The organism is Citrobacter sp. Cf072 (genome assembly GCF_030334485.1).
GTDB lineage: Bacteria > Pseudomonadota > Gammaproteobacteria > Enterobacterales > Enterobacteriaceae > Citrobacter > Citrobacter freundii.
The window spans coordinates 562,201-619,871 of the sequence record NZ_JAOWDX010000045.1 but is presented as its reverse complement, the minus strand read 5'-3'; the positions used below and the strand labels follow the sequence as shown (position 1 = coordinate 619,871).

57 protein-coding genes, 1 tRNA gene and 1 other RNA gene (2 of these 59 only partly in view) are annotated in these 57,671 nt (G+C 52.9%); 20 read left to right on the top strand and 39 right to left on the bottom strand.

Annotation, left to right across the window (positions count from 1 at the left end):
- Window positions 1–675 carry the 5' portion of an oxamate carbamoyltransferase subunit AllH family protein gene (locus OGX66_RS15345; RefSeq protein ID WP_488473205.1) on the bottom strand. The gene continues 225 nt to the left of window position 1, outside the view, so 675 of the gene's 900 nt are visible here — the first part of the coding sequence; it begins with the start codon at window positions 673–675; its stop codon lies beyond the left edge, outside the window.
- A 15-nt stretch (window positions 676–690) separates the two neighbouring features.
- Entirely contained in the window at window positions 691–1,296 is a 606-nt protein-coding gene (locus tag OGX66_RS15340; RefSeq protein WP_003033877.1) for an ankyrin repeat domain-containing protein, read from the bottom strand.
- Between the two features lie 390 nt (window positions 1,297–1,686).
- On the opposite strand from OGX66_RS15340, the gene OGX66_RS15335 reads away from it, so the two are divergent.
- Complete coding sequence (locus OGX66_RS15335; RefSeq protein WP_003033874.1) at window positions 1,687–2,616, top strand: LysR substrate-binding domain-containing protein; 930 nt, start codon at window positions 1,687–1,689, stop codon at window positions 2,614–2,616.
- 42 nt (window positions 2,617–2,658) lie between these two features.
- On the opposite strand, the gene OGX66_RS15330 is transcribed toward OGX66_RS15335, so the two are convergent.
- The 6 genes from OGX66_RS15330 to pgaA all read right to left on the bottom strand — a co-directional run bounded on the left by OGX66_RS15330 (window position 2,659) and on the right by pgaA (window position 9,583).
- Window positions 2,659–2,931, bottom strand: coding sequence for a GNAT family N-acetyltransferase (locus tag OGX66_RS15330; RefSeq protein WP_003033869.1), 273 nt, complete (start codon window positions 2,929–2,931; stop codon window positions 2,659–2,661).
- Between the two features lie 11 nt (window positions 2,932–2,942).
- Complete coding sequence (gene yjdI / locus OGX66_RS15325; protein WP_049016515.1) at window positions 2,943–3,173, bottom strand: 4Fe-4S mono-cluster protein YjdI; 231 nt, start codon at window positions 3,171–3,173, stop codon at window positions 2,943–2,945.
- A gap of 82 nt (window positions 3,174–3,255) precedes the next feature.
- Entirely contained in the window at window positions 3,256–3,762 is a 507-nt protein-coding gene (gene pgaD, locus OGX66_RS15320) for a poly-beta-1,6-N-acetyl-D-glucosamine biosynthesis protein PgaD (protein ID WP_003033860.1), read from the bottom strand.
- On the bottom strand, window positions 3,759–5,093 hold the full coding sequence (gene pgaC / locus OGX66_RS15315) for a poly-beta-1,6-N-acetyl-D-glucosamine synthase (RefSeq protein WP_003033859.1): 1,335 nt from the start codon (window positions 5,091–5,093) through the stop codon (window positions 3,759–3,761). The genes pgaD and pgaC overlap by 4 nt, the downstream gene beginning before the upstream one ends.
- Window positions 5,090–7,111: a poly-beta-1,6-N-acetyl-D-glucosamine N-deacetylase PgaB gene (gene pgaB, locus OGX66_RS15310; protein ID WP_270922698.1), complete on the bottom strand. Its 2,022-nt coding sequence runs from the start codon at window positions 7,109–7,111 to the stop codon at window positions 5,090–5,092. The genes pgaC and pgaB overlap by 4 nt, the downstream gene beginning before the upstream one ends.
- A 9-nt stretch (window positions 7,112–7,120) precedes the next feature.
- Window positions 7,121–9,583, bottom strand: coding sequence for a poly-beta-1,6 N-acetyl-D-glucosamine export porin PgaA (pgaA, locus tag OGX66_RS15305; protein ID WP_044713448.1), 2,463 nt, complete (start codon window positions 9,581–9,583; stop codon window positions 7,121–7,123).
- An 816-nt stretch (window positions 9,584–10,399) separates the two neighbouring features.
- Between pgaA and OGX66_RS15300 the strand changes: the two genes are divergently transcribed.
- Complete coding sequence (locus tag OGX66_RS15300) at window positions 10,400–10,936, top strand: GNAT family N-acetyltransferase (RefSeq protein WP_049001048.1); 537 nt, start codon at window positions 10,400–10,402, stop codon at window positions 10,934–10,936.
- 32 nt (window positions 10,937–10,968) lie between these two features.
- Here the strand turns inward: OGX66_RS15300 and OGX66_RS15295 are convergent.
- Window positions 10,969–11,042: transfer RNA gene (locus OGX66_RS15295), tRNA-Gly, on the bottom strand.
- A gap of 79 nt (window positions 11,043–11,121) precedes the next feature.
- Window positions 11,122–11,880, bottom strand: a complete 759-nt coding sequence (gene actS, locus OGX66_RS15290) for an amidase activator ActS (RefSeq protein WP_003026902.1) — start codon at window positions 11,878–11,880, stop codon at window positions 11,122–11,124.
- 166 nt (window positions 11,881–12,046) lie between these two features.
- Between actS and idi the strand changes: the two genes are divergently transcribed.
- A complete protein-coding gene (idi, locus tag OGX66_RS15285) occupies window positions 12,047–12,601 on the top strand; it encodes an isopentenyl-diphosphate Delta-isomerase (RefSeq protein ID WP_088903085.1) in 555 nt (184 codons plus the stop codon).
- Between the two features lie 77 nt (window positions 12,602–12,678).
- On the opposite strand, the gene lysS is transcribed toward idi, so the two are convergent.
- From lysS to xerD, 5 genes are all read right to left on the bottom strand, one after another.
- On the bottom strand, window positions 12,679–14,196 hold the full coding sequence (gene lysS, locus OGX66_RS15280; protein WP_003026911.1) for a lysine--tRNA ligase: 1,518 nt from the start codon (window positions 14,194–14,196) through the stop codon (window positions 12,679–12,681).
- 9 nt (window positions 14,197–14,205) lie between these two features.
- Window positions 14,206–15,304 (bottom strand): peptide chain release factor 2 gene (prfB, locus tag OGX66_RS15275; protein WP_096878465.1). Its coding sequence is split into 2 segments (ribosomal slippage): window positions 14,206–15,228 and window positions 15,230–15,304, totalling 1,098 coding nucleotides; the frame shifts between segments, so codons are not numbered across the junction.
- Window positions 15,305–15,395: 91 nt separating this feature from the next.
- Complete coding sequence (gene recJ, locus OGX66_RS15270; RefSeq protein WP_048232743.1) at window positions 15,396–17,129, bottom strand: single-stranded-DNA-specific exonuclease RecJ; 1,734 nt, start codon at window positions 17,127–17,129, stop codon at window positions 15,396–15,398.
- Window positions 17,130–17,134: 5 nt separating this feature from the next.
- Window positions 17,135–17,848: a bifunctional protein-disulfide isomerase/oxidoreductase DsbC gene (gene dsbC, locus OGX66_RS15265; protein ID WP_003825520.1), complete on the bottom strand. Its 714-nt coding sequence runs from the start codon at window positions 17,846–17,848 to the stop codon at window positions 17,135–17,137.
- Window positions 17,849–17,871: 23 nt separating this feature from the next.
- A complete protein-coding gene (gene xerD, locus OGX66_RS15260) occupies window positions 17,872–18,768 on the bottom strand; it encodes a site-specific tyrosine recombinase XerD (protein ID WP_088903084.1) in 897 nt (298 codons plus the stop codon).
- A 113-nt stretch (window positions 18,769–18,881) separates the two neighbouring features.
- On the opposite strand from xerD, the gene fldB reads away from it, so the two are divergent.
- Window positions 18,882–19,403, top strand: a complete 522-nt coding sequence (gene fldB / locus OGX66_RS15255) for a flavodoxin FldB (protein WP_003026933.1) — start codon at window positions 18,882–18,884, stop codon at window positions 19,401–19,403.
- 44 nt (window positions 19,404–19,447) lie between these two features.
- On the opposite strand, the gene OGX66_RS15250 is transcribed toward fldB, so the two are convergent.
- On the bottom strand, window positions 19,448–19,855 hold the full coding sequence (locus tag OGX66_RS15250) for a protein YgfX (protein ID WP_003026936.1): 408 nt from the start codon (window positions 19,853–19,855) through the stop codon (window positions 19,448–19,450).
- Window positions 19,836–20,102 (bottom strand): FAD assembly factor SdhE, encoded by a 267-nt coding sequence (gene sdhE / locus OGX66_RS15245; protein ID WP_003026938.1) that lies wholly within the window; start codon window positions 20,100–20,102, stop codon window positions 19,836–19,838. Before sdhE ends, OGX66_RS15250 begins: the two co-directional genes overlap by 20 nt.
- 256 nt (window positions 20,103–20,358) lie before the next feature.
- Between sdhE and ygfZ the strand changes: the two genes are divergently transcribed.
- Window positions 20,359–21,339, top strand: a complete 981-nt coding sequence (gene ygfZ, locus OGX66_RS15240) for a tRNA-modifying protein YgfZ (protein WP_088903083.1) — start codon at window positions 20,359–20,361, stop codon at window positions 21,337–21,339.
- Between the two features lie 93 nt (window positions 21,340–21,432).
- On the opposite strand, the gene trhA is transcribed toward ygfZ, so the two are convergent.
- Both trhA and yqfB read right to left on the bottom strand, forming a co-directional pair.
- Window positions 21,433–22,092: a PAQR family membrane homeostasis protein TrhA gene (trhA, locus tag OGX66_RS15235; protein WP_003838267.1), complete on the bottom strand. Its 660-nt coding sequence runs from the start codon at window positions 22,090–22,092 to the stop codon at window positions 21,433–21,435.
- A 162-nt stretch (window positions 22,093–22,254) separates the two neighbouring features.
- Window positions 22,255–22,566 carry a N(4)-acetylcytidine aminohydrolase gene (gene yqfB, locus OGX66_RS15230; protein ID WP_044700802.1) on the bottom strand — a complete coding sequence of 104 codons (312 nt, stop codon included), beginning with the start codon at window positions 22,564–22,566 and terminating at the stop codon, window positions 22,255–22,257.
- A gap of 52 nt (window positions 22,567–22,618) precedes the next feature.
- Here yqfB and OGX66_RS15225 point away from each other — a divergent pair, with 52 nt between their 5' ends.
- Complete coding sequence (locus OGX66_RS15225; protein WP_060855085.1) at window positions 22,619–23,347, top strand: MurR/RpiR family transcriptional regulator; 729 nt, start codon at window positions 22,619–22,621, stop codon at window positions 23,345–23,347.
- 120 nt (window positions 23,348–23,467) lie between these two features.
- On the top strand, window positions 23,468–24,901 hold the full coding sequence (gene bglA / locus OGX66_RS15220) for a 6-phospho-beta-glucosidase BglA (protein ID WP_088903082.1): 1,434 nt from the start codon (window positions 23,468–23,470) through the stop codon (window positions 24,899–24,901).
- 93 nt (window positions 24,902–24,994) lie between these two features.
- On the opposite strand, the gene OGX66_RS15215 is transcribed toward bglA, so the two are convergent.
- The 8 genes from OGX66_RS15215 to OGX66_RS15180 all read right to left on the bottom strand — a co-directional run bounded on the left by OGX66_RS15215 (window position 24,995) and on the right by OGX66_RS15180 (window position 35,212).
- Window positions 24,995–25,738 (bottom strand): SDR family oxidoreductase, encoded by a 744-nt coding sequence (locus tag OGX66_RS15215; protein WP_071687456.1) that lies wholly within the window; start codon window positions 25,736–25,738, stop codon window positions 24,995–24,997.
- A gap of 61 nt (window positions 25,739–25,799) precedes the next feature.
- Window positions 25,800–28,673: an aminomethyl-transferring glycine dehydrogenase gene (gcvP, locus tag OGX66_RS15210; RefSeq protein WP_044713822.1), complete on the bottom strand. Its 2,874-nt coding sequence runs from the start codon at window positions 28,671–28,673 to the stop codon at window positions 25,800–25,802.
- 131 nt (window positions 28,674–28,804) lie between these two features.
- On the bottom strand, window positions 28,805–29,194 hold the full coding sequence (gene gcvH / locus OGX66_RS15205; protein WP_003026965.1) for a glycine cleavage system protein GcvH: 390 nt from the start codon (window positions 29,192–29,194) through the stop codon (window positions 28,805–28,807).
- 25 nt (window positions 29,195–29,219) lie between these two features.
- Entirely contained in the window at window positions 29,220–30,314 is a 1,095-nt protein-coding gene (gcvT, locus tag OGX66_RS15200; protein WP_061549188.1) for a glycine cleavage system aminomethyltransferase GcvT, read from the bottom strand.
- 452 nt (window positions 30,315–30,766) lie between these two features.
- A complete protein-coding gene (ubiI, locus tag OGX66_RS15195) occupies window positions 30,767–31,969 on the bottom strand; it encodes an FAD-dependent 2-octaprenylphenol hydroxylase (RefSeq protein WP_286511767.1) in 1,203 nt (400 codons plus the stop codon).
- Window positions 31,970–32,108: 139 nt separating this feature from the next.
- Entirely contained in the window at window positions 32,109–33,287 is a 1,179-nt protein-coding gene (gene ubiH, locus OGX66_RS15190; RefSeq protein ID WP_049001579.1) for a 2-octaprenyl-6-methoxyphenyl hydroxylase, read from the bottom strand.
- Entirely contained in the window at window positions 33,284–34,609 is a 1,326-nt protein-coding gene (pepP, locus tag OGX66_RS15185) for a Xaa-Pro aminopeptidase (protein WP_003846386.1), read from the bottom strand. The genes ubiH and pepP overlap by 4 nt, the downstream gene beginning before the upstream one ends.
- A 24-nt stretch (window positions 34,610–34,633) precedes the next feature.
- Window positions 34,634–35,212: a YecA/YgfB family protein gene (locus tag OGX66_RS15180; protein WP_003026978.1), complete on the bottom strand. Its 579-nt coding sequence runs from the start codon at window positions 35,210–35,212 to the stop codon at window positions 34,634–34,636.
- 167 nt (window positions 35,213–35,379) lie between these two features.
- On the opposite strand from OGX66_RS15180, the gene zapA reads away from it, so the two are divergent.
- From zapA to OGX66_RS15165, 3 genes are all read left to right on the top strand, one after another.
- Window positions 35,380–35,709, top strand: a complete 330-nt coding sequence (gene zapA / locus OGX66_RS15175; protein WP_003026980.1) for a cell division protein ZapA — start codon at window positions 35,380–35,382, stop codon at window positions 35,707–35,709.
- A gap of 41 nt (window positions 35,710–35,750) precedes the next feature.
- Window positions 35,751–35,934: non-coding RNA, 6S RNA (gene ssrS, locus OGX66_RS15170), on the top strand.
- Window positions 35,935–35,953: 19 nt separating this feature from the next.
- A complete protein-coding gene (locus OGX66_RS15165) occupies window positions 35,954–36,550 on the top strand; it encodes a 5-formyltetrahydrofolate cyclo-ligase (RefSeq protein WP_046670315.1) in 597 nt (198 codons plus the stop codon).
- Window positions 36,551–36,929: 379 nt separating this feature from the next.
- Here OGX66_RS15165 and serA read toward each other — a convergent pair whose 3' ends face one another.
- Window positions 36,930–38,162 (bottom strand): phosphoglycerate dehydrogenase, encoded by a 1,233-nt coding sequence (gene serA, locus OGX66_RS15160; RefSeq protein WP_003026984.1) that lies wholly within the window; start codon window positions 38,160–38,162, stop codon window positions 36,930–36,932.
- Between the two features lie 271 nt (window positions 38,163–38,433).
- On the bottom strand, window positions 38,434–39,093 hold the full coding sequence (gene rpiA / locus OGX66_RS15155; RefSeq protein WP_003026986.1) for a ribose-5-phosphate isomerase RpiA: 660 nt from the start codon (window positions 39,091–39,093) through the stop codon (window positions 38,434–38,436).
- A 170-nt stretch (window positions 39,094–39,263) separates the two neighbouring features.
- Here rpiA and argP point away from each other — a divergent pair, with 170 nt between their 5' ends.
- The 5 genes from argP to scpC all read left to right on the top strand — a co-directional run bounded on the left by argP (window position 39,264) and on the right by scpC (window position 45,809).
- Complete coding sequence (gene argP, locus OGX66_RS15150; protein ID WP_003026988.1) at window positions 39,264–40,157, top strand: DNA-binding transcriptional regulator ArgP; 894 nt, start codon at window positions 39,264–39,266, stop codon at window positions 40,155–40,157.
- Between the two features lie 232 nt (window positions 40,158–40,389).
- Entirely contained in the window at window positions 40,390–42,534 is a 2,145-nt protein-coding gene (gene scpA, locus OGX66_RS15145; protein WP_286511765.1) for a methylmalonyl-CoA mutase, read from the top strand.
- Entirely contained in the window at window positions 42,527–43,522 is a 996-nt protein-coding gene (gene meaB, locus OGX66_RS15140; RefSeq protein ID WP_088903080.1) for a methylmalonyl Co-A mutase-associated GTPase MeaB, read from the top strand. The genes scpA and meaB overlap by 8 nt, the downstream gene beginning before the upstream one ends.
- Before the next feature lie 10 nt (window positions 43,523–43,532).
- Window positions 43,533–44,318 carry a methylmalonyl-CoA decarboxylase gene (scpB, locus tag OGX66_RS15135; protein ID WP_003026994.1) on the top strand — a complete coding sequence of 262 codons (786 nt, stop codon included), beginning with the start codon at window positions 43,533–43,535 and terminating at the stop codon, window positions 44,316–44,318.
- A gap of 24 nt (window positions 44,319–44,342) precedes the next feature.
- Entirely contained in the window at window positions 44,343–45,809 is a 1,467-nt protein-coding gene (gene scpC, locus OGX66_RS15130; RefSeq protein WP_088903079.1) for a succinyl-CoA:acetate CoA-transferase ScpC, read from the top strand.
- Here scpC and srsR read toward each other — a convergent pair.
- The 7 genes from srsR to epd form a co-directional block, all read right to left on the bottom strand.
- Window positions 45,806–46,702: a LysR family transcriptional regulator SrsR gene (gene srsR / locus OGX66_RS15125; RefSeq protein ID WP_003026999.1), complete on the bottom strand. Its 897-nt coding sequence runs from the start codon at window positions 46,700–46,702 to the stop codon at window positions 45,806–45,808. The genes scpC and srsR overlap by 4 nt on opposite strands.
- Window positions 46,703–46,825: 123 nt before the next feature.
- Window positions 46,826–47,572 (bottom strand): oxidative stress defense protein, encoded by a 747-nt coding sequence (locus OGX66_RS15120; protein WP_003027002.1) that lies wholly within the window; start codon window positions 47,570–47,572, stop codon window positions 46,826–46,828.
- 93 nt (window positions 47,573–47,665) lie between these two features.
- Entirely contained in the window at window positions 47,666–48,301 is a 636-nt protein-coding gene (argO, locus tag OGX66_RS15115) for an arginine exporter ArgO (RefSeq protein ID WP_003027005.1), read from the bottom strand.
- A gap of 150 nt (window positions 48,302–48,451) precedes the next feature.
- Complete coding sequence (locus tag OGX66_RS15110; RefSeq protein ID WP_003027007.1) at window positions 48,452–49,312, bottom strand: small-conductance mechanosensitive channel MscS; 861 nt, start codon at window positions 49,310–49,312, stop codon at window positions 48,452–48,454.
- A gap of 191 nt (window positions 49,313–49,503) precedes the next feature.
- Window positions 49,504–50,583, bottom strand: a complete 1,080-nt coding sequence (gene fbaA / locus OGX66_RS15105) for a class II fructose-bisphosphate aldolase (RefSeq protein WP_003027029.1) — start codon at window positions 50,581–50,583, stop codon at window positions 49,504–49,506.
- An 88-nt stretch (window positions 50,584–50,671) separates the two neighbouring features.
- Entirely contained in the window at window positions 50,672–51,835 is a 1,164-nt protein-coding gene (gene pgk, locus OGX66_RS15100; protein ID WP_003027032.1) for a phosphoglycerate kinase, read from the bottom strand.
- Between the two features lie 39 nt (window positions 51,836–51,874).
- Window positions 51,875–52,903, bottom strand: a complete 1,029-nt coding sequence (gene epd, locus OGX66_RS15095; RefSeq protein ID WP_003027035.1) for an erythrose-4-phosphate dehydrogenase — start codon at window positions 52,901–52,903, stop codon at window positions 51,875–51,877.
- A 374-nt stretch (window positions 52,904–53,277) separates the two neighbouring features.
- Between epd and OGX66_RS15090 the strand changes: the two genes are divergently transcribed.
- From OGX66_RS15090 to OGX66_RS15070, 5 genes are read left to right on the top strand one after another with little or no spacing between them, the layout of a single operon-like run.
- Entirely contained in the window at window positions 53,278–53,703 is a 426-nt protein-coding gene (locus OGX66_RS15090) for a PPC domain-containing DNA-binding protein (protein ID WP_003027037.1), read from the top strand.
- Between the two features lie 24 nt (window positions 53,704–53,727).
- Window positions 53,728–54,306 (top strand): ECF transporter S component, encoded by a 579-nt coding sequence (locus OGX66_RS15085; protein ID WP_088903078.1) that lies wholly within the window; start codon window positions 53,728–53,730, stop codon window positions 54,304–54,306.
- Window positions 54,307–55,014, top strand: coding sequence for an energy-coupling factor transporter transmembrane component T (locus tag OGX66_RS15080; RefSeq protein ID WP_044700834.1), 708 nt, complete (start codon window positions 54,307–54,309; stop codon window positions 55,012–55,014).
- A complete protein-coding gene (locus OGX66_RS15075) occupies window positions 55,002–55,679 on the top strand; it encodes an ABC transporter ATP-binding protein (RefSeq protein WP_003846369.1) in 678 nt (225 codons plus the stop codon). Before OGX66_RS15080 ends, OGX66_RS15075 begins: the two co-directional genes overlap by 13 nt.
- Complete coding sequence (locus tag OGX66_RS15070) at window positions 55,673–56,356, top strand: ABC transporter ATP-binding protein (protein WP_088903077.1); 684 nt, start codon at window positions 55,673–55,675, stop codon at window positions 56,354–56,356. Before OGX66_RS15075 ends, OGX66_RS15070 begins: the two co-directional genes overlap by 7 nt.
- Here the strand turns inward: OGX66_RS15070 and OGX66_RS15065 are convergent.
- The 3 genes in view from OGX66_RS15065 to glpX are tightly spaced (at most 15 nt apart) and all read right to left on the bottom strand, a layout consistent with a single transcriptional unit that may run on beyond the window.
- Complete coding sequence (locus OGX66_RS15065) at window positions 56,313–57,023, bottom strand: nucleoside/nucleotide kinase family protein (protein WP_088903076.1); 711 nt, start codon at window positions 57,021–57,023, stop codon at window positions 56,313–56,315. The genes OGX66_RS15070 and OGX66_RS15065 overlap by 44 nt on opposite strands.
- Window positions 57,020–57,529 carry an MltR family transcriptional regulator gene (locus OGX66_RS15060; protein ID WP_032950053.1) on the bottom strand — a complete coding sequence of 170 codons (510 nt, stop codon included), beginning with the start codon at window positions 57,527–57,529 and terminating at the stop codon, window positions 57,020–57,022. The genes OGX66_RS15065 and OGX66_RS15060 overlap by 4 nt, the downstream gene beginning before the upstream one ends.
- A gap of 15 nt (window positions 57,530–57,544) precedes the next feature.
- Window positions 57,545–57,671: the 3' end of a class II fructose-bisphosphatase gene (gene glpX, locus OGX66_RS15055; protein WP_088903075.1), read on the bottom strand. Its footprint extends 845 nt past the window's final position; 127 of the gene's 972 nt are visible here — the last part of the coding sequence; its start codon lies beyond the right edge, outside the window; the stop codon is at window positions 57,545–57,547.

Genomic DNA, 57,671 nt, shown 5'->3' with positions numbered 1-57,671 from the left:
GAGTAGCGTCGTATTATTTCCGGCATATTGTAAAGCTGCTAAAAAATCTTCACGATATTTCCTCAGCGGATGTCCGGGAATAAATAGAATAGTGCTTAGGCCCACTAAATAATCATCCGATGAGGGCGTCAGACCAATCCCCAGACCAATTAAATGGCTGACCGCTGTAGAGATATTTTCTCCTGTACGCAACGCCGTCAGTAATGTTTGTCGGCGGTTGTGTAATTGACGGGTGATTTCCTGAAAAAACGGATTGTCACCCTGATACAGAAATAATGTGTCGTCGCTTCTTAGCTGTTGGCGGATAACCTCTTCCCAATGCTGCCAGCCGACTGCGGCAAGACTTGCTGCATCAGATGTCCACCGTGGTATTCGCCACAGCAGGCAACCGGCGGTTTCTATCCATTTATCATTGCCAACAACTATTCCCGACCCGCTAAAATTGACCAGCTCACCGGGATGAAACAGGTCTTCACAATGCGTCAGCGCCAGCCGACAGCTGTTAGGTGCGTTATCACAATCTTCACTCAGTAACGTCAGCAACCGCTGCTGTTCAGGTATCAACAGGTTTACCGCGTGGGAAAAAACCTGTTCAACCCGCCCCGTTCCCCGGAAAGTGAGAAACGCGCTGTCTGCGGTTAGCGCCCGTACGCATCGCCGTGATGGCGTAGCGATAATGGCGCTCCTGTGTCAGGCTCCGGCCGCAATCAGCAGCTCGGCAATTTCGTGGTACCCTTTCTCTCGCGCCAGTTCCAGCGGGGTTTTACCGTATTTATCCGTCATGTGCGGATTTGCGCCATGGTCGAGCAGCAGCTTAACGATCTCCTGCTGCTTCGCGCCACCGTCATTAAGTACGATGGCTTCCAGGAGCGGCGTCCAGCCAACAAAATTAGTATGGTTGACATTGATATCGGTACGCAGCAGCAGCTCACGCACGATCTCAACATGGCCTTTTTCGCTGGCTGGCGTAATACCGACACCGCCAAAACGGCTCAGACAATTAAGGTCGGGGTTAGCCGGTAATACCGTACGCAACAGCGTTAAATCATTCGTCAGGCAGCTAATCAGGAAGGGGTTAAAACAAGTTTGATCTTGTTTATTAATATCGGCACCCTCAGCAATCAATAAAGAAACACAGTCATAATGTTTATTCAGGCTGGCAATAATAATGGCAGTACGCCCCTGGCGGTTAGTGGCATTAATATCCACATTTTTTGCCAGACAGGATTTTAATCCATCGGCATTGCCCTGTTCTGCCGCCAGCAGAAATTCAGTAATGAGTTCTTTCTCTGACATAATCGCTCTCCTGCAGTTTTTTAGACTTTTTAAATATCCGATAACCTGAGAATAGCAACAGAGTGCGGAGAATAACATCCGCTTAAATTTCATTCATCGTAAGCGCATCGATTATTGAATCAATTTTAACAATGAGAACAAAACGTGCTGTAGTGCAATCTTTCCCTTATGACTGGGGCCCTTTTAGCCACTAATCAGTAGTCCGGTGAATCAGGCGGTATGCTGCACGGATAGCGGCCTGCAATTAAAATACAGAAGTGTGATTGCCTTCAAATCAAATGTAAAACTAGTGTTAAATTTTGTTCAAAACTGATTGCTCTGTATAAGGATTACAAATACATTCAACAATCATCGTGTTGCGGATGCGCATTGTCGCCGGAGGGGAGAAAGATGAATTCAATATTTACCGAGGAAAACCTACTGGCGTTTACGATGGCTGCCCGCTACAGCAGCTTTAGCAAGGCGGCTGAAGAGCTTGGCTTAACCACATCGGCAATTAGTTACACCATTAAGCGCATGGAAATGGGTCTCGACGTGGTGCTGTTTACCCGCAGTACTCGCAGCATTGAACTGACCGAGTCCGGGCGCTACCTGTTTCGCAAGGCGACCGACCTGCTCAACGATTTCCACGCAATCAAGCGCAGCATTGATACCATCGCTCAGGGCATTGAAGCCCGGGTACGCATCTGCATTAACCAGCTTTTGTATACCCCTCAACATACAGCGCGGCTGCTGCAGGTACTCAAGAAACAGTTTCCAACCTGCCAGATAACCGTCACCACCGAGGTGTATAACGGCGTCTGGGATTCGATCATCAACAACCTGGCTAATATCGCCATTGGCGCACCCGATACGTTACTGGACGGCGGCGGAATTGATTACACCGAGATCGGCGCGATCCGTTGGTCGTTTGCGATTGCCCCGGATCATCCCCTCGCCTTTATGCCGGAACCCATTTCTGAGAGCCAGTTACGCCTGTACCCGAACATCATGGTGGAAGACACCGCACACACCATCAACAAGAAGGTCGGCTGGCTGTTACACGGACAGGAGTCGATTCTGGTTCCCGATTTTAATACCAAGTGCCAGTGCCAGATCCTGGGTGAAGGCATCGGTTTTCTGCCGGACTACATGGTGCGCGAGGCGATGGAAAAGTCGTTGCTGGTGACGCGGCAGATCCACAACCCGCGTCAGGATTCACGAATGCTGTTGGCCACCCAGCATTCGGCAACCGGTCGTGTAACTCAGTGGATTAAAAAAGAGTTTGGGCCACAAGGGATACTGACGGGGATTTATCAGGATCTGCTGCATCGGGAGTGATGAACCGGATGGCTGTTATACCTTCCGGTACACATAAGATGATCAGGCGCGGATATCGTCGTACTCGCGGGTTTTATCAAATTCATGTTTGGCAAACGGGCACAGCGGAATAACTTTGCGGTTTTCAGCGCGCATCTTCTCTACCACTTTCGCCACCAGCTGTTTGCCGACGCCCTGACCTTTCAGGCTGGGGTCGACATCGGTATGTTCAATGATGCTCAGATGCTCGCCCGTCGGCACAAATACTATCTCGGCAACCTGGTTGCCCTCAGCATCATTGACATAAAACTTGTTGTGACCTGCAAGAATTTCCATGGTCCCCTCACTCATTTCTGGCGATATTTCAGCGCACCGCTCGGACAGGTATCGATGACCTTGATGACCGTCTCGACATTCACTTCATCCGGAATGATCCACGGTTTACGTTTCAGGTTAAACAGTTTCGCGCTTCCCCGCACGCAATTGCCCGAATGCTGACATATCGCCGTGTTGAAATAGACGTCAATCTTCTCGCCGGTATAGGCCCGGTAACCTGCATCCAGTAGTTCCTTATCCACGACATTGCCTCACATTTTTTTATTGTCTGGGTCTAATCATAGACCTATGCGAGGCTGAAGGAAGCTGCTGAAAGCAGAAATATCACTCGGGCCTGTTCTGCAACGACGGCTGCTGCTCTGGTGGCAAATACTCCAGCATCGCAGGCGTTGGCGGCGGGAGGCGGTTATCGGCAATATCCCTGTCCACATCGATATGACTGATTTCGCCATTCTCATGATGGTGGACCGTCAGCACCCTCGCCTTGTTCAGTTCCGTAACCAGCTCCCGGGTAATACGCAAACTTTCTGCCAGCTCATGGTCTTCCAGCCCGGGTCTGCGACTGCGGCGTTCCACCCGAAAACGAAACTGGTTGTACTTAGCCCAGCCAATTAGCACCAGGCCGTTGACCAGGGCGACAAGGATATAAAACGTGACCGTATCCAGCGTGGTGAAAAAGGGTCGCACCCCCATATACGGTGAATGCGCCAGGGCCGTGATCAACCCTTTATAGATCAGGTATAAGAAACCAACCCAGGCGATGAGCGTCAACAACACATCGATAATGCGAGGCAGCAGACGCCGCTCCGTAAAGATCAGTGGCTGATTCACGATTCGATCCTCCCAATTCCACGGTCAGGACTCACCCAACGCGCTCTGCCGCGTTTGCGTTTGAGCATCACTTTCGGGAACGCGACCAGCGTGGTGAACAGGCTTAGCATCCAGTACACCACCGGGAACCAGATAATCCAGAACAACGAGGCGCCAATGCCTTTTTCATAACGTCGTTCAATCATCAGGCTCACCGCAAACTGCAGCAAGCACACCACGCCGAGGATAAGTCCGGTAAAGGCTGGCGGGAACAGATGCTGCACATACAGCGAGTCCGGCATCGGGATCATCAGCCCTAACAGGAACAGCACGATACTGATCGCATAGGCAAACGACCAGGCGGTAGAAAAACAAAACTCAAGAAACAGCGGCCACATGCGGCGGAACTCCCACGACCACAGACGACGCATGTTAACGATAAACACCTCTGCACCACCCTGCGCCCAGCGCAAACGCTGTTTCCACAGCCCTTTTAACGTTTCAGGCATCAGGATCCAACACAGTGCGCGCGGCTCAAAGAATACCGACCAGTGGCGCAATTGCAGCTTCCAACTGATATCGATATCTTCAGTGATCATGTCCGGGCTCCAGTAACCGACCTCGGCCAGCGCGCGACGACGAAACGCCGCAACTACGCCTGAAACGGTAAAGATCTGCCCATAGACTCGTTGAGTACGCTTAATTAAGCCGATAATGGAAGAGAACTCACCGACCTGCACACGGCCGATTAACGTAGAGCGGGTTCGAATACGCGGGTTCCCCGTCACCGCACCAACGCGCGGGAACTGGATCAGCGGAGCCACAATATAGGCAACGGCATCACGATCCAGTAACGCATCGCCATCAATGCACACCAGGTAATCGCTGCGCGCCGCGGCCGCGCCGGTCTTCAACGCCAGCGCTTTACCCTGGTTTTCAGCTAAATGAATCACCCGCAGGCTGGGGTATTCCACTGCCAGTTGTTCCAGCACGTCGTGAGTGTCATCCGTTGAACCATCGTTGATGGCAATCACTTCGATATTCTTATATCGCTGTGCCAGTGCGGCCTCAATGGTTTCACGCGCGTTGATCCCTTCGTTAAAACAGGGGATCAGAATGGAAACCAGTGGATTCCCCGGCAGGGTCGGTGGTGGCGTGTCATCTCCCCATTTCCAGTGACGTTCACGGTAAAACCAGAAATAGACTCCGCCGCTTATCCACAAAGCAGACATGAACAAAGGCCAGAAGAAGACGAAGTTCAACATCACTTCACCTGTAAAGATGACAGCCACGCCAAACGGCAGGCTGAACATCAGGCAAAGTATCAGGAAAGCAATAATGCGATCGGTCATTTTTGCGGATACCAGTATGAGGAGAACGTCGAGCGAATCTCTGACATCTCAGGTTTGTCGCTGATGAAATCATCCGGGTAATAGCCGTAGTTACCTGCACCGCTTAATTTCAGCTGGCGCATCCATTCGGCTATTTGTTTTCCGCTGATTTCAGCCTGATCCCCGGATTTACGCCAGTCTCGTGCCTGCAGTTCAAACACGGTTTTATCCAGCGCTCCAGGGTTTTGTGCAACGGCATTCACCAGTCGGTCAAGCCATGCGTTGGCATCATTGGCCGGGATCTGTTCCATGAATGGCATCGCCATCGGCGCCGTCCAGTCATAGGTATTGAGGAAATCATTCAGGTTTTGTGCAAACCAGGCTTCACTTTCAGGCTCCAGTACCGGCATGGCGTAAATATTGCGCGCAGTTTGCACCTGTGGACCGCGAATATTACGCACAGACTGGGTCAGCTGTTTGGTGAAGTCGATCAGCATCTTACTTTTCAGGCGCGTCCAGCGCTCGAACGCCTGAGGATTATTACGTATTTGCTCGATACTGCCCGGAAGCCCTGCGGCACGGTAGGCGGCTAACGCCTCCGGTGACGCATCTTCAAAGTCCGTCAGGAAAGCATCGTCATGAAACAAAATACCTTTGAAGCTGGCGTGTTTCGCCAGGTCTTCATAGATTTCAGTGATGCGCTGACGCGCTTCGCTGCTCCAGGGTGAAAGGCGGACATAGTTCTCGTGATTGATAGCAGTACGTCCCGTTTTCGGATCCCATGCGGTTACGCGTGGAATAGACGCGTCGAGATCGAAAGCCAGAACCGGCATCCAGGCATATACCGTCACCCCTGCCCGCGTTTGTAGTTGCCAGGAGATATAGTTAAAGAGATCGGCACGCATCGGCAGCCAGCGGTTGGGGAAATAGACCTCACGAATATTCCCGTCGCCTTTAGGGTCGGCATACGCCTGCAGGAAGACATGAGAAATACGCATGTCATAAACGCGCTGGATCAACTTATCGATATTTCGCTTCTGCTGAGCAGGGTTCTTGTCATACACGTAATCCAGATCGACATGCATCACGCGCATTGTCTGTGGCTCACGGACCTGAGCGACCTGACTGGCAAAGCGCTTAAGGGATGGGTTATCAGAGATCAGCACGCGCGGAATATCATCGAGAAACGCGGCATTCGCCAACCCTTCATTAAGCGTAAAGGCCATCTTATAGCCATGCTCTTTGGCCAGGTTTAACGTCGTGCCGTTGGCTGCGCCGTACGGCCATACCCACGCGCGCGGCGATTTCCCGGTCACCGATTTGATCTTGTTAGTGATCAGAGAAATATCCGTGTTTATACGTCGCGTGTACTGTTCGTCCGTTTCGTAAGTGCCGGTTTTCTTATCATACAGGCGGTTCGCTACAGCTGGCTCTTTACTCCCCTGTGGATTGGCCTCAGCGCCAAAGTGCGAGTTCCAGGTGTGCGCACCGACTTCCACCAACGGCGATTTCCCCATTTCTTCGACCATTTTCCAGGTCGCGAATTTATCTCGCGCTGTCATTAAGCCGCCAAAATCGACTTTTTTGTTGGCTGGCGCATCAACCCAACTGCCTACTGGCGCCCAGAGAGCAGGCCAGTTGTAGGCTTTCAGCAATGGCCAGACGCGGGTATAAAAACTGCTATACCCGTCATCAAAGGTGAGTAATACCGCTTTTTCCGGCAGTACAATTTTACCGTCATGGGCATCCAGAATTTGCTGCACGCTGATCGGCTGATAGCCATTATCACGCAGCCAGGCCATTTGATCGCTCAACGCGCTGGTACGCACAGAGAGGTAACGCTGGTCGGCAGCACCATCTTCAACATCGTGATAACCCAGTACCAGGAAACTATTTTTCGGCCACTGATGATCCGCCGTCAGCGGTGTTCTCTCCCCAGGAGGAACATAGCGAGGCGTTGTATTGTGCGCGCTGCTGCACGCGGTAATCATCAACCAGCCAGCGATTAATGCGCTAAGCCACAGGCATCTTTTCAGCATGAACAATCCTTAAAACCTGACATTTAAATCGAAAGCGAGGGAGATATTCCGCTCACGTTTACCGTCATAGGGGCGTTTATCCCAAATCAGCATCACCCCGCCATCTACGACGTTGTTCCATTTAAGCCGTTGTCCGTATCCTACCTGGACGATAGCGCCTGCATCTTCACCTTGCTGCCAGTAGCCACCTACGCCTGCCAGACCTTGTTGCGTCCAGACGGTATCATAGTGGCGGTAAAGAACCTGCTCTGCGCTCAGGCCAGGGACAACCGAAAAATCACTCTTCGGGTTGTAATACGGCACATTCTCTTTGGTGTTGGTGCTCCCGCCAATGCCCGGCGTAAAGTCCAGCGTGAAGCGAGGCGTGGTCCAGATGCGCTCTTTTCCGCTGAGTCCGTATTCGATGCGATCGTTACCGTCTGAGAAATGTGATGCAGCAAACGACAGTTGATATTCACGTCGTTCGTTTTGATACCAGCGAACGAACATATCTCCACCGTTGGCATACACGCCGCTACGCAGCGCGCGCAACGGGGTATTGCGAGAGAGGCGCTCAGCCGAACCACCAACGCGCCAGTTGTCATTGAAGTCATGCCAGCCGGATAGACGCCCACCAATCTTCTGACCATCGCCATAATTTCGGCCAGACACTTCCATTTCCGCCCAGTAATCGCGGGAAGTCCATTCTGCACCCGCCGCCAGATCGCGGCTGATGCCCTTCCCTTCCTCAAATTCACCAGTCGCAAAGTTGAATCCAGTAAACAGTCGCCAGTTGTCATTAATCGGCGGACTGTAAATAGCCGTGTTGATGTTGAAGTCATTCTTACCGCTGACCGGGCTATCGGACGAGATCCCCTGCGTGCCGCTAATGCGCACTTCCGACATTTTGTGGACATCACGAATACGCGCGAGGCGCAGCGTCGCTTCATCATCCGGGCTACGGGCAATAACGTCATCCGTCAGTTCATCGGCCTGCTTCCATTCCTGGAGATCCAGCGCAACGTAAGCCTGCTGACGCTCCAGCTCCAGGTTGCTTGGCTCAATCACTTCCGCCAGCTTAAGCTCTTTCTCCGCCGCATGCGGCAATCCACGCGCTTCAAGCACAGAGGCATAGGAAATGCGCAGTCCCTGGTTACCGGAGCCTGTTCGTGCCAGATGCTCTGCGAGCTTTTCTGCCTCTGGCAGTTCATTGGCAGCGATATGATATTGCGTCAGCAGCGACTGTCCGAGCAGCCAGTTATCGTTAGGCTGCGGCGTTGGAGAGCCATAGATACGCCGCAGATACGGACTCTCTTTGATCAAATCATCGACTTGTTTTTTGGCTGCATCGAAGTTTTCATTATCAATGTGTGCATAGAACAGATCTTGTTGATCCTCTGGACTGAGCGGCGTCACCGGGATAGGCCCATTTGGGTAGTAGATGCTCGCCAACATCGCTTCGGTTTTTTCCGGCTGACGCTCGCTTAACCATGCTGATGCCACCCAACGTTTTGCGTAGTTTGGTACTTCGCCGCTTGCGGAAAGGGACTCATATTCCTCGATCACTTCAGCAGTACGCTTACGCACCAACAGGGCACCCATACGGTCTATTCTCGCCCGGCGGACATCATTCTGCGCAGACGGCTCATCTTTCCAGGCCGCCAACAACTGGTCATAACGGGCCAGCGCTTTATCTGCTACGATAAAACGTTCTTCTTCATTACGTGCGGACGTATAAGAGGATCGGACCATTTCAGCCGCCGCATCAAGCTCAAGGCGACGCTTCACCGGATCTGCCGTGGGTACGACTTCCGCCATATTTAAGGCTGGTCCGGAAACACGGTTCGCTGACAGCGCAGACAGCAGCGTGGATTTTGCATTTTTGTTGCCAGGATCGACGTCATCCGCCTGGCTGGCAACCAACAGCGCGTCCCAGTTTTTCCCCTGAGAGTGATAGACATAGGCAAGTAGCGCATCGGAATCAGCCCCCGGATGCGCCTGAGCCCATTTATTCGCTTCGGTAAGGGCTTGCTGATTGTAGCGCGCATCTGCCAGCGTCATTATCCAGCCGGTGCGTACATCCACGTTATCAGGTTCTTCCTGTAAAACGCGTTCCCACACCGCCAATGAATCATTCCAGTTTTTCTGGTTACGATACGCACGCGCTGCGGCGACTTTTCCCCGTGCAGGTACATCCATCTGCCCACGATACCGCTGCCAGATTTCAATTGTTGTTTTATCGTTGTTCTCAACCCAACTGGAAACTTGCAGCCAGTCGGCAACCTGGTTTGGCGTTAGCGCACTTTTCTTTCCCTGATCCTCAAGGTAGCGCAATAGCGGCGCACTATTCCCCCCCCGCGCTTCAATAACCAAAGCATCATAATCAGATACCGCAGCAGAGATTTGCATAGGGAAAAGAATGCTGGCCGTAAATAAACAGCTTACGGACTTAAAACGTTTAATGAAGTTGGCATGTCGACGCATACTGAACATATCTGCCCTTATATCTTACATCAGAGTAAAAATAAGCGTTTTCAATAAGTTAAGGTCAATCCCTGACGATTGCCGACCATGTAAGATGCACTGCCGCTTATTTCGTAATAGGGTTATAAAGCAATTAATTCTTTCGTCTTATTGACTACCCGCACCGCGTCCTCTAATCGTTGAGCAGGAGGCATAAACTCGGGAATTTTATCACTCCATGTAGTTCATGGCTACGTAATAAGAAAAGTCTTAGTCAAAAAAGTATTTTAGACTAAATAATCCTAATACTCTTGGGATTGAATTCTGGATTTAAACAAAGTTTGCCCGGTGACATCATGTGACGATGCTTACTATTGCTGGTTAGCATAGCTACACCGCGCAACTGTTTGCATGGTAACTATTTTGAGAGGTGAATAGAGAAAAGTCTGATAATAGGCTCTCTGCTAACAACAAAATATAACTTAATTTTTAGGGCTCAAACAGGGCCAATGAAATGAAAATAAGGGTACAGGCGCAAGAAGAATTAGATACAGAAACAACACATTGAAATCAAATAACTTTCTTCATCATTTTTCGAAACCTACCATAATTGGTATTTGGATACACGCTCGAAGACGTGCACAAATAATTGTGTATTACTCTACGCGTTAATGTATTTACCAACCTTGCGTATTATTGACAACATCAACCACAATCAATTATTTCCCCTTACAATATGAAAGCCTATTAGCATTGCAAGCAACTGATCGAAGCATAATTTTTTGCACTTACCTTCCCCTCAGTCTTTCAGGTAATCTGGGCAAAGACGCCAATGGGAGCCGGTCAATGAAAATCGTTAACGCAGAAGAAAAGCACATCCCCGCCATACGCGATATCTATGCACATCATGTTCTTCACGGTACCGGCAGCTTTGAAACCGAGCCGCCGGATGCTCACCAGATGTTTGCTCGTCTGGAAAAAATCCGCAACCTCGGGCTGCCGTGGGTCGTCGCGCTACAGGAAGATAAGGTCATCGGGTATTGCTACCTCACCCGCTATCGCGAGCGTTATGCCTACCGCTATACCCTTGAGGATTCGATTTATATTGCTCCAACGGCTCAGCGTCAGGGTGTAGGAAAAGCTTTACTGCGTCATGTGATCGGCTGGGCTGAAGCACAGGGCTATCGGCAACTGATTGCCATCGTCGGCGACAGCAATAATCAGGGATCGTTAAAAGTCCATCAGCAGGCCGGATTTACGGAAATCGGCACACTGAAAAACATTGGCTTCAAACATGGACTATGGCTCGACACGGTATTGCTACAACGTAATCTGGGTGAAGGTAACAGCACACTGCCACCGGATTTCGGTGTCGCTATTTAACATTTATAAAGAATAACTACAGGAGAGAGTTTTGGAGCGGGCGAAGGGAATCGAACCCTCGTATAGAGCTTGGGAAGCTCTCGTTCTACCATTGAACTACGCCCGCATTGAAGTGCGTAAGGGATTATAAACCTTACGCTCTTCTTGGCAAGGGACTAACAGACTGACTGGCGATTAATTCACCGTCAGCATTTTGGCTTACTCCCCTGCGGCGGTAAATAACGCAGCGGATCGATAGCCGTTGCCCGGTAGCGGATTTGGAAATGCAGGCGCACCGTCGTCGCATCCGAGCTGCCCATCGTCGCTATCTTCTGCCCGGCCTTCACGTTTTGACCGTTGTTCACCAGCATGGTGTCATTATGCGCATACGCAGTGATGTAGTCCTCACTGTGCTTAATCATGATGAGATTACCGTAGCCCCGCAGCTGATTACCGACATAAACCACCTTCCCTGCTCCGGCCGCATAAATCGGCGTACCGCGCGCAGCCGAGATATCGATGCCCTTATTGCCGCCGTCCGCCGTAGAATAAGGCAGAATCACCTTACCGCTGGCAGGCCACTGCCAGCAACGTTGCCCTACTGGTGGCCAGGACGACTGCGGCACAGAAGAAGATGGTCTGACCGCCGCCGTTTTGGTTGAGGATTTCTTGGTTGTTTTGCCAGATCCAGAACTGGTTTTCGCGCCGCCGCTGACCTTCAGCTTTTGCCCCACTTCAATGGTATAGGGCGGTGAAATATTATTCAGGCGAGCGATCTCTTTCACACTGGTACCGGTGGCGCGCGAAATACGGTATAGCGTATCTCCCCGCTTCACGGTATACACGGAGCCGGAATAACTTCCTGTATCAGACGACTTGCTCCCGGAACAGCCCGCTAACAGCAGACCGACACACAGCAGCATCACGATACCCAGGCCATTTTTCTTCAGGCGTCCTGCACTCAAAACAATACCTCGCAACATTTTCAGACGCTTTATCATAGCAGCCAGAAACCGGATGCCAAATCATATCGCGCAACGAACCGGCGGCTCTGGCATTTCACACCCTCTGTTAATCACTCTGACTTAATTAAGCATATAATGTGAGTGCTTAAGATTGATGGTGGACGCTATGCGACAGGAACATGTCATTTTATTGAATGAGCAGGACCAACCCTGCGGAACGCTGGAAAAGTATGCGGCGCATACCGCCACAACACCCCTGCACTCCGCTTTCTCGTGCTGGATATTTAACGAGCAGGGCCAACTGCTGGTCACCCGCCGCTCGCTGCACAAAAAAGCCTGGCCAGGTGTCTGGACCAACTCTGTCTGCGGTCACCCGCAGTTGAGTGAAACCAACGAAGCTGCTATTGTCCGCCGGGCTCGCTTCGAACTGGGTGCAGATATCAACTTGCTCACCCCCGTATACGCTGATTTTCGTTATCGCGCCACGGACCCGAGTGGAATAGTTGAAAACGAAGTATGTCCGGTTTATGCCGCACATATCGTCAGTGAGCTACAGCTAAACCCAGATGAAGTGATGGATTGCCAGTGGAGCAATCTTGAGGATGTCTTAAGCGGGATTGACGCGACGCCGTGGGCTTTCAGTCCGTGGATGGTAATGCAGGTTGCAAACAAAGAAGCGCGTGCGCTGTTGCAGAATTACTGCCAACAAATTATTGCCTGATGGCGCTACGTTTATCTGGCCTACATTACGAATCGTAGGCCGGATAAGGCGTCAGCCGCCATCCGGCATTTCACATCTTACTTAACCGGGCGCATCGCCGGGAACAGGATCACGTCGCGGATGGTGTGGCTGTTGGTGAACAGCATAACCATACGGTCGATACCGATGCCCAGACCCGCAGTCGGCGGCAGACCGTGTTCCAGAGCGGTAACGTAGTCTTCGTCGTAGAACATCGCTTCGTCATCACCCGCATCTTTGGCGTTAACCTGATCCTGGAAACGCTGCGCCTGATCTTCGGCATCGTTCAGCTCGCTGAAGCCGTTACCGATCTCACGTCCGCCGATGAAGAATTCGAAGCGATCGGTGATTTCCGGGTTTTCGTCATTACGACGCGCCAGCGGAGAAACTTCTGCCGGATACTCGGTAATGAAGGTTGGTTGAATCAGGTGCGCTTCTGCAACTTCTTCAAAGATCTCGGTCACAATACGGCCCAGACCCCAGCTCTTCTCAACTTTGATGCCGATAGATTCAGCAATCGCTTTTGCAGAATCGAAGTTATCCAGATCGGCCATGTTGGTTTCCGGACGGTATTTCTGAATCGCTTCGCGCATGGTCAGTTTTTCAAACGGCTTACCAAAGTCGAAGACTTCTTCACCGTAAGGCACTTCAGTCGTTCCCAGAACGTTCTGCGCCAACGTACGGAACAGAGATTCAGTCAGTTCGATGAGATCTTTGTAGTCCGCATAAGCCATGTAGAGTTCCATCATGGTGAACTCTGGGTTATGGCGAACAGAGATGCCTTCGTTACGGAAGTTACGGTTAATTTCGAATACGCGTTCGAAGCCGCCAACCACCAGACGCTTGAGGTAAAGTTCCGGCGCGATACGCAGGTACATGTCCAGATCCAGCGCGTTATGATGGGTGATAAACGGACGCGCTGCCGCACCGCCTGGGATCACCTGCATCATCGGGGTTTCGACTTCCATAAAGCCGCGAGCAACCATGAACTGACGGATGCCAGCCATAATCTGTGAACGCACTTTAAAGGTATTGCGGGATTCATCGTTAGAGATGAGATCCAGGTAACGTTGACGATAGCGTGCTTCCTGATCCTGCAGACCGTGGAATTTGTCCGGCAGCGGGCGCAGCGCTTTGGTCAGCAGACGCAGTTCGGTGCAGTGGATAGACAGCTCACCGGTCTTGGTCTTGAACAACTTACCTTTCGCGCCGAGGATATCGCCCAGATCCCATTTTTTGAACTGCTCGTTGTAGACGCCTTCCGGCAGGTCATCGCGAGCAACGTACAGCTGAATACGGCCGCCAACGTCCTGCAGCGTAACGAATGATGCTTTACCCATAATACGACGGGTCATCATACGGCCAGCAACGGATACCTCAATGTTCAGCGCTTCCAGCTCTTCGTTTTCTTTCGCGTCGAAGTCAGCATGCAGTTGGTCTGAGGTATGATCGCGACGGAAATCGTTCGGGAACGGGATCCCCTGCTCACGCAGGCTCGCCAGCTTCTCACGGCGCGTTTTCAGTTCATTGTTAAGGTCGGCTACCGCGTCAGCGCCCTGTACGTGTTGTTCAGACATGTTGGTTCCTCATAACCCTGCTTTCAAACTTGCTTCGATAAATTGATCCAGGCTGCCATCCAGCACCGCCTGCGTGTTACGGGTTTCAACCCCGGTACGCAGATCTTTGATGCGGGAGTCATCAAGGACATAAGAACGAATCTGGCTACCCCAGCCGATATCTGACTTGGTGTCTTCCATCGCCTGTTTCTCGGCATTCTTCTTCTGCATTTCCAGTTCATAAAGCTTCGCTTTCATCTGCTTCATGGCCTGGTCTTTGTTCTTGTGCTGGGAACGGTCGTTCTGACACTGCGTCACAATCCCGGTCGGGATGTGGGTAATACGCACCGCAGATTCCGTACGGTTAACGTGCTGACCGCCTGCACCGGAGGCACGGTAAACGTCGATACGCAGGTCCGCCGGGTTGATATCGATATCAATATCATCGTCAACTTCCGGATAAACAAACGCCGAACTGAACGACGTATGGCGACGTCCGCCGGAGTCGAACGGACTCTTACGTACCAGACGGTGTACGCCGGTTTCAGTACGCAGCCAACCGTACGCATATTCACCAGCAATTCTGATGGTCACGGATTTAATACCCGCGACTTCACCTTCAGACTCTTCAATGATTTCAGTCTTAAAGCCGCGCGCTTCAGCCCAACGCAGATACATGCGCATCAGCATGCTTGCCCAGTCCTGCGCTTCCGTACCGCCAGAACCTGCCTGAATATCGAGATAGCAATCCGCGCTGTCATATTCACCGGAGAACATACGACGGAATTCCAGCTGGGCCAGCTTATCTTCCAGCGTATCGAGTTCTGCTACGGCTTCGTTAAAGGTTTCTTCGTCGTCGGCTTCTACAGCCAGTTCCAGCAGGCCGGAGACATCTTCCAGGCCCTGGCTCATCTGATCGAGCGTATCAACGATGGCCTCAAGGGAGGAACGCTCTTTGCCCAGCGCCTGAGCGCGTTCGGGTTCGTTCCACACGTCCGGCTGTTCCAGCTCGGCGTTTACTTCTTCCAGACGCTCTTTCTTGGCATCATAGTCAAAGATACCCCCTAAGAACGTCAGAGCGCTCCGTGAGGTCCTGAATGCGGTTATTTACCGGATTAATTTCAAACATTGTCTGATTTCTTTTATTGGACTAGTCAAAATGCGGTGATAAGAGCGGGATTGTAACTAATCCACGCCCTTTTTTATAGCGATTAGTGACGCTAAAGTGGCCAGATATTGTCGATTATAATCTGCAGGCTGCGGTTGCCGCGAAACTCGTTAATATCCAGTTTGTAGGCAAGTTGAACTTCGCGCACGCCGTTGTCCGGCCAGTAGGTGGTATCGACATTAAACGCAATACCGTCCAGCAGCGGACCACCGCCCACGGGCTCGACCATCACCTTCAGATGACGCTCACCGACCAGACGCTGCTGGAGCAAACGGAAATGCCCGTCAAACAGCGGTTCCGGGAACATTTGCCCCCACGGTCCGGCATCGCGCAGCATTTGTGCGATCTCCATGGTCATCTCCGCCGCGCTCAGTGGGCCATCCGACACCACTTCACCTTGCAGTAAGGCAGGATCCAGCCACTCGGTTACCAGTTCGCCAAAACGCTGCTGGAAACGCTCAAACTGCGCCTCTTCAAGCGATAAACCCGCCGCCATGGCGTGACCGCCAAACTTGAGGATCATGCCCGGATAAAGGGTGTCCAGGCGCTCCAGCGCATCGCGCATGTGCAGCCCCTGAATCGAACGCCCGGATCCTTTGAGAGTACCGTCACCTGCCGGGGCAAACGCTATTACTGGGCGATGGAATCGCTCTTTAATACGCGATGCCAGAATCCCCACAACGCCCTGATGCCACTCAGGATGATACATTGCCAGGCCGCCCGGTAGTGTATCGCTACTGCGTTCCAGCTTTTCACACAAAGTCAGTGCTTCGGCCTGCATACCCTGCTCGATCTCTTTGCGCGTCTGGTTGAGCGCATCAAGCTCATTGGCCAGCACACGCGCTTCGCCAATGTTGTCGCACAGCAATAGCGCCACACCAACGGACATATCGTCCAGACGGCCCGCCGCATTCAGCCGTGGCCCGAGGGCAAAACCCAAATCACTGGCTGCCAGCTTTAGGGGGTCGCGATTGGAAATCTCCAGCAGCGCTTTAATACCAGGGCGACACTTTCCGGCACGAATGCGGCTTAAGCCTTGCCACGTCAGAATACGGTTATTGGCATCCAGCGGGACCACGTCCGCCACCGTGCCAAGTGCAACCAGATCGAGCAAATCCGCCAGGTTCGGCGGTGCAATGCCGCGTTCATCAAACCAGCCTTTGTCACGCAGGAAAGTACGCAGCGCCAGCATCAGATAGAAGGCTACACCAACGCCTGCCAGCGATTTCGACGGGAACTCACAGTCGGGCAGGTTAGGATTAATGATTGCCTCTGCGCCCGGCAGCGTATCCCCTGGCAGGTGGTGATCGGTCACAACGACCGGGATCCCCAACGTTCTGGCATGTTCGACACCCGCGTGAGACGAGATGCCGTTGTCTACGGTGACAATCAGCTGAGCGCCCCGGGCATGGGCCTGATCAACGACTTCCGGGCTTAAACCATAACCGTCTTCAAAACGATTTGGCACCAGGTAGTCAACGTTACTGCAGCCCAACGCGCGCATCGCCAGGATGCTTAGCGCCGTGCTGGTCGCACCATCAGCGTCAAAATCGCCGACAACGATGATTCGGGTTCCTTCGCGAAAGGCGTTGTAGAGGATCTCAACCGCTTTTTCGACGCCGTTCAAATGCTGCCACGGCAGCATGCCTTTCACGCTACGCTCAAGCTCCTGCGCGCTACGTACACCACGGCTGGCGTATAAACGGCGCAGCAGTGGCGGCAAGTCTGCAGGTAGCTCGGCGGTCTCGTCGGCCTCACGCCGACGAAGTTGTATCTGTTGTTTCACGCGAATTATTTACCGCTGGTTTGTTTTGCATGTGCGTCGAGGAATTCTTTCATCTCTTTCGGGCCCTGATAGCCAGGTACGACATAGCCATTGCTCAGCACAATCGCCGGTGTACCGCTGACGCCAAACTGTACGCCCAGCGCATAGTGGTTAGCGATATCCACATCACAGGTCGCCGCTTTTACACCCTTGCCAGTCATCGCGTCGTCAAAGGCTTTGTTTTTGTCCTTAGCACACCAGATAGACTTCATGTCCTGCTCAGCCTGGCTGTCCAGCCCCTGACGTGGGAAGGCCAGATAACGTACGGTGATCCCCAACGCATTGTAATCTTTCATCTCTTCATGCAGCTTGTGGCAGTAACCACAAGTGATGTCGGTGAAAACGGTAATGACGTGTTTTTCCTGCGGCGCTTTGTAGATGATCATCTCTTTTTCCAGCGCGTTCAGATGCTTCATCAGCAGTTGGTTGGTGACGTTCACCGGACTTGCGCCGCTCACGTCATACATCGGTCCCTGAATAATATGTTTACCGTCTTCAGTTACGTACAGCACGCCGCTATTGGTCAGTACGGTTTTCATGCCCGCAACCGGAGCAGGTTGAATCTCGGTGCTCTGCACACCCAGCTTTGCTAATGACTGGCGAATTGCCGCGTCGTCTGCATGTACCATGCCGGAAAACGCCGTCGCCAGCAGGGTGAACATCATAAAACGTTTTTTCATAGCCTATCCTATCCTGTCAGCACTCACGCTCGCGGGTGATGCTGTTGATGTAGTTGCCGCAAGCGCTCCGTTGCGACATGAGTATAAATTTGCGTTGTCGAGAGATCGCTATGCCCCAGTAGCATCTGCACCACGCGCAGATCTGCGCCATGGTTGAGCAGATGCGTGGCAAATGCGTGCCGCAGGACGTGCGGTGACAGCTTTTCGCTGTCGATTCCCGCCAACACAGCATAGTGTTTGATACGATGCCAGAAGGTCTGACGGGTCATCTGTTGCGCCCGCTGACTAGGAAACAGCACATCAATCGATACGCCGTTGAGCAACCATGGACGCCCATGTTCCAGGTATGTTTCCAGCCAGTACACTGCCTCCTCACCCAACGGGACAAGGCGCTCTTTGTTACCTTTACCGATCACCCGTACCACGCCCTGACGCAGGCTGACGTCACTCATCGTCAGTCCTACCAGTTCAGACACGCGCAGGCCCGTTGCATACAACACTTCCAGCATGGCTTTGTCGCGTAGCTCCAGCGGTTGATCGATAAGCGGCGCCTGCAGCAGTCGTTCTACCTGCGCTTCGCTGAGATCTTTGGGCAGACGCTGCGGAAGTTTAGGTGATGCAAGCGAGGCGCTGGGGTCATCTTCGCGATATTTTTCGCGGAACATATGCTGAAAAAAACGTCGCGTCGCACTGAGCAAACGTGCAGAACTGGTGGCTTTATACCCTCCATCCATCCGCTCAGCCAGCAAGGCTTGCAGATCATCACTTTGCGCGGTCGCAAGCGAAGCGCCACGGTGATGTAACCATTCCACAAGCATGGTCAGATCGCGACGATACGCACTTAATGTGTTTTCCGCCAGATTTCGTTCCAGCCACAGGGCATCAAGAAACTGCTCGATGCGCGCCAGATCCTGTTCCACTCGCGCCCCTTATTCCACTCTCATTTTTGATGCATTATGCCTCATTGTGCCGGGATTGCGGCGATTCTGTTACACTACCCGCAACGCTACAGCAGAATTGAGATGTTTACGTCATGAACATGGGTCTTTTTTACGGTTCCAGCACCTGCTACACCGAAATGGCAGCAGAAAAAATCCGCGATATCCTGGGTCCCGAACTGGTGACACTGCACAACCTCAAAGACGATTCCCCGACCCTAATGGAGCAGTATGACGTGCTCATTTTGGGCATCCCAACCTGGGATTTCGGTGAAATTCAGGAGGACTGGGAAGCGGTCTGGGAGCAACTGGACGACCTCAACCTGGAAGGAAAGATTGTCGCGCTTTACGGTATGGGCGATCAGTTGGGATACGGTGAATGGTTCCTGGATGCGCTGGGTATGTTGCACGATAAACTGATCACCAAAGGTGTAAAGTTTGTCGGCTACTGGCCCACCGAAGGCTACGAATTCACCAGCGATAAACCCGTCATTGCCGATGGGCAGCTGTTTGTTGGTTTGGCGCTGGATGAAACGAACCAGTACGATCTCAGCGATGAACGCATTCAGGCCTGGTGCGAGCAAATTCTTGGCGAAATGGCCGAGCACTGGTCCTGAATTTCTGCCGACTGACGGCTAAGGTCGCAACCTTACCGTCAGTACTACTTCTGCTTCGCCTTTTGCAGCATCAACCGCCGTAAATCCCGCCACTCTGCATCATCCATACTGTCTGCCGCCAGCCACAAATGTTGACGTTTTCCGGCATCAGAGCGCAAACGCAGCATCATGCCTGTTTTAACCATCCAGGGGGCGCTAACGATAGACCACTCTTGCCCTTGCCAGCGCAGACGTCCATCCATCAACAGCCGAATCTCACCCTGACAGGCGTTGATTCGACGCTGACTGCGAACGCTATCGAATACCACCAGAGAGAGCAAAACCAGCCATAATGGGGTGTAGCTCAATGGCCAGGGCATCAATAAAATAAACACCGCGACCAGCCCATGAATTAGCAGTGAAAGCCACTGCGCGCGCCATGATACGCGTAAATCAGATTGCCACTGGACCACGTTCCCGATTCCGTGTCTGGATAAGTCGCACCATCTGCTCCAGCTCAGCATCAGCTGGTTTCCCATGATTCATCAACCAGTTAAATAAATCTGGATCATCACATTCTAGCAGACGGATAAAGATACGTTTTTCTTCGTCACTTAAGCTGTCATATTCATGTTCGAAAAACGGCATGATCGAGATGTCCAGCTCGCGCATACCGCGGCGGCATGCCCAATGAATACGTGCTTTGTTGTTAATATCCATGTTCTTCTCCCTGTCTCGCGAAAACGAAGTATCCCGCTATTGTAACGTGTTTTTCCCGCTCTTTTACGGGAATATCAGTAAACTGAAGCTCGCTCGCTAAATAAAACCTTATTAAGCCAAAGGATTCACCATTTTTTGATGTTTCCTCGCAAAGCGCAATATATGGCACAAATAGCCTGTTTAAACCGCTTGCAATGGGCCATAGCTCTTTTACCATTAGTCATTATCACTGCGTTAAGCAAATCAGGACATTATTATGGCTTTTACATCTTTTCCTCCTCGCCAGCCTTTCGCGTCAACGCGTTTGCCTCTGACGCTAATGACGCTCGATGACTGGGCGCTCGCCACCATCACCGGTGTCGACAGTGAGAAGTATATTCAGGGTCAGGTCACAGCGGATGTCAGCCAGATGACCGAGCATCAGCACCTGTTAGCTGCACATTGTGACGCCAAAGGTAAAATGTGGAGCAACCTGCGTCTGTTCCGACAGGGTGACGGTTTTGCATGGCTTGAGCGCCGTAGCCTGCGTGATGCGCAGCTCACCGAGCTGAAAAAATACGCGGTCTTCTCGAAGGTGGCGATTGCCCCGGATGACGAGCGTGTCCTGCTGGGCGTAGCGGGATTCCAGGCACGTGCAGCGCTGGCCAATCTCTTTAACGAATTACCGAACAGTGATAAGCAGGTCATTACCGAAGGTGCCTCCACGATATTGTGGTTCGAACACCCTGCTGAACGTTTTCTGCTGATCGTTGATGCCACCACAGCAGAAACCTTGGTTGAAAAGCTGCGTGGCGAAGCAGAGTTAAATAACAGCCAGCAGTGGCTGGCGCTGGATATCGAAGCGGGTATCCCCGTTATTGATACAGCCAACAGTGCACAGTTTATTCCACAGGCTACCAATCTGCAGGCTCTGGGCGGGATCAGCTTTAAAAAAGGCTGCTACACCGGTCAGGAAATGGTTGCTCGTGCAAAATTCCGCGGAGCCAATAAACGCGCCATGTGGACTTTGGCGGGTGCCGCCGGTCGAGTACCGGAAGCTGGCGAAGACCTTGAATTAAAAATGGGCGAGAACTGGCGTCGTACCGGTACCGTACTTGCCGCAGTAAAACTGGCCGATGGTCAGGTAATGGTGCAGGTTGTGATGAATAACGACATGGAGGCCGACAGCGTGTTCCGCGTTCGTGACGACGCAAAAACGCTGCAAATCGTACCGCTGCCGTATTCGCTGGAAGAGTAAATGAATAATGCCTGATTGCGATGCGTCTATCAGGCATGCTGGCTTTTGTTTTGTAGGCCGGATAAGGCGCTAGCCTCCATCCGGCGTCAATGATTACGCCTGACCAACGTAGAGATAGATCGCCAGGAAGTGGCAAACGCTGCCGCCCAGCACAAAGCCGTGCCAGATCGCATGGTTGTAAGGAATGCGCTTACAGACGTAGAAAATAACGCCCAGGGAATACACCACACCGCCAACAGCCAGCAACGTCACGCCTCCCGCTGCCAACTTAACCGCCAGTTGATACACCACAATCAGCGATAGCCAGCCCATTGTCAGGTAGGTTACCAGCGACAGAACCTTAAATCGGTGCGCAATGGTCAGTTTGAATAAAATACCGATCAGCGCCAGGCTCCAGATAACAATCATCAGTCCACGTGCCAGCGGCGAATCAAGCCCCACCAGCAGGAATGGCGTGTAGGTCCCGGCAATCAGCAGATAAATCGCACAGTGGTCAAATTTTTTCAGCCAGATTTTCGCTCTCTGATGGGGGATCGCGTGATACAAGGTTGAGGCGAGGAACAGCAGGATCATGCTGCCGCCGTACAGGCTATAGCTGGTAATGGCCATAGCGCTGGCGTTGGTATCTACTGCCTGGACCAGTAATAACACCAGTCCGACAATCCCAAACACCAGCCCGATACCGTGACTGATGCTATTGGCTATTTCCTCTGCCAACGAATATCCCTGCGCGATTAATGGCTTCTGAACCATAAGTTACTCCCCAGAAACGAACACTTTCGTTATTGCGCCTCTAGCGTAACTGAGAATGGTTCCAGTGAACACCTGTTAGCTAAAATAAATATCACATTAATATTAATCCTTTAAAATCATTGTATTGTAAGTAGTTTTTCAACTAACAGATGTTTCTTTAAATCAAAGACATTTAAAATCAATCACATAAAATTGCGTCTGATTCGGGTAAATCTCGGCAATCACATGTTTAAGTTCTTCAAGCGTCATGTTTTCCTGCTGGGCATGTTTATCCGTTAGCGTAGCCAGCGTGACGGTTGAGGTGCCAACAACCTCAATCGTGCAGAAGTAACCGTCATCTTCGAAGCGCCCAACCCGTAAAATGTCCCCGGCTTTGAAGTGTGATTCGGACTCGTCACGAATGGTGATGGTCTTGCGTCCGGCCAGAATGTCATCCTGGAAACGCTGAAAAAAAGTGATGTCATTTGGCTGCATGTTATTATTCCCTGTAGATGAAGTCTGATGAGTGAGTTTTGCCATTGTGAGTATGTTCTCCCACGCTGCCATCGCCAGTCTCAACAATCTTGAGATGCTGGTCTACAACTATGTCATCAAAAACCGTGACAAAGTCATGTACATGACCATTCGCGAACTGGCCGATGCAGTGGGTGTTTCCACTACCACCGTACTGCGCTTTTGCCGCAAGCTTAAATGTGAGGGTTACTCAGAATTTCGCGTGCGCTTCAAATTATATTTAGAGCAGAATGAACCGCAACAGGCTAATTTCGGTGCCAGCGAAATTATCAGTTTCTTTAAAGGCGTCAATAACGACGAATTCGATAAACTGCTCGATCAGGCTGTTGATATTATATTATCGTCCGAACGTATTATATTCGTCGGAGCGGGAACGTCTGGAGCGCTGGCAAAATATGGCGCACGTTTTTTCTCAAACGTCGGTAAATTCAGTAATCACATTGACGATCCTTATTTCCCGGTCACTAACGACATGGCCAGAAACGCGCTGGCGATCGTGCTTTCCGTATCTGGTGAAACAGAAGAGATCCTGCGCTTTGCCAGCCAGTTCAGTCTGCACAACTGTAAGGTTCTGTCGGTCACCAGCCATGAACACTCTCGCCTGGCGAAACTCGCCGACTTTAACCTCTCCTGGCATGTTCCACAAACACGTATTGCCGGGGTATACGATATAACCACGCAGATCCCCGTTATTTATATTCTGGAATCACTCGGTCGCAAGCTGGCGAAAAGAATGGCGTAAAAAAACAATCTGTTTTTTTGATGTAACAAATCACATTTACGCTATTTTGTTATATCGTGACATTTATCTTTCCTTTGTTAGACTCAAAATCAGATTGTATTAATTTGAGACTGAGCGCAGATGAAAAAACTTACCTTACCAAAAGATTTTTTATGGGGCGGCGCGGTTGCGGCGCACCAGGTTGAAGGCGGCTGGAACAAAGGTGGCAAAGGCCCCAGCATTTGCGACGTACTGACCGGAGGGGCACACGGCGTTCCGCGAGAAATCACTCAGGAAGTTGAGTCCGGTAAGTACTACCCCAACCACGAAGCTGTCGATTTTTACAGTCATTACAAAGAAGACATCAAGCTGTTTGCCGAGATGGGATTCAAATGCTTCCGTACCTCAATCGCCTGGACCCGTATCTTCCCCAAAGGGGACGAAACCCAACCGAATGAAGAAGGGCTAAAGTTCTACGACGACATGTTCGATGAACTGCTGAAGTACAACATTGAACCAGTCATCACCCTTTCCCACTTTGAAATGCCGCTGCACCTGGTTCAACAGTACGGTAGCTGGACCAATCGTAAAGTCGTCGATTTCTTTGTCCGTTTTGCTGAAGTCGTTTTTGAGCGCTATAAGCACAAGGTCAAATACTGGATGACCTTCAATGAGATCAACAACCAGCGTAACTGGCGCGCACCGCTGTTTGGTTATTGCTGCTCCGGCGTGGTGTATACCGAGCATAAAAACCCGGAAGAGACTATGTACCAGGTGCTGCACCACCAGTTCGTGGCCAGCGCGCTGGCGGTAAAGGCGGCACGTCGCATCAACCCGGAAATGAAAGTCGGCTGCATGCTGGCAATGGTGCCACTGTACCCGTTCTCCTGTAAGCCTGAAGATGTGATGTTCGCGCAGGAATCGATGCGTGAGCGCTACGTTTTCACTGACGTTCAGCTGCGCGGCTACTATCCATCATATGTACTGAACGAGTGGGAACGCCGCGAATTCAACATCCAAATAGAAGCCGGCGATGAGCAAATCCTGCGTGAAGGCACCTGTGACTATCTCGGATTCAGTTACTACATGACCAACGCGGTAAAAGCGGAAGGCGGCAGCGGCGATGCCATTTCTGGTTTTGAGGGCAGCGTACCGAACCCGCACGTAAAAGCCTCCGACTGGGGCTGGCAGATTGACCCCGTCGGTCTACGCTATGCCTTATGTGAGCTGTATGAACGCTACCAGAAGCCGCTGTTTATCGTTGAAAACGGGTTTGGCGCTTATGACAAAGTAGAAGAAGACGGCAGCATCAACGACGACTATCGCATCGACTATCTGCGCGCCCACATCGAAGAAATGATGAAAGCGGTGACCTATGATGGCGTAGACCTGATGGGCTACACGCCATGGGGCTGCATCGACTGCGTATCGTTTACCACCGGTCAGTACAGCAAACGTTACGGCTTTATCTACGTGAACAAACATGACGACGGCACCGGCGATATGTCGCGTTCACGAAAGAAGAGTTTTGACTGGTACAAAGAGGTGATTGCCAGCAACGGCGAGAATCTGTAATTTTTGCCGGATGGCGGCGTAAACGCCTTATCCAGCCTACAGGTTATACTCCCGTAGGCTGGATAAACGCTGCGCTATCCGGCAATTAAATCCCTACTTCCCGCCTGCCAGTTCCAGAAAACTGCCCGTTACGTAAGATGCCTTCTCGCTCAACAGCCAGGTAATTGCCTGCGCGACTTCTTCCGGCTGCCCGCCACGCTGCATAGGCAACATAGATTTCACGCGATCGACTCTTCCCGGCTCGCCGCCTGATGCGTGCATTTCAGTGTAGATAAGACCTGGTCGCACGCAGTTTACGCGGATCCCTTGCGCCGCAACCTCCAGCGCCAGGCCGGTGGTGAGCGTGTCCACAGCGCCTTTCGAGGCCGCGTAATCAACATATTCGAATGGCGCACCAAGCCGCGATGCCGCCGAAGAGACATTTACAATCGATCCACCCTGACCGCCGTGCTTGAACGACATGCGCTTTACCGCTTCCCGACAGCACAGAAAATAGCCGGTAACGTTGGTTGCCAGTACGCGATTAATTCGTTCGGCGGTTAAGTTTTCGACCGTGCTTTGCTCAAACAAGATCCCGGCATTATTCACCAGGGCAGTCAGTTGCTCGCCTTCACGGTCAATAGACTCAAACATTGCCACCACCTGGCTTTCATCACTGATATCCGCACGCAAAGCAAATGCTTTACCGCCTGCAGCGACGATGTTGTTCACCACCTCGGTTGCCGCACGAATATTGTGATGAAAATTCACGGCGACCGTGTAACCCTCTTGCGCCAGTTGCAGCGCGGTTGCTCGACCAATGCCACGACTGCCGCCCGTCACCAATGCTATAGCCATAACGTTTCTCCCAAAAAATAAAGGCGCCGAAGCGCCTTTAAAAGATAGTTGAATCAGCAGATTACTGATATTCGCTCATCGGTACGCAGGAGCAGAACAGGTTACGGTCACCGTAAACGTCATCAAGGCGTTTCACGGTTGGCCAGTATTTGTTCGCCACACCCGCCGGGAAGACGGCGATTTCGCGGCTGTAACCGTGATTCCACTCCGCGACCAGCTCGTTTTGCGTGTGCGGTGAGTTAACCAGCGGGTTATCTTCCAGTGACCATTCACCGGCTTTCACGCGATCGATCTCAGCGCGGATTGCCAGCATCGCATTGATAAAGCGATCCAGTTCCACTTTGCTTTCAGATTCAGTCGGTTCAACCATCAGGGTACCCGCGACCGGGAATGACATAGTCGGCGCATGGAAACCGTAATCGATTAGGCGCTTGGCAATATCCAGTTCGCTGATGCCGGTCTCTTCTTTCAGTGGGCGAATGTCGAGAATACATTCATGCGCCACGCGACCATCGCGACCGGTATACAATACCGGATAAGCATCTTTCAGACGGCTGGCAATGTAGTTAGCGTTAAGAATCGCCACCTGGCTTGCCTGCTTCAGACCTTCTGCGCCCATCATACGGATGTACATCCAGCTGATTGGCAGAATGGATGCGCTACCGAACGGCGCCGCAGAAACTGCGCCCTGACGGGTCAGCATCCCTTCAATCTGCACTACGCTGTGGCCCGGTACAAACGGCGCCAGATGTGATTTCACGCCGATCGGTCCCATACCTGGGCCGCCGCCGCCGTGCGGAATGCAGAATGTTTTATGCAGGTTGAGGTGCGAGACATCTGCGCCAATAAAGCCCGGCGTGGTGATCCCAACCTGAGCGTTCATGTTCGCGCCATCCAGGTAAACCTGGCCGCCGAACTGGTGCACAACGTCGCACACTTCACGGATCGTTTCTTCATAAACGCCGTGGGTGGATGGGTAGGTCACCATGATGCAAGAAAGGTTGTCGGCATGTTGTTCTGCTTTTGCTCGCAGATCGTCCAGGTCGATGTTGCCGTTCTTATCACAGGCGACAACCACTACCTGCATACCCGCCATCTGTGCAGACGCCGGGTTGGTACCGTGGGCAGAAGCCGGGATCAGACAGATATCGCGATGACCTTCGTTACGGCTTTCGTGATAATGACGAATCGCCAGCAGACCCGCATACTCGCCCTGCGCACCGGAGTTCGGCTGCATGCAGACGGCATCATAACCGGTCAGTTTAACCAACCACTCGGAAAGCTGGCCGATCATCTGGTGATAACCTTCAGCCTGCTCTGGCGGGCAGAAAGGATGCAGCTCAGCGAATTCAGGCCAGGTGATAGGGATCATCTCGGCAGCGGCGTTGAGCTTCATGGTGCAGGAACCCAGCGGGATCATTGCCTGATTCAGCGCCAGATCTTTACGCTCCAGTGAGTGCATGTAGCGCATCATCTCGGTTTCGCTGTGATAGCGGTTGAACACCGGGTGGCTGAGGATCGCATCGTCACGCAGCATGCTTTCCTGAATAGAACGGCTGTCGAGCGCCACGTCTTTATCCAGCGTATCGATGTTCAGAGCGTGACTGTCGCCCAGCAGTACATTGAACAACTGCACCACGTTTTCACGGGTGGTGGTTTCATCGAGCGTAATACCTACCGCGTTATGGATATCGCTACGCAGGTTGATTTCTGCCGCTTCGGCACGCGCCAGCACTGCGGCCTTATCGGCTACTTCAACGCACAGGGTGTCGAAGTAGTGCGCATGACGCAGCTTCAATCCTTTCTGTTGCAGACCGGCTGCCAGGATATCAGTCAGGCGGTGGATGCGATTAGCAATGCGTTTCAGGCCAACCGGACCATGATAAACAGCATACAGACTGGCGATGTTGGCCAGCAGGACCTGCGAGGTACAAATGTTGGAGTTCGCTTTCTCGCGGCGGATATGCTGCTCACGAGTCTGCATCGCCATGCGCAGTGCTGTATTGCCCGCCGCATCTTTGGAGACGCCGATAATACGGCCTGGCATGGAGCGTTTGAATTCGTCTTTCGCGGCGAAGAATGCCGCGTGTGGGCCACCGTAACCCATCGGTACGCCGAAGCGTTGTGCAGAACCGAAAACGATATCCGCGCCCTGTTTGCCCGGAGCAGTCAGCAGTACCAGCGCCATAAAGTCGGCAGCGACACTGACCACAACTTTACGGGATTTCAGCTCGGTAATCAGTTTGCTGTAGTCATGCACTTCACCGGTGGTGCCAACCTGCTGCAACAGCACGCCAAACACATCCTGGTGATCCAGTGCTTTCGCCGCGTCATCAACAATGACGTCAAAACCAAAGGTTTGTGCACGAGTACGCACAACATCCAGCGTTTGCGGATGAACATCAGCGGCCACAAAGAAACGGTTGGCGTTTTTCAGTTTACTGACGCGTTTTGCCATCGCCATCGCTTCAGCCGCCGCGGTGGCTTCATCCAGCAGAGAGGCGGAGGCCATGTCCAGACCGGTCAGATCCAGCGTCACCTGCTGGAAGTTGAGCAGCGCTTCCAGGCGCCCCTGAGAAACTTCTGGCTGATACGGCGTATACGCAGTGTACCAGCCCGGGTTTTCCAGCATGTTGCGCAGGATAACCGGTGGCAACTGCACGGCGGTGTAGCCCATGCCAATGTAGGACGTGAAGCGCTTGTTACGCCCAGCGATGGCTTTTAATTCAGCCAGCGCAGCGTATTCGGTCGCCGCCTCGCCCACCTGCGGCGGGGTTGCGAGCTGAATGTCTTTCGGCACAATCTGACCGATCAGCGCGTTTAACGACTCGGCGCCAACCGCATTCAGCATCTCTTGCTGCTGTGCGGCGTCCGGTCCGATGTGGCGTTCAATGAAAGCGCCGCTGTTTTCAAGCTGGCTTAACGTCTGTGTCATGGGCGATGGTTCCTGAAACGTGCAGTGAATCGTGATTGTCTCTGTCTACGAGCCCGGCAGCGCTAGCGCTTACCGGGTCTACGCATGCTTTGTAGGCCGGATAAGCGCAGCGCCATCCGGCAAAAGCGTATTTACTCGTCTTCTAACAATGCTTCATATGCGGTCGCATCCAGCAGCGATTCAATTTCGCTTTCATCGCTGGCTTTGATTTTGAAAATCCAGCCGCCCGCATACGGCTCGCTGTTGACCAGTTCCGGGGAGTCGCTAAGCGCGTCGTTAACCGCCACAATCTCACCACCTACTGGCGCATAGATATCGGATGCCGCTTTTACGGACTCCGCAACGGCACAATCATCGCCCGCGCTGACGGTTGCGCCAACTTCTGGCAGGTCAACGAAAACCATGTCACCTAACAGCTCCTGAGCGTGTTCGGTGATACCAACGGTGTAAGAGCCGTCAGCTTCTTTGCGCAGCCATTCGTGTTCTTTGCTGTATTTCAGTTCTGCAGGTACGTTGCTCATCAATCAATCTCCAAAAAAGGATGAATTACGCGACGGCTTTGCCGTTACGCACAAAAACAGGTTTAGTCACTTTTACCGGCATTTCGCGGTTACGGATCTGCACGATCGCAGTTTCGCCGATACCCGCAGGGACACGCGCCAACGCGATGCTGTAACCAAGAGTTGGGGAGAATGTCCCGCTGGTGATAATGCCTTCCTGCTGGTTGCCGGAAGCATCGGTGAAGCGCACCGGCAGTTCATTACGCAGCACGCCTTTCTCGGTCATCACCAGCCCGACCAGTTGTTCGTGGCCTTTTTCACGCTGCATTTCCAACGCTTCACGACCGATAAAGTCGCGGTCAGCCGGTTCCCATGCGATGGTCCAGCCCATGTTGGCCGCCAGCGGAGAAATGCCTTCGTCCATCTCCTGACCGTACAGGTTCATGCCCGCTTCCAGACGCAGCGTGTCACGTGCGCCGAGACCGCAAGGTTTGACACCTGCTTGTACCAGCGCACGCCAGAAATCTGCCGCTTTTTCATTCGGCATGGCAATTTCATAACCTGCTTCGCCGGTATAACCGGTGGTTGCGATAAACAAGTCGCCCGCCTGAACGCCGAAGAACGGCTTCATGCCTGCTACCGCCTGACGCTGCTCGTCAGTAAACAACGTAGCTGCTTTTTCCTGTGCGTTTGGACCCTGTACCGCAATCAGCGACAGATCATCACGAACGGTGATGTCGATAGCGTATGCTTCAGCGTGTTGGGTAATCCAGGAGAGGTCTTTTTCGCGGGTGGCGGAGTTTACAACGAGGCGGAAGAAATCTTCAGTGAAGTAGTAGACAATCAGGTCATCTATCACGCCGCCCGAAGCGTTAAGCATACCGGAGTAGAGGGCTTTACCCGTCTTCGTTAGCTTTGCGACGTCGTTTGCCAGCAGATAACGCAAGAACTCCCGGGTGCGGCTACCGCGCAGGTCGACGATGGTCATATGCGACACATCAAACATTCCGGCATCGGTGCGAACAGCATGGTGTTCATCGAGCTGAGAACCGTAATGCAGTGGCATCATCCAGCCATGGAAATCGACCATGCGCGCGCCACATAGCGTGTGTTGTTCGTACAAAGGAGTCTGTTGAGCCATCTTTTCCTCGTTGAATAAGCGGGGCTATCAACTCTTTCGCGGTGAAATTATCGCCACGAAACCCAGCACCGCAGCCGCTCCAGGGGCTACGACGCAAACGTTCTCTTTGTCCTGAACTTACCACCGAAACAGACGCTAAACCATAAGTCAAAATTAACCATCACATTAGCTTATGGCGAAAAACAGCCAGATCGCCAACAGAATAAAACTCCATGTATGTAGTAATAAATTAGAATAACAAACAGAGATAAGCGCAAACTTACAGCACCAATCCACATTAAATGTGGAAAAAATGTCAAAAATGGCGTTATGAAAAAAACGTGATATTAAAAAAACTAATGCGAAAAAAGGCGTGGAATTAGATTATTTCAAATGAGAGAAGCACCCCGGCGCGCAGGCCGGGAGAGGAAAGTGTGACGGGTCTCAAACTCTTAAGATTGTCCTTACGGACACTAACGTAACCACTCGGGAAGATCGTTCAGTCCCATCGCCTGACGGATGAGTTGTGGTTTTACGCCCGGGAGGGTATCGGCCAGTTTCAGCCCAATATCGCGTAGCAGTTTTTTCGCCGGATTCTCGCCTGCAAACAGTTCACGGAAACCCTGCATCCCTGCCAGCATCAGCGCTGTGCTGTGCTTACGGCTGCGCTCGTAGCGGCGTAAATAGAGATACTGCCCAATATCTTTACCCTGACGTTGTAGCCGCTTAAGTTCATCGATCAGCTCCGCCGCATCCATAAAGCCAAGGTTAACCCCCTGACCCGCCAGCGGGTGGATGGTATGCGCCGCATCCCCCACCAGCGCCAGACGATGGGCGGCGAACTGACGGGCATAACGTCCCGTCAGCGGAAACGCCTGACGTTCGCTTTCAAGGCTGCACAGCCCCAGACGATTATCAAAAGCGATATTCAGCGCCTGATTAAACTCGTCAACGCTTGCCTGCTGCATACGTTCTGCTTCCTGCGGCGAGAGCGACCAGACGATAGAACACAGGTGTGGATCGCTGAGCGGCAGGAATGCCAGGATCCCCTCGCCGTGAAACGCCTGACGCGCAACCGCACCGTGCGCTTCCTGCGTACGGATAGTCGCCACCAGCGCTTGATGACGATAATCCCAGAAGGTGAGCGGAATATCCGCTTTGTTGCGCAGCCAGGAGTTAGCACCATCAGCACCAACGACCAGGCGGGCCGTCAGCATTGCGCCATCTTTCAGGGTCAGAAATGCTTCGTTCTCACCCCAGGCCACCTGCTGTAATTCAGCAGGTGCCATCAGCGTAATATCCGCTGAACGCTGCGCCTTTTGCCACAGCGCATAATGAATCTCTGAGTTTTCGACAATGTGCCCCAAATGGCTGTAGCCCATCCTCTGGTCATCAAACGCAATACGCCCAAAGCTGTCTTTGTCCCAGACTTCCATGCCGTGGTAGCAGCAAGCGCGACGGGCAACAATGTCGGACCAGACGCCAAGACGGGTAAGCAGTTTTTCGCTGGCGGCATTAATGGCCGAAACACGAAGCTGAGGAGGTGCATCCGCCGCCAACGGCTGCGGAATATGTTGTTCTAATACAGCAACGCGCAACCCGCTGCCCTGTAAGCCGCAGGCAACCGCCAGTCCTACCATGCCGCCACCAACAATTGCTACATCAACACTTTGCACTGTTTGCTCCTGAAAATAGGACAATCAAAAACCGTAGGCCGGATAAGGCAAAGCCGCCATCCGGCATCAATTCCGCGACATTGCCTGATGGCGCTGCGCTTATCAGGCCTACTTCTTTAATTCGGCCTACAGGTTATATTTAGCGCGCAACCCAGCCCAGGGTCCGCTCCGCCAGCGCATCGCGCGCAGGGGGGAATAATTCCATCGCCATCAGCCCGGCATTACGCCCAACAACCAGCGGGGCCCAGTGATTGGCAAACAAATACACTAAATTATTGGTCACACCAATCGTCGTATCACGATCGCTCTCGCGGCGCTGCTGATAGCGAGCCAGCACCGCATAATCACCCACATCTTCCGCGCCGTTTTCCGCCTGCGTCAACGTCTCAGCCAGGCTCATTACGTCACGCAGGCCCAGGTTGAAACCTTGCCCGGCAATGGGATGCAGCGTCTGGGCGGCGTTCCCTACCAGCACGGTACGATGGGTAATCGCCTTCAGCGCTGTAGTTAACGAAAGCGGATAGGCGCTGCGTTTACCGGCCTGGGTAATACGTCCCAGTCGCCAGCCAAAAGCGGTTTGTAGTTCACGACAAAACTGTTCGTCAGACCAAGCCATAATCTCATCACGCTGCTCCAGCGGATGGCACCACACCAACGAGCAGCGACCGTCAGACATCGGAAGCATTGCCAGCGGACCATATTGCGTGAAGCGTTCAAACGCTCGCCCGTCGTGCGGTACAGAGGTCGTAACGTTGGCAATTACCGCCAGTTGCTCATAAGGCTGTTGCAGCCAGTCAACACCGCAGGCGGTAGCCAGTGCGGAGCGCGTACCGTCGGCGGCCACCAGCAGGCGACCATCAATCATTTCGCCATTTTCCAGCGTAACTTCTACGCGCTCCTGCGTGCGCGACACGCTGGCTACGCGATCGGGGCAGTGCAATGTGACGCCCGGTGCTTTGCGCAGCAGCGCAAACAGACGCAGCCCGACGTCGTGCAGTTCTACCACCTGGCCCAGAGCCGGAATACGGTATTCCTGCGCATCCAGCGTCACAAATCCGGCATGACCGCGATCGCTGACGTGAACCGTTTTAATGGCCGTTGCGCAATCGGCAATCGCCTGCCATACGCCAATTCGCGCCAGCTGTTGGCAGGTTCCTGCCGCCAGAGCGATCGCCCTGGCATCAAACCCGGGATGGCGGTCAGTTTCAGGTTCGCTCGCTTCTATCAGATGAACCGGCAGAGTCCCATGGCTGAGCTGAGAAATGGCCAACGCCAGCGTCGCGCCAACCATACCACCACCAACGATAATCACGCTCATTGCAGTCGCGCCGCAGCCATTAATGCTTCAATGTCATCCGCTTTCTTCACTACGCTGGCGGTCAGGTTTTCATTGCCGTCCTCGGTGATGAGGATGTCATCCTCAATACGAATGCCGATACCACGATAAGCCGGCGGTACATCGGCGTCCGGCGCGATATACAGTCCCGGCTCGACGGTGAGCACCATTCCCGGCTCAAGAATACGTGAACGGTCCTGACCATAAACGCCGACGTCGTGCACATCCAGCCCAAGCCAGTGGCTTAGACCATGCATAAAGAATGGGCGATGTGCATTTTCGGTAATCAACTGATCGACATCACCGTGCAAAATACCGAGTTTCACCAGACCCGTAATCATGATGCGCACCACTTCACCAGTGACTTCCTGAATGGACGTTCCGGGACGATACAGACGCAGGCTGGTTTCTAAGGATTCCAGCACGATATCGTAGATTTCACGCTGTGCTGGGGTAAATTTGCCATTTACCGGAAAGGTACGCGTAATGTCGCCCGCATAGCCTTTGTATTCACAGCCAGCGTCGATCAGCACCAAATCGCCATCGCGCATTTCACTTTCATTTTCGGTGTAATGCAGGATACAGCCATTTTCACCGCTGCCGACAATCGTGTTATAGGACGGATAACGCGCACCATGGCGGGTAAATTCGTGGTGAATCTCCCCTTCTAACTGGTATTCAAACATTCCCGGACGGCATTTTTCCATCGCACGGGTATGCGCCAGCGCCGTGATTTCTCCGGCACGACGCATGACCGCAATCTCTTCCGGTGATTTGAACAGGCGCATCTCATGCACCATTGGACGCCAGTCGATAATCGCGGCAGGTGCGTGCAGATTTTGTCTGGAGCCTTTACGCAGTTTATCCAGTGCCGTGCACACAATCTCGTCGGCCCAGGCATATTCGCCCTGCGCGTGGTACACCGCGTCCAGGCCATTGAGCAACAGGTGCAGCTGTTGGTTGATTTCACTGAAGGCCAGCGCTCGGTCAACGCCAAGTTTTGCCGGGGCAGCATCCTGGCCCAGACGGCGACCAAACCAGATCTCCGCCGTCAGATCGCGAACCCGATTGAACAAAACGCTATGGTTATGAGTGTCATCGCTTTTAATCAGCACCAGCACAGCTTCAGGTTCGTTAAAACCGGTGAAGTACCAGAAATCACTGCTTTGGCGGTACGGGTATTCACTGTCCGCGCTGCGCGTCGCTTCAGGCGCAGCAAAAATCAGCGCGGCGCTGCCGGGCTGCATTTGTGCCAGTAAAGCCTGGCGACGACGCTGGAATTCTTGCTGAGATATCTCGCTCATCACACTCTCCTTTGCGTTTCGTTCTTAGTGCAGAGTCGGTTTACGGACTTCCGGTGCAGTCGGCTGCTGACGCGTAAACGTGTCATGACACAGCAAAGCGGCTACGCGCACGTATTCGATGATCTCTTCGAGCGACATTTCCAGCTCTTCCTGATCTTCGTCTTCGTCATACCCTAACTGCGCGATATTGCGCAGGTCGTCAATCGCTTCCCCGGTTTCGCCGGTTACTTTGTCGAGCTTCGGCTGCGTGACGCCAAGGCCCAGCAAAAAGTGGTTTACCCATCCCGCCAGCGCATCAGCGCGATCGAACACGCTGACGTCATCCCCTTCAGGCAGATAAAGCTGAAAAAGGAAGCCGTCGTCTTCGAGGGCATCGCTGGTGGCAGAGTGCATTTTCAGCAGCGCCTGAGCCAGCTCGTGACCAAAGGCCAGGCCTTCGTTCGTCAGGTCGTGCAACAGCGGCTGCCATGAGCTGTCGTTGTTTCCACCACAAATCATTCCGCTTATCAAGCCGTGCATTTCGGCCGGGGTTAATCCAGCCCCTTGTTGGTTCAAAAACTGGCTAACTTCGTTGTAACCAGGCATTTCGTTCTGTATAGACATAAGCATTCGTCATCAAAGGGAGGAATATTCATGGTATGCTACCACTTTGGACCCTGGTGGACCAGAAAAGGGCTTGTATCTTGATACCAGGGTAGCTATAGTGTCGCCCCTTCGCGGACCCACGGTCTGGAGACGAAGGCAGCGCAGTCAATCAGCAGGAAGGTGGCATGTCTGCACAACCCGTCGATATCCAAATATTTGGCCGTTCACTGCGAGTGAATTGCCCGCCTGAACAAAGGGATGCGTTGAATCAGGCTGCGGACGATCTCAATCAGCGATTGCAAGATCTGAAAGTTCGCACTAGAGTCACAAATACTGAGCAGTTGGTTTTCATCGCCGCGTTGAACATCAGCTATGAATTAACTCAGGAAAAAGCGAAGACGCGTGAGTACGCGGCGAGCATGGAACAACGTATTCGGATGCTACAACAGACCATCGAACAGGCGTTGCTTGATCAGGGTCGCATAACCGAAAAAACGGGCCAAAACTTTGAATAACACTTTTCGGTTTACTGTGGTAGAGTGACCGTGAAGACAAAATTTCTCTGAGATGTTTGCAAGCGGGCCAGTCCCCTGAGCCGATATTTCATACCACAAGAATGTGGCGCTCCACGGTTGGTGAGCATGCTCGGCCCGTCCGAGAAGCCTTAAAACTGTGACGACACATTCACCTTGAACCAAGGGTTCAAGGGTTACAGCCTGCGGCGGCATCTCGGAGATTCCCTTCTACCTGGCAACAGCCATGACATTACTTTCTGAACTCCCTTTATCCCGGCAAGAAATTCGTCAACTGATTCGGCAGCGTCGTCGTGCGCTTACCTCCGAACAGCAACGACAATACGGTCAGCAAGCCGCGACCCGAATGCTCAGCTTTCCCCCTGTTGTACTCGCTCATACGGTGGCAGTATTCCTCTCGTTCGATGGCGAACTCGATACCCAGCCGCTAATAGATCAGCTGTGGCGAGCGGGCAAGCGCGTTTATCTTCCGGTTCTTCATCCCTTCAGCGCCGGTAATTTGCTGTTCCTGCACTATCATCCGCATAGCGACCTGGTAACCAATCGCTTAAAGATCCAGGAACCACGACTTGATGTACGTGACGTATTACCGCTGTCACAGCTGGATGTACTGATTACGCCGTTAGTGGCGTTTGATGAATATGGGCAACGCCTGGGCATGGGCGGCGGATTTTATGACCGCACGCTACAAAACTGGCAGCAGCATAAGATCCAGCCCGTAGGCTACGCGCACGATTGTCAGCGAGTAGAAAAGCTGCCTGTTGAAGAATGGGATATCCCGCTACCTGCGGTGGTGACGCCATCAAAAGTATGGGAATGGTAGCTTTTTTGTCGATTGACAGCGCCGTTTTTTTAAACTAACTTTCTCGGCGAAGGGTGAGGGAGGCGAGCCTCCCTCCTGCGTACTCTCTGTTAATATGCTGGCGAAGCGATGATTAACAGGATCAGCAGCATGATGACGTATCTCATCATCGTCCCTTTCCTTTTTAAAGCCCCTGCTTCGGTAGGGGCTTTCCCGTTTCAGCACGATGCTGAGCCCCTATCGTAAATTCCTTTTATTGATGTACAACGCAGAGCGCAGCCTTTAATTACCAATTGCGGCAAGGGTCGAAAACGGAATGCATGCGTTACACAAAGAGATAGTAAGGCAGGAAAATCAGAGGAAAGATGGGCAGGTCAACCGCCTGCCCATGTAGAGGAAATCAGTACAGCAGACGAGCACGAATAGTACCCGGGAGGGCTTTCATCGCCAGCAACGCTTTCTCTGCCACATCTTCATCCGCTTCAATATCAATAACCACGTAACCTACCTGTGCGGAAGTCTGCAGATACTGTGCGGCAATGTTGACGCCCTGCTCGGCAAAAATCTGGTTCAGCGCGGTCAGTACGCCCGGACGGTTTTCGTGAATGTGCATCAGACGACGACCGCCGTGTAGCGGCAGCGAAACTTCCGGGAAGTTAACTGCAGACAGCGTAGAGCCGTTATCGGAATACTTGGTCAGTTTCCCAGCCACTTCCAGACCGATGTTTTCCTGCGCTTCCAGCGTTGAACCACCAATGTGCGGCGTCAGGATCACGTTGTCGAAATCACACAGCGGCGAAGTGAAAGGATCGCTGTTGGTTGCCGGCTCGGTTGGGAATACGTCGATTGCCGCCCCTGCCAGGTGCTTGGTCGCTAACGCGTCGCACAGCGCAGGAATATCAACAACCGTACCACGTGCGGCGTTAATCAGCAGCGCGCCTGGTTTCATCAACGCAATCTCACGCGCGCCCATCAGATTTTTGGTGGAGGCATTTTCCGGTACGTGCAAACTGACCACGTCGCTCATATTGAGCAGGTCGGAAAGATGCTGCACCTGCGTGGCGTTGCCGAGTGGGAGTTTATTTTCTATATCATAGAAATAGACATGCATCCCCAGCGATTCCGCCAGAATGCCTAGCTGAGTACCAATGTGGCCGTAGCCGATGATCCCCAGTTTTTTGCCACGCGCTTCAAAGGAGCCGGTAGCCAGTTTGTTCCACACGCCGCGGTGTGCTTTGGCGTTCGCTTCGGGTACACCGCGTAGCAGGAGAAGCAGTTCGCCAATCACCAGTTCCGCAACGGAACGCGTGTTAGAGAATGGCGCGTTAAACACGGGGATCCCGCGCTTTGCCGCAGCGGTCAGATCAACCTGGTTGGTGCCGATACAGAAGCAGCCAATCGCGACCAGTTTCTCTGCGGCGTCAATCACATCTTCAGTCAGATGGGTACGGGATCGCAGGCCAATGAAGTGGGCATCACGGATGGACTCTTTCAGTTGTTCAGTGTCCAGAGCACCTTTGTGAAACTCGATGTTGGTATAACCTGCTGCACGAAGGCTTTCGAGTGCTTTTTGATGCACGCCTTCTACCAGCAGAAATTTAATCTTATCTTTCTCCAGTGATACCTTTGCCATTTCCCCGACCCTGTCTTTTTTTGTTCAAACTGATGTGTTGTGTGTGGGATTTTCATCCGCCTCTTCAACATATCAAAAAATAATATTGCGGCAATATGAACGTTTGCGTCGCCGTGCTGAAGAAATGTCATTCAGAGAGAAATGTCAGAGGAAAATACTGGCGATAACTTTTTCTTTGGAGAGATCGGCAGGACAATATTATAAACGTGACACAAGTCACCAAATTTGCCCTGCCAAAATTTTTTTAACGGGAGAAGACACTCCCATCAGATCATTTTACGATAGTTTTCACGCCGTCTGGGGTACCGATCAGCGCGACATCCGCACCACGGTTGGCAAACAGACCGACGGTTACCACGCCCGGAATCGCATTGATGGCGTTTTCCATGGCCACGGCGTCAAGGATCTCCAGACCGTGTACATCAAGGATCACGTTGCCGTTGTCCGTCACTACGCCCTGACGATATTCAGGACGACCACCCAGCTTCACCAACTGGCGAGCCACAGCGCTGCGCGCCATTGGGATCACTTCAACCGGCAGCGGGAAGTTGCCGAGAATGTCGACTTCTTTGGACGCATCCGCGATGCAGATAAATTTCTTCGCCACGGAAGCAATGATTTTTTCACGGGTCAACGCTGCACCGCCGCCCTTGATCATCTGCATATGGCCGTTGATTTCATCCGCGCCATCAACGTATACGCCGAGACTATCAACTTCGTTAAGATCGAACACGTGGATGCCAAGGCTTTTGAGTTTTTCGGTTGAAGCGTCCGAACTGGATACCGCACCTTCAATCTGACCTTTCATTGTGCCCAGCGCATCAATAAAGTGTGCGGCTGTTGAACCTGTACCTACGCCCACAATGGTACCGGGCTGTACATACTGAAGTGCCGCCCATCCTACTGCTTTTTTCAGTTCATCCTGCGTCATGATCGTTTCGCCTGTGGTGTGAATATGGTGGGAAAATTCACGCGCATTATAGAACATTGTGCAGAAAAATGTCCCCACACCCGCTCGCAAGCAGCGGATTTCGTCTTTACCCAACCTAAATTTGTGTCATAGTGCAGAACAAGCAAAATTTTCAGGAGTGCGTCAAAGCAATGAAACGTCCGGACTACAGAACACTACAAGCACTGGATGCGGTTATTCGTGAACGAGGATTTGAGCGCGCGGCGCAAAAGCTGTGCATCACGCAATCCGCGGTTTCACAGCGCATAAAACAGCTTGAGAATATGTTCGGACAACCGCTGCTGGTGCGTACCGTACCACCACGCCCAACCGAACAGGGGCAGAAACTACTGGCACTTTTGCGTCAGGTTGAACTGCTGGAAGACGAGTGGCTGGGTGATGAACAAACCGGATCGACGCCGCTGCTGCTCTCACTGGCAGTGAACGCCGACAGTCTGGCGACCTGGTTGCTTCCGGCGTTAGCCCCGGTACTGGCCAATTCACCGATTCGGCTGAACCTGCAGGTTGAGGATGAAACGCGCACCCAGGAACGTCTGCGTCGTGGTGAAGTGGTCGGTGCGGTGAGTATCCAACATCAGGCGCTGCCAAGCTGTCTGGTGGATAAACTTGGCGCGCTGGACTACCTGTTTGTTGGCTCCAAACCTTTCGCCGAACGTTATTTCCCTAACGGCGTCACCCGCTCCGCCCTGCTGAAAGCCCCGGCGGTAGCGTTTGACCATCTTGATGATATGCACCAGGCGTTCCTGCAACAAAACTTCGACCTGCCGCCGGGCAGCGTGCCGTGCCACATCGTTAACTCGTCTGAAGCCTTCGTCCAGTTGGCGCGTCAGGGCACCACCTGCTGCATGATCCCGCACTTACAGATTGAGAAAGAGCTCGAAAGCGGCGAGCTGATCGACTTAACGCCAGGTCTGTTCCAGCGTCGGATGCTGTACTGGCACCGTTTTGCGCCGGAAAGCCGCATGATGCGCAACGTTACCGACGCGCTGCTGGAATACGGGCACAAGGTGTTGCGTCAGGATTAAACCGTTTATTGCTCCAGAGTGCCGGATGGCGGCGTAACGCCTTATCCGGCCGACAAGCCTTTACCCTCTATTCATGCTATTCCCGCCACGTCTTTGAAATAAATCACAAAATCAAACACGCCATGCGGCAAAAAACGACGCCCTGTTGGCTATTTTTTGCTGGCGACAAGCCAAATGAAAAAGCTCACCGTATCCGCAAAGATTCAACTTATTGCGTAATACGGAGCAAAAAATGGCAAACGTGCAGGAGTGGCAAATACTCGCTAATAAAGAATTCAGTCGACGGGAAAAAACCGTCGAATCGCTGGAAAGACAGACGGCGGAAGGAATTGCCATCAAGCCGCTGTACACTGAAGCGGACCTCGATAATCTGGAAGTCACGGGCACTCTTCCCGGCCTACCGCCTTACGTGCGTGGCCCGCGCGCCACCATGTATACCGCGCAGCCGTGGACCATTCGCCAGTACGCTGGTTTCTCTACCGCCAAAGAGTCCAACGCCTTTTACCGCCGCAACCTCGCCGCCGGGCAAAAAGGACTTTCCGTCGCCTTTGACCTTGCCACCCATCGCGGCTATGACTCTGACAACCCGCGCGTGGCAGGTGACGTCGGCAAAGCGGGCGTGGCGATCGATACTGTCGAAGATATGAAGGTGCTGTTCGACCAGATTCCGCTGGATAAGATGTCGGTATCAATGACCATGAACGGCGCGGTGCTGCCGGTACTGGCGTTTTATATCGTGGCTGCAGAAGAACAAGGCGTAACGCCGGAGCAACTCACCGGGACCATTCAGAACGATATTCTGAAAGAGTACCTGTGCCGCAATACCTACATTTACCCGCCAAAACCTTCAATGCGCATCATCGCCGACATCATCGCCTGGTGTTCCGCCAATATGCCGCGCTATAACACCATCAGTATCAGCGGTTATCACATGGGGGAAGCCGGGGCGAACTGCGTCCAGCAGGTGGCGTTTACGCTGGCTGACGGCATTGAGTACATCAAAGCCGCGCTGTCTGCCGGGCTGAAAATTGATGACTTCGCGCCGCGCCTGTCATTCTTCTTCGGCATCGGCATGGATCTGTTTATGAACGTCGCCATGCTGCGTGCGGCTCGCTATTTGTGGAGTGAAGCAGTCAGCGGTTTTGGCGCAAACAACCCGAAATCTCTCGCTCTGCGTACCCACTGCCAGACCTCCGGCTGGAGTCTGACCGAGCAGGATCCTTACAACAACGTGATCCGCACGACCATTGAAGCGCTCGGCGCTACGCTTGGCGGCACCCAGTCTCTGCATACCAACGCCTTTGATGAGGCGCTCGGGCTACCCACCGATTTCTCCGCCCGCATCGCGCGTAATACACAGATCATCATTCAGGAAGAGTCAGAGCTCTGCCGCACCGTCGATCCGCTGGCCGGATCGTATTACGTCGAGTCGCTCACCGATCAAATCGTGAAGCAAGCGCGCACGATCATCAAACAAATTGATGAGGCAGGCGGCATGGCGAAAGCGATCGAAGCCGGGCTCCCTAAACGGATGATCGAAGAAGCTTCCGCGCGCGAGCAGTCGCTGATCGACCAGGGTAAACGCGTTATCGTCGGCGTGAACAAATACAAGCTGGATAAAGAAGACGAAACGTCGGTACTGGAAATCGACAACGTGAAGGTGCGAAACGAGCAAATTGCCTCGTTGCAGCATATCCGTGCAACTCGCGACACAGATGCCGTCAATGCCGCACTCGCGGCGCTGACCCACGCCGCGCAGCATAATGAAAATCTACTGGCCGCCGCCGTTAACGCCGCCCGCGTTCGCGCCACGCTTGGTGAGATCTCCGACGCGCTGGAAACCGCTTTTGACCGCTATCTGGTTCCCAGCCAGTGCGTCACCGGCGTGATTGCGCAAAGCTATCACCAGTCCGACAAATCCGCCGATGAGTTCGACGCCATTGTTGCGCAAACCGAACAGTTCCTCGCGGAAAATGGTCGCCGACCGAGGATCCTGATCGCCAAGATGGGCCAGGATGGTCACGATCGCGGCGCGAAAGTGATCGCCAGCGCCTACTCCGATCTCGGCTTCGATGTCGATCTCAGTCCGATGTTCTCCACACCAGAAGAGATCGCCCGTCTGGCGGTAGAAAACGATGTGCATGTAATAGGCGCATCGTCACTGGCGGCAGGTCATAAAACGCTGATCCCGGAACTGGTTACCGCGCTCAAAAAATGGGGGCGTGAAGATATCTGCGTGGTAGCAGGAGGCGTTATTCCGCCACAGGATTACGCCTTCCTGCACGAGCATGGTGTGGCTGCCATTTATGGCCCCGGCACGCCAATGCTCGACAGCGTCCGCGATGTGTTAATCCGTATCAGTCAGCATCATGATTAACGCCGCCACGCTTGAGGATACCGTCCGCCGCTTGCGGCTTGGCGAGCGGGCTACGCTCGCCCAGGCAATGACGCTGGTCGAAAGCAGCCACCCGCGCCACCAGCCGCTGAGTACGCAGTTGCTGGACGCAATTATGCCGTTCACCGGTAACGCCCTGCGTTTGGGGATAACCGGTACGCCGGGCGCGGGCAAAAGCACCTTTCTGGAAGCATTCGGCATGCTGTTAATCCGTCACGGATTACGGGTGGCGGTGATCGCCGTCGATCCCAGCAGCCCGGTCAGCGGCGGCAGCATTCTTGGCGATAAAACCCGCATGACGGAGCTGTCTCGCGCCGAATCTGCGTTTATTCGCCCGGTCCCTTCCAGCGGTCATTTAGGCGGAGCCAGCCAGCGCGCCCGCGAATTAATGCTGTTGTGCGAGGCGGCTGGCTTTGACGTGGTGATTGTAGAAACCGTCGGCGTTGGGCAGTCAGAAACTGAAGTCGCAGGCATGGTGGATTGCTTTATCTCCCTGCAAATCGCTGGCGGTGGCGACGATTTGCAAGGCATCAAGAAAGGTCTGATGGAAATGGCGGATCTGGTCGTCATCAACAAGGACGACGGTGAGAACCATGCCAGCGTGGCCATCGCCCGCCATATGTACGAATCCGCCCTGCATATTCTGCGCCGTAAATATGACGAGTGGCAGCCGCTGGTTCTGACCTGTAGCGCTCTGGAAAAACGCGGTATTGAGGAGGTCTGGCAGGCGATAACCGACTTTAAAACGTGCCTTACTGCCAGCGGTCGACTGGAAAAAGTTCGCCAGCAGCAGGCGGTGGACTGGTTACACCAGCAGGCTGAAGAAGAAGCCCTACATCTGCTGTTTGCGCGGACTGATTTCGACCGCTATTTCCAGCAGACGCTACAGGCTGTCAAAAACAATGATCTGTCGCCGCGCACCGGTCTGCGGCACATCAGCGAATTTATCCAGCATCATTACTTTAAATAAAGAGAACATTATGTCTTATCAATACGTCAACGTGGTCATCATCCAGAAAGTCGCGGTTATTGAGTTCAATTACGCCCGCAAGCTCAATGCCCTGAGTAAAGTGTTTATTGACGATCTGATGCAGGCGCTGAGCGATCTCAATCGTGCGGACATTCGCTGCATCATTCTGCGCGCTCCGAGTGGAGCCAAAGTTTTCTCCGCCGGGCATGATATTCATGAACTCCCGACCGGACGTCGCGATCCGCTCTCCTATGACGATCCGCTGCGTCAGATAACCCGCATGATCCAAAAATATCCAAAACCGGTGATCTCTATGGTTGAAGGCAGCGTCTGGGGCGGCGCATTTGAGATGATCATGAGTTCCGATCTGATCATCGCCGCTGAAACATCCACCTTCTCGATGACCCCGGTCAACCTCGGCGTGCCGTATAACCTGGTCGGCATCCACAACCTGACTCGCGACGCCGGTTTTCACATCGTGAAAGAGCTGATTTTTACCGCTTCGCCGATTACCGCTCAGCGTGCGATGGCCGTCGGGATCCTCAACCATGTGGTTCCTGTAGACGAACTGGAGGATTTTACTCTGCAAATGGCGCACCACATCTCGGAGAAAGCACCACTGGCGATCGCAGTCATTAAAGAAGAGCTGCGCGTGCTGGGTGAAGCGCACACCATGAATTCCGATGAGTTCGAGCGCATTCAGGGCATGCGCCGCGCGGTGTACGACAGCGAGGATTATCAGGAAGGGATGAACGCGTTTATGGAAAAACGTAAACCTAATTTTGTCGGCCATTAATCACGTCTGAGGAAGGAGACGGCCATGAAACGGATGAGCGCCGAACAGGCGGCAGAAATTATCCAGCACGATGATATGGTGGCGTTTAGCGGCTTTACCCCCGCGGGTTCGCCAAAAGCGTTACCCACCGCAATTGCCCAACGCGCCTGCGAACAGCATCAGAACGGACAGCCTTTTCAGATCCGCCTGCTGACCGGAGCATCAATTGGCGCCGCCGCTGATGACGTACTATCCGCGGCGGATGCCGTTTCCTGGCGTGCGCCTTATCAAACGTCATCGGGCCTGCGCGACAAAATTAATCAGGGCCAGGTGAGGTTTGTCGATCTCCATTTGAGCGAAGTGGCGCAAATGGTTAATTACGGCTTTTTTGGCGAGATCGATGTTGCCGTCATTGAAGCCTCAGCCATCGCGCCGGATGGCCGGATTTGGCTGTCCAGCGGTATCGGTAATGCCCCCACCTGGCTGCTGCGGGCGAAAAAAGTGATCATTGAATTGAATCATTACCATAATCCGCGTGTGGCGGAGTTTGCCGACATCGTGATACCCGGTGCGCCGCCGCGGCGTAACAGCGTACCCATTTTTCATACCATGGATCGCGTAGGCAGTCAGTGCGTACAGATAGACCCCAAAAAGGTGGTTGCGGTGGTGGATACCGAACTGCCCGATGCAGGAAATGCATCGGATAAAACCAATCCGGTCAGCCAACAAATTGCCGATAACGTAGTCTCTTTTCTGCTGGCAGAAATGGCGCACAAACGCATTCCAGCTGAGTTTCTGCCCTTACAAAGCGGGGTGGGCAATATCAACAACGCGGTAATGGCTCGACTGGGCGAGAACCCGGATATCCCGCCCTTTATGATGTATTCGGAGGTGTTGCAGGAGTCGGTGGTGCATCTGCTGAAAACGGGCAAGATAACCGGTGCCAGCGCCTCCAGCCTGACCATTTCAGCCCCGTCGCTACAGAAGATTTACGACAACATGGACTTCTTCGCCAGCCGGATTGTATTGCGCCCGCAGGAGATCTCCAATAACCCGGAAATCATCCGTCGACTGGGGGTTATTGCGCTCAACGTCGGTCTGGAGTTTGATATCTACGGTCATGCCAATTCCACGCACGTTGCGGGGGTGAACCTGATGAACGGCATCGGCGGCAGCGGGGATTTCGAGCGCAACGCCTACCTGTCTATCTTTATGGCGCCGTCGATTGCCAAAGGCGGGAAAATCTCAACCATCGTACCGATGTGCAGCCATGTCGACCACAGCGAACATAGCGTTAAAGTGATCGTGACCGAACAAGGGATTGCCGATCTGCGTGGGTTATCTCCGATGCAGCGGGCGCACACGATTATCAATAACTGTGCGCATCCGCTTTACAGAGATTACTTGCACCGCTATCTGGAGAAAGCACCCGGCGGGCATATCCATCACGATCTCAGCCATGCATTCGATCTGCATCGCAACCTTCTCGAAACAGGCTCGATGCTAGGTTAACTTGCACTACCGTCACGATCTTCAGCAATATGCTGGAGCATGGTGGCGGTATAGCGATGATTTTTCAGCGAATAGAGAAACTCCTGCATATACATGGGACTGCCGGGCGCGTCGAAATATTTCAGCGTCGACGGGTTCACCAGCCGCCAGGCGAAGTGAGGGATCACCGTCAAAAACTGCCCGCGCTCCACCGCGCTAATCTTCGCCATAAAGCTGTACGGACGATAGATAATCGTCGGGTTGATCCCGCAGGGTCGCATGTATGCATCCAGCATCGCCTCAAAGTTGGCGCGATTCTGGAAGCGCATTTGCAGCCAGGGCAGCTCGCGCAGCAGATCCTGCGGCTGTTTTTCTTCATAGCGCCGGGAAACGAGAAACCCCAGACGCAGCGGAGGCAGTTCGCTGATCGCCAGATTTTCCAGCTCCTGCACGCGGGGGGAAACGTGCTGCGGCGAGATAATAAAATCCAGTTTGCGATCAAACAGGTTATCAATCACCCCATTCTCACTGAATTCAACGGCCTGAGCCGTCACACCGTCATACTTGTCACCAAGGCTAATCAACTGGTCAAAAATAATCGTCGGGTAGGTATTGTCGATGCCGATAACGATTTCCCGCGAGCGGCGAGAGGCGTTATGGATTTCGTTATCAATGGCAGAGAGGCGCTGATAAACGGGAAATAGCTTCTGATACAGCTCTTGTCCTGCTTTATTCAGGCTGATGTTGTTATCTTTGCGGGTAAACAGCGTATAACCGATTTGATCTTCCAGTGCAGCAATGCTTTTACCGAAGGGCGATGCGGTCATATGTATTTTTTCTGCCGCTCTGGCGATGTTATTGGTTTGCGCCAGCAGAATGAAATTACGCATCTTTTTCGAGATAAAAATATCCATAGCGTCCCCTTAAAAATCGCTATGGCCTATCCTCATTACGGCGAAAAAAAAGACCGGATGTGAAGTCTCATTTTTACAGTTGCTCACAGAAAAAACCCGGCTGGAAAGCCGGGTCTGCAACAATTACTGAGTTTTGGCTGGCGTTGCGGCTGGTTGCCCCGCCGTCGGCTCAATCTGGAAGACGACATCAACCTGATCGTCAAACTGAATAACCGGCTGTTCGTAGGTTTCCTGAGCAGAAGCAGCAGGTGCGGCATCTGCTTTCATCATCCGTACCATCGGGCTAGGCTGATAATTGGAAACGTGGTAGCGCACGCTGTACACCGGGCCAAGTTTGCTATTGAAGCCCGCAGCCAGTTGTTCTGCCTGATGAATAGCATCATCAATTGCCGCTTTACGCGCTTTATCTTTGTAAGCATCCGGTTGGGCAACACCAAGCGATACCGAACGGATCTCATTCAGACCAGCCTTCAGCGCGCCATCGAGCAGAGCGTTAAGTTTGTCCAGCTGACGCAGCGTGACTTCAACGGTGCGCACCGCACGATACCCTTTGAGGATACTTTTACCGTTCTGGTAGTCGTAATCCGGCTGGGTACGCAGGTTGGCCGCGCTAATGTCTTTCTTCGCTATCTGGTTCTGTTCAAGGAAGGACAGATATTGCGCCACGCGCTCATCGGCCTGCTTCTTCGCTGAAGCCGCATCCTTGGCAGCAACGTTCACTTCAATTGCCAGCGTAGCGATGTCTGGTGTCGCATCCACGCTTGCTGTTCCGGAAGTCACGATGTGCGGTCCATTTGGCAGCTCATTTGCCTGTACCGATAGTGCGCTGAATCCGACTAATGCCGCCAGGGCCATTATTTTGAACTTCACGGTCGTTCCTCCATGTTTCAATAATTACCCCGAAACTCAGGGCACATGCAGGCAAGCTTAGACGATCTCGCTGCGTTGTCCATCAGACAACACTTAGTTGAACAACGCATGAACGTGCGCAACACCTTCTTTTGCCAGTTGAAAAGCAATAAACCACATCACTAATCCTACCAGCGTATTGATGATGCGCTGCGCTTTAGCAGTGCGCAGACGCGGAGCCAGCCAGGCCGCCAGCAATGCCAGACCGAAAAACCACAGGAACGAAGCGCTGACGGTTCCCAGCGCAAACCAGCGCTTCGGCTCAACGTCCAGTTGCCCCCCCAGACTCCCCAGCACCACAAAGGTATCCAGGTAAACATGGGGATTGAGCCATGTCACCGCCAGCATGGTGGCGATGATTTTCCAGCGCCCCTGCTTCATCACCTCGGCACTGGCCAGTTCCAGATTACTGCTCATCGCCGTTTTTAACGCCCCGAAACCGTACCAGAGTAAAAAAGCCACCCCACCCCAGGTGACCAGCGCCATCAGCCATGGTGACTGCATCAGCAAGGCGCTACCGCCAAAGATCCCCGCACAAATCAGCACTAAATCGCTGATAGCACAGAGTAAAGCAATCATGATGTGATACTGGCGGCGAATGCCCTGGTTCATCACGAAGGCGTTTTGCGGACCAAGCGGAAGAATCATGGCCGCACCAAGTGCAAGCCCTTGAAAGTAATACGATAACACGTTAATCATCCCGAACTGTTTCTCTTAGGAGCAGACTATAGCGCCGGGAAAACATTAGCGGAAATGGATAATTTTAATCGCAGATTAGGGAAATTAATGGAAAGAAAGTTTTTATCGGCCCGGAAAGCAAAAGCGCCTCCGGGCGCGTAATTACTCTGCCGCGCGCTCTTTCACACGCTTGAAGTTTACATCCATCTGCGGATACGGGAAGCTGATGCCGTTGGCATCGAACTCGCGCTTAATGCGTTCCAGCACATCCCAGTAGACGCTTTGCAGATCGCTGCTGTTGCTCCAGACGCGTACCACAAAATTAATTGAGGAAGCCCCCAGCTCATTCAGGCGTACCGTCATTTCACGGTCTTTAAGAATGCGATCTTCCGACTGAATGATATCAGTGAGGATTTTTTTCACCTGATCGATATCGGAGTCGTAAGCCACGCCGATAATAAATTCGTTACGACGAACCGGCTCACGAGAGAAGTTAATGATGTTCCCGGCAATAATTTTACCGTTCGGGATCACTACAATCTTACCGTCAACGGTACGCATGGTGGTGGAGAAAATCTGCACGTTGAGCACGGTTCCAGCCACGCCGCCGAGATCGACATACTCACCCGCACGGAACGGACGGAACATTACCAGCAGGACACCTGCGGCGAGGTTGGACAGCGAACCTTGCAGCGCCAGACCGACGGCTAAACCTGCGGCACCGAGAACGGCGATCACGGAGGCTGTTTGCACCCCAACGCGGCCCAGAGCGGCAATCAGCGTGAAAGCGATAATACCGTAACGCACCAGTGCAGAGAGGAAGTCGGCAACAGTGGCATCAATTTTACGCGCCAGCATCAGGCGGTTAACGGTATTTGATACAATGCGCGCCACGATCATACCGATAATGACAATCGCGATGGCCGCAACGATGTTGACGGCATAGCTCAACAGCAGTTCCTGGTTGCGCACCAGCCAGGTGCCCGCACCGTTTATGCTGTCGACAACATTCAAATCTTCCATTCAATATTCCTTTTTTGCTTACCCAAACGGGAGAAATAAAGCCGCCCTGACGGGACTGGCAACCTGACAAGGGTAAACAATAAACCTGGATTTTGCCAAACAGATCACAGAATTCTCTGCCAGCAGAACGTTGACATAGCAATAAAAAAGGCCCGCATTTGCGGGCCTCATGTCACGTGGAACGGCGTAAATTACAGAACGTCAACCGCGTTCAGTTCTTTGAAAGCCTGTTCCAGACGGGTGATCATGGTTGCCTGACCAGCACGCAGCCATACGCGCGGATCGTAGTATTTCTTGTTCGGCTGATCTTCGCCTTTCGGGTTTCCCAACTGGCCCTGCAGGTAAGCTTCGTTTGCTTTGTAGTAGTTCAGAACGCCTTCCCAGGTAGCCCATTGGGTATCGGTATCGATGTTCATTTTCACTACGCCGTAGCTTACGGAGTCTTTGATTTCCTGAGCAGTAGAACCGGAACCGCCGTGGAAGACGAAGTTCAGGCTGTTGTGCGGCAGGTTATGTTTCTTAGAAACATAGTCCTGAGAGTCGCGCAGGATGGTCGGGGTCAGAACGACGTTACCCGGCTTGTAAACGCCGTGTACGTTACCGAAGGAAGCTGCGATGGTGAAACGCGGGCTGATCTTGCTCAGCTCGGTGTATGCGTAATCAACGTCTTCCGGCTGGGTGTACAGTGCAGAAGCGTCCATGTGGCTGTTGTCCACGCCATCTTCTTCGCCACCGGTGCAACCCAGTTCGATTTCCAGAGTCATGCCCATTTTGGACATGCGCGCCAGGTATTTGGAGCAGATTTCGATGTTCTCTTCCAGAGACTCTTCAGACAGGTCGATCATGTGAGAAGAGAACAGCGGTTTGCCGGTTGCTGCGAAGTGTTTTTCGCCCGCGTCCAGCAGACCGTCGATCCACGGCAGCAGTTTCTTCGCGCAGTGGTCAGTGTGCAGGATAACCGGAACACCGTAGTGTTCAGCCATCTGGTGAACGTGATGCGCGCCAGAGATAGCACCCAGGATTGCAGCGCCCTGAGGAACGTCGGACTTCACGCCTTTACCCGCGATGAAAGAAGCACCACCGTTGGAGAATTGTACGATTACCGGCGCTTTAACTTTTGCAGCAGTTTCCAAAACGGCGTTGATGGAGTCGGTACCCACGCAGTTAACAGCTGGCAGAGCAAAGTTGTTTTCTTTAGCTACCTGGAAAACTTTCTGTACGTCATCACCAGTGATTACGCCTGGTTTTACGAAATCAAAAATTTTAGACATTTTACTAGTCCTGTATCTTCGGCCTTGGAAAGGGCGCGCGCCCTAAAGCGCGCTAAAATAAGGGCAGGTTTCCCTGCCCATTAAATTCTTACTTTTTAGCACGCTCTTCGAGCATGGCTACTGCTGGCAGTACTTTGCCTTCCACGAATTCGAGGAACGCGCCGCCGCCAGTAGAGATGTAGGAGATTTTGTCAGCAATGCCGAACAGGTCGATTGCTGCCAGGGTGTCACCGCCGCCTGCGATAGAGAATGCTTCGCTGTCTGCGATGGCATTAGCAACGATTTCAGTACCTTTGCGGAAGTTCGGGAATTCGAACACGCCAACCGGGCCGTTCCACAGAATGGTTTTCGCATTCTTCAGGATGTCAGCCAGTTGCTGTGCAGAAGCGTCGCCGATATCCAGGATCTGCTCGTCTTCTTTTACATCGCTAACGGATTTCAGGGTAGCCGGTGCGGTTTCAGAGAATTCAGTCGCTACGCGAACGTCGGTCGGAACCGGGATGTCGCAAGTAGTCAGCAGACGCTTAGCTTCGTCAACCAGGTCAGCTTCGTACAGGGATTTACCCACGTTGTGACCTTGAGCAGCAACGAAGGTGTTCGCGATACCACCGCCAACAATCAGTTGGTCAGCGATTTTTGACAGAGAATCAAGAACGGTCAGTTTGGTAGAGACTTTAGAACCACCAACGATAGCAACCATCGGACGAGCAGGTTCTTTCAGTGCTTTACCCAGTGCATCCAGCTCGGCAGCGAGCAGCGGACCTGCACAAGCGACATCGGCGAATTTACCGATACCGTGAGTAGACGCCTGCGCACGGTGAGCAGTACCGAAAGCGTCCATAACGAATACGTCGCACAGAGCAGCATATTTTTTGGACAGCGCTTCGTCGTCTTTCTTCTCGCCTTTGTTGAAGCGAACGTTTTCCAGAACAACCAGTTCACCGGCAGCGACTTCAACGCCGTCCAGGTAATCTTTTACCAGGCGAACCGGAGCAGACAGTTTGTCTTTCAGGTAGTTAACAACCGGCAGCAGAGAGAATTCTTCGTTGTACTCGCCTTCGGTAGGACGACCCAGGTGGGAAGTTACCATCACTTTAGCACCCTGTTTCAGGGCCAGTTCGATGGTTGGCAGGGAAGCACGGATACGCGCATCGCTGGTTACTTTCCCTTCTTTAACTGGTACGTTCAGGTCCGCACGGATAAAAACGCGTTTACCAGCCAGATCCAGATCGGTCATCTTAATTACAGACATGGTGAATCCTCTCGTTGATTCATAAAGTTTTGTCGACGCTCAAGCGTCGAGCCTGAAACCAATAGCAGCCATCGCTAACGTCGTATCGAGCATACGGTTAGCAAAGCCCCATTCATTATCACACCAGACCAGCGTTTTGATCAGGTGAGCGCCACTCACGCGCGTTTGCGTACCATCAACGATGGCGCTGTGCGGGTCGTGGTTAAAATCTACTGAGACCAACGGTAATTCCGTATAGTCAACTATACCATGAAATGCACCTTGTGCTGCTTTTTGCAGCAACTGGTTGACTTCACTGGCTTTTACTGGTTTTTTTACCGTCACGCTTAAGTCGATCGCCGTCACATTTATGGTCGGTACACGCACCGCTATCGCTTCAAAACGATCGTTAAACTGCGGGAAAATTCGCGTGATGCCCGCCGCCAGTTTGGTATCAACCGGAATGATCGACTGGCTGGCCGCTCGCGTGCGACGCAGGTCAGGATGATAAGCATCAATAACCTGCTGATCGTGCATCGCGGAGTGGATCGTGGTGACGGTACCAGACTCAATGCCGTAAGCATCATCCAGCAATTTAATGACGGGTATTATGCAATTCGTGGTGCAGGAGGCATTGGAAACGATCCGGTGCTCAGCGCGCAGCTGATCCTGATTAACGCCAAACACAACGGTTGCGTCGATGTCGTGACTACCAGGATGTGAAAAGAGCACTTTCTTTGCGCCGGCGGCAATATGCGCCTCACCGTGTTCGCGGCTGCCGAAGACCCCAGTACAATCCAGCACAACGTCGACACCCAGTTCGCGCCACGGAAGCGCATCGAGCGTTCGCTCATGCAGAATGCGGATCGCGTCATCGCCAACGATGAGCTGGTCTCGTTCCTGACGAACATCCCAGGCAAAACGCCCATGGCTGGTGTCATATTTCAACAAATGCGCCATGCCTGCAGCATCCGCCAGTTCGTTGATTGCCACCACGGTGATTTCCGCCCGACGCCCGGATTCATACAAAGCACGAACCACGTTGCGTCCGATGCGACCGAAACCATTAATCGCTACGCGTACGGTCATAGGTCTCCTGCAAGGATTTCTCAGAAACGATGTGGCAGACAGAGTAATGCAGCAAATCGCTCAGGGAAACCTTACCTGTCGCAAACTGCGACTAATTGGTTAATTGTCGAACATTTAATCGACTGAAACGCTTCAGCTAGAATAAGCGAAACGCGGAATAAAAGGAATGATTGTCCAGCAACAGAACACAGTTATCTGACTTACGTCACATTTTAACGTCCTTCAACGCGACTTTTATTCCATATTCCAGAATTACGAATAACCGTAGCAAGATTATTTCGTTGCCATGTCACAAATCCTGATTTATATCAGAAAGCTCCCTAACCCGTGTCTATATTATCAGCGCAACGTCCGAGTCTCGGAGTCCCTCAACTATGGCAACATTCTATCCCCAACCATCTGAAGCTCGCTTTCATGCGCTGCGTTTATTACCGGGCCAGGAAGTCTTTTCAGCGCTACACGCTTTTATCCAGCAGCATCAACTACAGGCAGCCTGGATAGCGGGTTGCACCGGCAGTTTGACCAACATTGCTCTGCGCTTCGCCGGACGTGAAGAAACCACATTACTTACGGGTACGTGGGAAATTATCTCTCTGAACGGCACGCTGGAACTTACCGGCGAGCATCTTCATCTGGCGGTTGCTGACCCACACGGCGCGATGCTTGGCGGACACATGATGCCGGGCTGTACCGTGCGAACCACGCTGGAACTGGTGATTGGCGAGTTGACGTCTCTGGCATTCAGCCGTCAGCCCTGCGCCGTTTCCGGTTATGACGAACTGGTTATTTCATCCCGCTAACGCTTCACTTATACGAGGTCTTTTATGGCGCGTCGCCAATTTTCCAGCCAGTCTCTGGTTCTTATTGTCATTGCTATCGCCATCAACATGGTCGGTGGGCAGCTTATCAGCATGTTGAAATTACCTATTTTTCTCGACTCGATTGGCACGTTGATCAGCGCGGTGCTGTTAGGTCCGGTTGTGGGGATGCTAACCGGATTACTCACTAACCTATTGTGGGGGTTGCTGACCGATCCGATCGCCGCCGCCTTTGCGCCCGTTGCCATGGTTATTGGACTGGTCGCCGGTTGGCTGGCACGGGCGGGATGGTTTCGCACCTTACCTAAAGTCGTGCTCAGCGGCGTAATTATCACACTTGCCGTGACCCTCGTTGCCGTGCCGATTCGCACGACTCTGTTCGGCGGTGTCACTGGCAGCGGCGCGGATCTTTTTGTCGCCTGGATGCACTCGGTCGGTAAGAACCTGGTGGAGTCCGTCGCCATTACCGTCATCGGTGCGAATCTGGTCGATAAAATCCTCACGGCAATCATCGTCTGGGTGCTGCTGCGACAACTTCCGCTGCGCACCACGCGCCATTTCCCTACGATGTCTGCCGTGCGCTAAATGCATCCGTTTACGTCGTTAACTCTGTGGGCGCTTGCCGCCTGCTCCACGCTCCTGCTGCCAGCCGGAGTGCCGCTCAGCTTGTATAGCGCCGCGACGTTTGTCGGTTTGCTATGTATGAAGGCTACGCGGTCGCGGGCGAAATACGTACTCTGGCTGATGATCCCCTTAGGACTGGGGCTATGGCTGGTACACGGCGGATGGCTTACCGAGTGGATTAGCGGGCAGCCGCGCGCACCAGAACGCTGGGCCGATGCCGTTACGCTCTGGCTACGGATCCTGGCCATTGTGTCGACATCGCAGATGTGGATGCAGTACGTGCCGGTTGCGCGCTTTATGCGCGCCCTGTTTGCTTCACGCCTGCCGCCAGGCGTTGCCTATCTGTTCGCAGGCCCGCTGCTGGTGGTTGAACAGCTCAAACACCAATTGGCGATTATTCACGAGGCACAGCGCGCACGCGGCGTACCGCTGGATGAGTCCTGGTACCAACGTTTACGCGCTATGCCGGCATTAATTGTGCCGCTCACCCATAACGCGCTCAATGACTTGGCCGTTCGCGGTGCAGCGCTCGATATGCGGGGATTTCGCCTGCATCGCACTCGCACCACGCTATGGGCGCCGCCAGACAGCACCTTACAACGTCTGGCCCGCTACGGTATGGTGGTTCTGATGGCAGTTGAGACAGGAATCTGGATATGGTTACGTTAGAGCAGTTTCGCTATATTCCGACGCACGCTATGCGGCCATCCGCCTGTTACGATTTCCATTACGCCAGGCCTGGTATGGTGGCTATTTTTGGTGAGAACGGCAGCGGGAAAAGTACGCTGGCACAGCTGATGGCTGGCTGGTACCCCGACTTCCTTCCGGGAGAAATTGAGGGTACAGGCACGCTACTGGGTAATCCCATCGGGCAACTATCGCTGGTCGAGCAGTCGAGTACCATCCAGCTTGTGCAGCAGTCACCTTACCTGCAGCTTTCAGGTTGTACTTTCAGCGTGGAGGAAGAAGTGGCGTTTGGCCCGGAAAATCTCTGCCTTACCGAGACTGAAATTATGCAGCGCATAGATGCCGCCCTTACGCTGACGGAATGTCAGCCTCTGCGCCATCGTCATCCCGGCACCCTTTCCGGCGGGGAAACCCAGCGGGTAGTCATTGCCAGCGCACTCGCCATGCAGCCGAAAATATTGATTCTGGATGAAGCGTTCAGTCGCCTGACGGCGCAAGCCACGGCAATGCTGCTGGCGCGACTGCAACAGTGGGCACAGGAACAGCATGCTTTGGTGATACTTTTCGAACGCAACCCTTCACCTTTTCTCAGCTACTGCCAGCAGGCATGGCAGCTGCGCGACGGAGCATTGTCATCACTATGCTAACGCTAAACCAGGTTAGCTATCGCTGGCCGAGCGCCGCCGATGACTGTTTACGCAATATTTCGCTGGAACTCCAGGAGGGGGAATGGCTGGCGCTAACGGGCGATAATGGCGCAGGAAAATCCACGCTGTTGCGCATCATGGCCGGGCTACTGACGCCCTCATCCGGCACAATAACCGTTCAAAATCGTGCGATTGCGCAACTGAAAAACCGGGAGCGCGCCAGGGTGCTCGGCGTACTGTTTCAGGAAGCGGAGAATCAAATCTTTCACAGCAAGGTTGCAGAGGAAGTTGCCTTCGGATTACGGCTACAGAAGCTTCCGGCGACTGAAATTGCGCAACGCACGATGGCGGCGCTGCGATTATGTCAGTTAGAGGATGTCGCCGACGCGCACCCGCTCGATCTGCATACGGCACAACGACGTATGGTTGCCGTCGCCAGTCTGGAAGCCCTCAAACCCGCTATTCTACTGCTGGATGAGCCCAGTCGGGACTTTGATGCGCACTGGCTTGGCGTCTTCGAAAACTGGCTGGCAGTGTGTCGTACGCGTGGCGCCAGCATTGTAGCGATCAGTCATGACGTTGCATTTACGCAGCGCCATTTTTCGCGCATAGTACGGCTACACAACAAAAATCTCATGCCATCCGATATGCCCCTTCAAGCGTCATCTCCAGCATAAGGTCTGCTGGCAGGCTATCTTCCAGCACCCGACGGACATTCGGTCCGTCGGTACGCTCATAAAATGCCTCAGCATCAGCTTGTGAGAGTCCGCCAGCCAGTTTACGGCCTACCAGTCGCGTACGCAGCGCATTGGCTGGGGCACGAATAAACAACGAGTAATCACAAAACGCAGCTAACGCTCGCCATCTTTCATCATCGCGCAATAACCAGTTTCCCTCCACAATCACCATCGGCGCAGTCACCCGTATGGCCTCTTCGACCGGATCGTGCTTTTGCCGATCATATTGCGGCCAGAAGCATTCCCCTTCCCTTATCTGGCGTAGATTCTGCGCAAGCTTATCCACATCAAAAGTTTCCGGCGCACCTTTGTATGCCCGCAGGTTATGGGCATCCAGCCAGCTGTTGTAGTGATGGAAGCCATCCATCGGAAGCGTCTGGATCTCCGGCAGACAAGGATCCTGAGCGCAGAGATATTCCCAGAAGGTGGTCAGCGTCGATTTACCCGTACCCGGTGGCGCGCAGAGAAAAACTATCGTACGTCGCTGCGGATTAGCAGCGTGTATTTTTGCCAGTTGCTGTAATAACGGTTTGTGGACGTTCTCTATCTCATCATCATGGTAATGTGCTTCAACCTGTAGCCCATTCACCGTTAGTTTGATTTTCACGGCGTTAATTCCTTTAAAATCGCCGTCACTGCCAGCGTCATTGCCGTCTTGACCATTGCACTAAAGCGCACCTCAGACCACGCAGCAAAGTCGGCAAATTTCATTGACTCCAGTGCGCCGTAGAGCGTTGCGTTGTGGGTAATACTGTTCACGTTGCTGATAAAATCCCAGGTGATGTCATCGGCAAAACCGGGGATAGTATCCTGCTCGTTCAGGTACTGATAAAACTGGGAAAAATGGGTGATATCGGCGTAAAGCCATTTATCCATTTTTCCCAGCGCATAAATCAGACGTAGCGCAACGTCGATATCGTCAAGCGGTCCACTCTGGGCGAGCAACGGCTTCACTGCATATTCCACGATCTCTTCATCGTTATTAACGAACAGCGACGGCAGAAAGCGCTTAATGCCCTGGAGCAAAATGTTATGTGCCGTCGTCATAAACGAAAGTAAATTATTTTGAGCATCCAGTTGCTCAAGCACATCGTCTTCTGTCAGCGTCGTCATTAGTTATCCGATAAATCACCATGAATGCAGAGAGTCTATTATATTACACGTTCGATCCGCGCCGCCGATCAGTAAAGTTTGCGTGCGCACACCATTCGCAACCTGTTGGATCCCTTTCACAAGATCGCCGCCCGTAACCCCC

What these genes read in the sequence shown, in the direction of transcription:
- OGX66_RS15330 (WP_003033869.1), bottom strand. Translation starts at nt 2,931, where the DNA reads ATGGAAATTCTTGCAGGTCACAACAAGTTTTATGTCAATGATGCTGAG.
- OGX66_RS15340 (WP_003033877.1), bottom strand. Translation starts at nt 1,296, where the DNA reads ATGTCAGAGAAAGAACTCATTACTGAATTTCTGCTGGCGGCAGAACAG.
- pgaA (WP_044713448.1), bottom strand. Translation starts at nt 9,583, where the DNA reads ATGTTCAGTATGCGTCGACATGCCAACTTCATTAAACGTTTTAAGTCC.
- yqfB (WP_044700802.1), bottom strand. Translation starts at nt 22,566, where the DNA reads ATGCAGCCAAATGACATCACTTTTTTTCAGCGTTTCCAGGATGACATT.
- OGX66_RS15180 (WP_003026978.1), bottom strand. Translation starts at nt 35,212, where the DNA reads ATGTCTATACAGAACGAAATGCCTGGTTACAACGAAGTTAGCCAGTTT.
- sdhE (WP_003026938.1), bottom strand. Translation starts at nt 20,102, where the DNA reads ATGGATATTAACAACAAAGCACGTATTCATTGGGCATGCCGCCGCGGT.
- OGX66_RS15335 (WP_003033874.1), top strand. Translation starts at nt 1,687, where the DNA reads ATGAATTCAATATTTACCGAGGAAAACCTACTGGCGTTTACGATGGCT.
- serA (WP_003026984.1), bottom strand. Translation starts at nt 38,162, where the DNA reads ATGGCAAAGGTATCACTGGAGAAAGATAAGATTAAATTTCTGCTGGTA.
- gcvP (WP_044713822.1), bottom strand. Translation starts at nt 28,673, where the DNA reads ATGACACAGACGTTAAGCCAGCTTGAAAACAGCGGCGCTTTCATTGAA.
- bglA (WP_088903082.1), top strand. Translation starts at nt 23,468, where the DNA reads ATGAAAAAACTTACCTTACCAAAAGATTTTTTATGGGGCGGCGCGGTT.
- rpiA (WP_003026986.1), bottom strand. Translation starts at nt 39,093, where the DNA reads ATGACGCAGGATGAACTGAAAAAAGCAGTAGGATGGGCGGCACTTCAG.
- OGX66_RS15060 (WP_032950053.1), bottom strand. Translation starts at nt 57,529, where the DNA reads ATGACGACGCTGACAGAAGACGATGTGCTTGAGCAACTGGATGCTCAA.
- scpA (WP_286511765.1), top strand. Translation starts at nt 40,390, where the DNA reads ATGGCAAACGTGCAGGAGTGGCAAATACTCGCTAATAAAGAATTCAGT.
- OGX66_RS15080 (WP_044700834.1), top strand. Translation starts at nt 54,307, where the DNA reads ATGCATCCGTTTACGTCGTTAACTCTGTGGGCGCTTGCCGCCTGCTCC.
- srsR (WP_003026999.1), bottom strand. Translation starts at nt 46,702, where the DNA reads ATGGATATTTTTATCTCGAAAAAGATGCGTAATTTCATTCTGCTGGCG.
- ubiH (WP_049001579.1), bottom strand. Translation starts at nt 33,287, where the DNA reads ATGAGCGTGATTATCGTTGGTGGTGGTATGGTTGGCGCGACGCTGGCG.
- pgaC (WP_003033859.1), bottom strand. Translation starts at nt 5,093, where the DNA reads ATGACCGATCGCATTATTGCTTTCCTGATACTTTGCCTGATGTTCAGC.
- pgaB (WP_270922698.1), bottom strand. Translation starts at nt 7,111, where the DNA reads ATGCTGAAAAGATGCCTGTGGCTTAGCGCATTAATCGCTGGCTGGTTG.
- OGX66_RS15300 (WP_049001048.1), top strand. Translation starts at nt 10,400, where the DNA reads ATGAAAATCGTTAACGCAGAAGAAAAGCACATCCCCGCCATACGCGAT.
- gcvT (WP_061549188.1), bottom strand. Translation starts at nt 30,314, where the DNA reads ATGGCTCAACAGACTCCTTTGTACGAACAACACACGCTATGTGGCGCG.
- dsbC (WP_003825520.1), bottom strand. Translation starts at nt 17,848, where the DNA reads ATGAAAAAACGTTTTATGATGTTCACCCTGCTGGCGACGGCGTTTTCC.
- meaB (WP_088903080.1), top strand. Translation starts at nt 42,527, where the DNA reads ATGATTAACGCCGCCACGCTTGAGGATACCGTCCGCCGCTTGCGGCTT.
- OGX66_RS15110 (WP_003027007.1), bottom strand. Translation starts at nt 49,312, where the DNA reads ATGGAAGATTTGAATGTTGTCGACAGCATAAACGGTGCGGGCACCTGG.
- OGX66_RS15085 (WP_088903078.1), top strand. Translation starts at nt 53,728, where the DNA reads ATGGCGCGTCGCCAATTTTCCAGCCAGTCTCTGGTTCTTATTGTCATT.
- OGX66_RS15225 (WP_060855085.1), top strand. Translation starts at nt 22,619, where the DNA reads ATGTTCTCCCACGCTGCCATCGCCAGTCTCAACAATCTTGAGATGCTG.
- pepP (WP_003846386.1), bottom strand. Translation starts at nt 34,609, where the DNA reads ATGAGCGAGATATCTCAGCAAGAATTCCAGCGTCGTCGCCAGGCTTTA.
- pgk (WP_003027032.1), bottom strand. Translation starts at nt 51,835, where the DNA reads ATGTCTGTAATTAAGATGACCGATCTGGATCTGGCTGGTAAACGCGTT.
- scpB (WP_003026994.1), top strand. Translation starts at nt 43,533, where the DNA reads ATGTCTTATCAATACGTCAACGTGGTCATCATCCAGAAAGTCGCGGTT.
- idi (WP_088903085.1), top strand. Translation starts at nt 12,047, where the DNA reads ATGCGACAGGAACATGTCATTTTATTGAATGAGCAGGACCAACCCTGC.
- gcvH (WP_003026965.1), bottom strand. Translation starts at nt 29,194, where the DNA reads ATGAGCAACGTACCTGCAGAACTGAAATACAGCAAAGAACACGAATGG.
- fbaA (WP_003027029.1), bottom strand. Translation starts at nt 50,583, where the DNA reads ATGTCTAAAATTTTTGATTTCGTAAAACCAGGCGTAATCACTGGTGAT.
- zapA (WP_003026980.1), top strand. Translation starts at nt 35,380, where the DNA reads ATGTCTGCACAACCCGTCGATATCCAAATATTTGGCCGTTCACTGCGA.
- epd (WP_003027035.1), bottom strand. Translation starts at nt 52,903, where the DNA reads ATGACCGTACGCGTAGCGATTAATGGTTTCGGTCGCATCGGACGCAAC.
- lysS (WP_003026911.1), bottom strand. Translation starts at nt 14,196, where the DNA reads ATGTCTGAACAACACGTACAGGGCGCTGACGCGGTAGCCGACCTTAAC.
- fldB (WP_003026933.1), top strand. Translation starts at nt 18,882, where the DNA reads ATGAACATGGGTCTTTTTTACGGTTCCAGCACCTGCTACACCGAAATG.
- OGX66_RS15215 (WP_071687456.1), bottom strand. Translation starts at nt 25,738, where the DNA reads ATGGCTATAGCATTGGTGACGGGCGGCAGTCGTGGCATTGGTCGAGCA.
- OGX66_RS15075 (WP_003846369.1), top strand. Translation starts at nt 55,002, where the DNA reads ATGGTTACGTTAGAGCAGTTTCGCTATATTCCGACGCACGCTATGCGG.
- trhA (WP_003838267.1), bottom strand. Translation starts at nt 22,092, where the DNA reads ATGGTTCAGAAGCCATTAATCGCGCAGGGATATTCGTTGGCAGAGGAA.
- OGX66_RS15090 (WP_003027037.1), top strand. Translation starts at nt 53,278, where the DNA reads ATGGCAACATTCTATCCCCAACCATCTGAAGCTCGCTTTCATGCGCTG.
- argP (WP_003026988.1), top strand. Translation starts at nt 39,264, where the DNA reads ATGAAACGTCCGGACTACAGAACACTACAAGCACTGGATGCGGTTATT.
- ygfZ (WP_088903083.1), top strand. Translation starts at nt 20,359, where the DNA reads ATGGCTTTTACATCTTTTCCTCCTCGCCAGCCTTTCGCGTCAACGCGT.
- OGX66_RS15165 (WP_046670315.1), top strand. Translation starts at nt 35,954, where the DNA reads ATGACATTACTTTCTGAACTCCCTTTATCCCGGCAAGAAATTCGTCAA.
- OGX66_RS15070 (WP_088903077.1), top strand. Translation starts at nt 55,673, where the DNA reads ATGCTAACGCTAAACCAGGTTAGCTATCGCTGGCCGAGCGCCGCCGAT.
- scpC (WP_088903079.1), top strand. Translation starts at nt 44,343, where the DNA reads ATGAAACGGATGAGCGCCGAACAGGCGGCAGAAATTATCCAGCACGAT.